This window comes from Gilliamella sp. B2824 (genome assembly GCF_026536245.1).
Lineage (GTDB): Bacteria > Pseudomonadota > Gammaproteobacteria > Enterobacterales > Orbaceae > Gilliamella.
The window spans coordinates 1-57,671 of record NZ_JAFNON010000006.1; the positions used below are offsets into that span (position 1 = coordinate 1).

General features: G+C 35.3%; 51 protein-coding genes, 1 tRNA gene and 2 pseudogenes (1 of these 54 running past the window's edge). 28 read left to right on the forward strand and 26 right to left on the reverse strand.

Annotated elements, in window-relative coordinates:
* Positions 1-355 precede the first annotated feature (355 nt).
* From purT to tsaE, 10 genes and pseudogenes are all read right to left on the reverse strand, one after another.
* Complete coding sequence (purT, locus tag J3U56_RS06830; protein WP_267333974.1) at positions 356-1,537, reverse strand: formate-dependent phosphoribosylglycinamide formyltransferase; 1,182 nt, start codon at positions 1,535-1,537, stop codon at positions 356-358.
* Between the two features lie 84 nt (positions 1,538-1,621).
* The gene (locus tag J3U56_RS06835; RefSeq protein ID WP_267333975.1) at positions 1,622-2,920 is read right to left on the reverse strand and encodes an adenylosuccinate synthase; all 1,299 of its coding nucleotides are present in this window, start codon (positions 2,918-2,920) and stop codon (positions 1,622-1,624) included.
* A gap of 18 nt (positions 2,921-2,938) precedes the next feature.
* Positions 2,939-3,901 carry a protease modulator HflC gene (hflC, locus tag J3U56_RS06840; protein WP_065799341.1) on the reverse strand — a complete coding sequence of 321 codons (963 nt, stop codon included), beginning with the start codon at positions 3,899-3,901 and terminating at the stop codon, positions 2,939-2,941.
* A gap of 14 nt (positions 3,902-3,915) precedes the next feature.
* Positions 3,916-5,130: an FtsH protease activity modulator HflK gene (hflK, locus tag J3U56_RS06845; protein ID WP_267348570.1), complete on the reverse strand. Its 1,215-nt coding sequence runs from the start codon at positions 5,128-5,130 to the stop codon at positions 3,916-3,918.
* Between the two features lie 23 nt (positions 5,131-5,153).
* Entirely contained in the window at positions 5,154-6,449 is a 1,296-nt protein-coding gene (hflX, locus tag J3U56_RS06850) for a ribosome rescue GTPase HflX (protein WP_267333978.1), read from the reverse strand.
* Between the two features lie 21 nt (positions 6,450-6,470).
* Positions 6,471-6,716: an RNA chaperone Hfq gene (gene hfq, locus J3U56_RS06855; RefSeq protein WP_065633726.1), complete on the reverse strand. Its 246-nt coding sequence runs from the start codon at positions 6,714-6,716 to the stop codon at positions 6,471-6,473.
* A gap of 302 nt (positions 6,717-7,018) precedes the next feature.
* The gene (gene miaA / locus J3U56_RS06860; protein ID WP_267333979.1) at positions 7,019-7,930 is read right to left on the reverse strand and encodes a tRNA (adenosine(37)-N6)-dimethylallyltransferase MiaA; all 912 of its coding nucleotides are present in this window, start codon (positions 7,928-7,930) and stop codon (positions 7,019-7,021) included.
* A 2-nt stretch (positions 7,931-7,932) separates the two neighbouring features.
* Entirely contained in the window at positions 7,933-9,768 is a 1,836-nt protein-coding gene (gene mutL, locus J3U56_RS06865) for a DNA mismatch repair endonuclease MutL (protein ID WP_267367167.1), read from the reverse strand.
* A 20-nt stretch (positions 9,769-9,788) separates the two neighbouring features.
* Positions 9,789-10,493: pseudogene (locus tag J3U56_RS06870) on the reverse strand (N-acetylmuramoyl-L-alanine amidase); the annotation flags it as partial.
* Between the two features lie 60 nt (positions 10,494-10,553).
* Entirely contained in the window at positions 10,554-11,027 is a 474-nt protein-coding gene (gene tsaE, locus J3U56_RS06875) for a tRNA (adenosine(37)-N6)-threonylcarbamoyltransferase complex ATPase subunit type 1 TsaE (RefSeq protein ID WP_267367169.1), read from the reverse strand.
* Positions 11,028-11,157: 130 nt separating this feature from the next.
* Here tsaE and tusB point away from each other — a divergent pair, with 130 nt between their 5' ends.
* From tusB to J3U56_RS06890, 3 genes are all read left to right on the forward strand, one after another.
* The gene (gene tusB, locus J3U56_RS06880; RefSeq protein WP_267333983.1) at positions 11,158-11,439 is read left to right on the forward strand and encodes a sulfurtransferase complex subunit TusB; all 282 of its coding nucleotides are present in this window, start codon (positions 11,158-11,160) and stop codon (positions 11,437-11,439) included.
* Positions 11,440-11,570: 131 nt separating this feature from the next.
* Positions 11,571-12,134: a Sua5/YciO/YrdC/YwlC family protein gene (locus tag J3U56_RS06885; RefSeq protein WP_267367171.1), complete on the forward strand. Its 564-nt coding sequence runs from the start codon at positions 11,571-11,573 to the stop codon at positions 12,132-12,134.
* A 4-nt stretch (positions 12,135-12,138) separates the two neighbouring features.
* Entirely contained in the window at positions 12,139-13,245 is a 1,107-nt protein-coding gene (locus J3U56_RS06890) for an anhydro-N-acetylmuramic acid kinase (protein WP_267344507.1), read from the forward strand.
* 5 nt (positions 13,246-13,250) lie between these two features.
* Here the strand turns inward: J3U56_RS06890 and J3U56_RS12175 are convergent.
* From J3U56_RS12175 to hda, 3 genes and pseudogenes are all read right to left on the reverse strand, one after another.
* Positions 13,251-13,451, reverse strand: a pseudogene (locus J3U56_RS12175) (hypothetical protein); the annotation flags it as partial.
* Positions 13,452-13,847: 396 nt separating this feature from the next.
* Positions 13,848-14,627: a Cof-type HAD-IIB family hydrolase gene (locus tag J3U56_RS06895; RefSeq protein WP_267333986.1), complete on the reverse strand. Its 780-nt coding sequence runs from the start codon at positions 14,625-14,627 to the stop codon at positions 13,848-13,850.
* A 1-nt stretch (position 14,628) separates the two neighbouring features.
* The gene (gene hda / locus J3U56_RS06900) at positions 14,629-15,312 is read right to left on the reverse strand and encodes a DnaA inactivator Hda (protein WP_065633735.1); all 684 of its coding nucleotides are present in this window, start codon (positions 15,310-15,312) and stop codon (positions 14,629-14,631) included.
* 576 nt (positions 15,313-15,888) lie between these two features.
* On the opposite strand from hda, the gene mnmG reads away from it, so the two are divergent.
* Entirely contained in the window at positions 15,889-17,781 is a 1,893-nt protein-coding gene (gene mnmG, locus J3U56_RS06905; RefSeq protein ID WP_267333987.1) for a tRNA uridine-5-carboxymethylaminomethyl(34) synthesis enzyme MnmG, read from the forward strand.
* Complete coding sequence (gene rsmG, locus J3U56_RS06910; protein ID WP_267333988.1) at positions 17,759-18,358, forward strand: 16S rRNA (guanine(527)-N(7))-methyltransferase RsmG; 600 nt, start codon at positions 17,759-17,761, stop codon at positions 18,356-18,358. Before mnmG ends, rsmG begins: the two co-directional genes overlap by 23 nt.
* A 21-nt stretch (positions 18,359-18,379) precedes the next feature.
* On the opposite strand, the gene J3U56_RS06915 is transcribed toward rsmG, so the two are convergent.
* A complete protein-coding gene (locus J3U56_RS06915) occupies positions 18,380-19,615 on the reverse strand; it encodes an N-acetylmuramoyl-L-alanine amidase (protein WP_323849460.1) in 1,236 nt (411 codons plus the stop codon).
* Positions 19,616-20,239: 624 nt separating this feature from the next.
* On the opposite strand from J3U56_RS06915, the gene miaB reads away from it, so the two are divergent.
* The 12 genes from miaB to ispC all read left to right on the forward strand — a co-directional run bounded on the left by miaB (position 20,240) and on the right by ispC (position 34,516).
* Entirely contained in the window at positions 20,240-21,667 is a 1,428-nt protein-coding gene (gene miaB, locus J3U56_RS06920; protein ID WP_267333990.1) for a tRNA (N6-isopentenyl adenosine(37)-C2)-methylthiotransferase MiaB, read from the forward strand.
* 119 nt (positions 21,668-21,786) lie between these two features.
* Positions 21,787-22,809, forward strand: coding sequence for a PhoH family protein (locus tag J3U56_RS06925; protein WP_267333991.1), 1,023 nt, complete (start codon positions 21,787-21,789; stop codon positions 22,807-22,809).
* 87 nt (positions 22,810-22,896) lie between these two features.
* Positions 22,897-24,765, forward strand: coding sequence for a penicillin-binding protein 2 (gene mrdA, locus J3U56_RS06930; RefSeq protein WP_267333992.1), 1,869 nt, complete (start codon positions 22,897-22,899; stop codon positions 24,763-24,765).
* Positions 24,766-24,767: 2 nt separating this feature from the next.
* On the forward strand, positions 24,768-25,874 hold the full coding sequence (gene mrdB / locus J3U56_RS06935) for a peptidoglycan glycosyltransferase MrdB (RefSeq protein ID WP_267333993.1): 1,107 nt from the start codon (positions 24,768-24,770) through the stop codon (positions 25,872-25,874).
* Between the two features lie 14 nt (positions 25,875-25,888).
* Positions 25,889-27,070 (forward strand): serine hydrolase, encoded by a 1,182-nt coding sequence (locus J3U56_RS06940; RefSeq protein ID WP_065633743.1) that lies wholly within the window; start codon positions 25,889-25,891, stop codon positions 27,068-27,070.
* 1,058 nt (positions 27,071-28,128) lie between these two features.
* Positions 28,129-28,866 (forward strand): 30S ribosomal protein S2, encoded by a 738-nt coding sequence (gene rpsB / locus J3U56_RS06945; protein ID WP_065633745.1) that lies wholly within the window; start codon positions 28,129-28,131, stop codon positions 28,864-28,866.
* An 85-nt stretch (positions 28,867-28,951) separates the two neighbouring features.
* On the forward strand, positions 28,952-29,812 hold the full coding sequence (gene tsf, locus J3U56_RS06950; protein WP_065633746.1) for a translation elongation factor Ts: 861 nt from the start codon (positions 28,952-28,954) through the stop codon (positions 29,810-29,812).
* 119 nt (positions 29,813-29,931) lie between these two features.
* Positions 29,932-30,666, forward strand: coding sequence for a UMP kinase (gene pyrH / locus J3U56_RS06955; RefSeq protein WP_267367173.1), 735 nt, complete (start codon positions 29,932-29,934; stop codon positions 30,664-30,666).
* 29 nt (positions 30,667-30,695) lie between these two features.
* A complete protein-coding gene (frr, locus tag J3U56_RS06960; RefSeq protein WP_323849501.1) occupies positions 30,696-31,253 on the forward strand; it encodes a ribosome recycling factor in 558 nt (185 codons plus the stop codon).
* A 599-nt stretch (positions 31,254-31,852) separates the two neighbouring features.
* Positions 31,853-32,518, forward strand: coding sequence for a deoxyribose-phosphate aldolase (gene deoC, locus J3U56_RS06965; RefSeq protein ID WP_267333994.1), 666 nt, complete (start codon positions 31,853-31,855; stop codon positions 32,516-32,518).
* 55 nt (positions 32,519-32,573) lie between these two features.
* Complete coding sequence (deoR, locus tag J3U56_RS06970; protein WP_267333995.1) at positions 32,574-33,335, forward strand: DNA-binding transcriptional repressor DeoR; 762 nt, start codon at positions 32,574-32,576, stop codon at positions 33,333-33,335.
* A gap of 2 nt (positions 33,336-33,337) precedes the next feature.
* A complete protein-coding gene (ispC, locus tag J3U56_RS06975) occupies positions 33,338-34,516 on the forward strand; it encodes a 1-deoxy-D-xylulose-5-phosphate reductoisomerase (protein WP_267367175.1) in 1,179 nt (392 codons plus the stop codon).
* Between the two features lie 8 nt (positions 34,517-34,524).
* Here ispC and J3U56_RS06980 read toward each other — a convergent pair whose 3' ends face one another.
* Both J3U56_RS06980 and J3U56_RS06985 read right to left on the reverse strand, forming a co-directional pair.
* Complete coding sequence (locus J3U56_RS06980; RefSeq protein ID WP_267367176.1) at positions 34,525-35,079, reverse strand: sugar O-acetyltransferase; 555 nt, start codon at positions 35,077-35,079, stop codon at positions 34,525-34,527.
* Between the two features lie 4 nt (positions 35,080-35,083).
* The gene (locus tag J3U56_RS06985) at positions 35,084-36,043 is read right to left on the reverse strand and encodes an aminoimidazole riboside kinase (RefSeq protein WP_267348584.1); all 960 of its coding nucleotides are present in this window, start codon (positions 36,041-36,043) and stop codon (positions 35,084-35,086) included.
* Between the two features lie 308 nt (positions 36,044-36,351).
* Between J3U56_RS06985 and J3U56_RS06990 the strand changes: the two genes are divergently transcribed.
* Positions 36,352-37,821, forward strand: a complete 1,470-nt coding sequence (locus J3U56_RS06990; RefSeq protein WP_267348585.1) for a glycoside hydrolase family 32 protein — start codon at positions 36,352-36,354, stop codon at positions 37,819-37,821.
* 47 nt (positions 37,822-37,868) lie between these two features.
* Here J3U56_RS06990 and J3U56_RS06995 read toward each other — a convergent pair whose 3' ends face one another.
* A complete protein-coding gene (locus tag J3U56_RS06995) occupies positions 37,869-38,873 on the reverse strand; it encodes a LacI family DNA-binding transcriptional regulator (protein WP_267367178.1) in 1,005 nt (334 codons plus the stop codon).
* A 199-nt stretch (positions 38,874-39,072) separates the two neighbouring features.
* Here J3U56_RS06995 and J3U56_RS07000 point away from each other — a divergent pair, with 199 nt between their 5' ends.
* Positions 39,073-40,314: an oligosaccharide MFS transporter gene (locus J3U56_RS07000; RefSeq protein WP_267334000.1), complete on the forward strand. Its 1,242-nt coding sequence runs from the start codon at positions 39,073-39,075 to the stop codon at positions 40,312-40,314.
* Between the two features lie 176 nt (positions 40,315-40,490).
* A complete protein-coding gene (gene cysE / locus J3U56_RS07005) occupies positions 40,491-41,252 on the forward strand; it encodes a serine O-acetyltransferase (protein WP_065633811.1) in 762 nt (253 codons plus the stop codon).
* A gap of 53 nt (positions 41,253-41,305) precedes the next feature.
* On the opposite strand, the gene J3U56_RS07010 is transcribed toward cysE, so the two are convergent.
* The 6 genes from J3U56_RS07010 to J3U56_RS07035 all read right to left on the reverse strand — a co-directional run bounded on the left by J3U56_RS07010 (position 41,306) and on the right by J3U56_RS07035 (position 47,787).
* Complete coding sequence (locus J3U56_RS07010) at positions 41,306-42,142, reverse strand: mechanosensitive ion channel domain-containing protein (protein ID WP_267348591.1); 837 nt, start codon at positions 42,140-42,142, stop codon at positions 41,306-41,308.
* A gap of 60 nt (positions 42,143-42,202) precedes the next feature.
* Positions 42,203-42,796, reverse strand: a complete 594-nt coding sequence (gene slmA / locus J3U56_RS07015; RefSeq protein ID WP_065633757.1) for a nucleoid occlusion factor SlmA — start codon at positions 42,794-42,796, stop codon at positions 42,203-42,205.
* On the reverse strand, positions 42,793-43,251 hold the full coding sequence (gene dut, locus J3U56_RS07020; protein WP_065633758.1) for a dUTP diphosphatase: 459 nt from the start codon (positions 43,249-43,251) through the stop codon (positions 42,793-42,795). The genes slmA and dut overlap by 4 nt, the downstream gene beginning before the upstream one ends.
* Positions 43,235-44,458, reverse strand: a complete 1,224-nt coding sequence (coaBC, locus tag J3U56_RS07025) for a bifunctional phosphopantothenoylcysteine decarboxylase/phosphopantothenate--cysteine ligase CoaBC (RefSeq protein ID WP_267334002.1) — start codon at positions 44,456-44,458, stop codon at positions 43,235-43,237. The genes dut and coaBC overlap by 17 nt, the downstream gene beginning before the upstream one ends.
* 52 nt (positions 44,459-44,510) lie before the next feature.
* The gene (recN, locus tag J3U56_RS07030; RefSeq protein WP_267334003.1) at positions 44,511-46,172 is read right to left on the reverse strand and encodes a DNA repair protein RecN; all 1,662 of its coding nucleotides are present in this window, start codon (positions 46,170-46,172) and stop codon (positions 44,511-44,513) included.
* A gap of 262 nt (positions 46,173-46,434) precedes the next feature.
* Positions 46,435-47,787: an Nramp family divalent metal transporter gene (locus J3U56_RS07035; RefSeq protein WP_267334004.1), complete on the reverse strand. Its 1,353-nt coding sequence runs from the start codon at positions 47,785-47,787 to the stop codon at positions 46,435-46,437.
* A gap of 407 nt (positions 47,788-48,194) precedes the next feature.
* On the opposite strand from J3U56_RS07035, the gene J3U56_RS07040 reads away from it, so the two are divergent.
* The 3 genes from J3U56_RS07040 (at position 48,195) to metF (ending at position 52,194) form a co-directional block, all read left to right on the forward strand.
* Positions 48,195-48,746 (forward strand): YagU family protein, encoded by a 552-nt coding sequence (locus J3U56_RS07040; protein ID WP_267344490.1) that lies wholly within the window; start codon positions 48,195-48,197, stop codon positions 48,744-48,746.
* 188 nt (positions 48,747-48,934) lie between these two features.
* Positions 48,935-51,208, forward strand: a complete 2,274-nt coding sequence (gene metE / locus J3U56_RS07045) for a 5-methyltetrahydropteroyltriglutamate--homocysteine S-methyltransferase (protein WP_267367179.1) — start codon at positions 48,935-48,937, stop codon at positions 51,206-51,208.
* A 110-nt stretch (positions 51,209-51,318) separates the two neighbouring features.
* Positions 51,319-52,194, forward strand: coding sequence for a methylenetetrahydrofolate reductase [NAD(P)H] (gene metF / locus J3U56_RS07050; RefSeq protein WP_065633764.1), 876 nt, complete (start codon positions 51,319-51,321; stop codon positions 52,192-52,194).
* A 23-nt stretch (positions 52,195-52,217) separates the two neighbouring features.
* Here the strand turns inward: metF and J3U56_RS07055 are convergent.
* Both J3U56_RS07055 and J3U56_RS07060 read right to left on the reverse strand, forming a co-directional pair.
* A tRNA-Met gene (locus J3U56_RS07055) sits at positions 52,218-52,294 on the reverse strand.
* Between the two features lie 175 nt (positions 52,295-52,469).
* Positions 52,470-53,048, reverse strand: a complete 579-nt coding sequence (locus tag J3U56_RS07060) for an AAA family ATPase (protein WP_267367181.1) — start codon at positions 53,046-53,048, stop codon at positions 52,470-52,472.
* A gap of 183 nt (positions 53,049-53,231) precedes the next feature.
* Between J3U56_RS07060 and J3U56_RS07065 the strand changes: the two genes are divergently transcribed.
* The 5 genes from J3U56_RS07065 to J3U56_RS07085 all read left to right on the forward strand — a co-directional run bounded on the left by J3U56_RS07065 (position 53,232) and on the right by J3U56_RS07085 (position 57,226).
* Complete coding sequence (locus J3U56_RS07065; protein WP_267344488.1) at positions 53,232-54,038, forward strand: IclR family transcriptional regulator; 807 nt, start codon at positions 53,232-53,234, stop codon at positions 54,036-54,038.
* Between the two features lie 22 nt (positions 54,039-54,060).
* Positions 54,061-54,711, forward strand: coding sequence for a bifunctional 4-hydroxy-2-oxoglutarate aldolase/2-dehydro-3-deoxy-phosphogluconate aldolase (gene eda / locus J3U56_RS07070; RefSeq protein WP_267344486.1), 651 nt, complete (start codon positions 54,061-54,063; stop codon positions 54,709-54,711).
* 73 nt (positions 54,712-54,784) lie between these two features.
* Positions 54,785-56,044 (forward strand): MFS transporter, encoded by a 1,260-nt coding sequence (locus J3U56_RS07075; RefSeq protein ID WP_267344485.1) that lies wholly within the window; start codon positions 54,785-54,787, stop codon positions 56,042-56,044.
* Positions 56,045-56,183: 139 nt separating this feature from the next.
* Positions 56,184-56,603: a GFA family protein gene (locus tag J3U56_RS07080; protein ID WP_267367182.1), complete on the forward strand. Its 420-nt coding sequence runs from the start codon at positions 56,184-56,186 to the stop codon at positions 56,601-56,603.
* Positions 56,604-56,728: 125 nt separating this feature from the next.
* The gene (locus J3U56_RS07085) at positions 56,729-57,226 is read left to right on the forward strand and encodes an NADAR family protein (protein WP_267334008.1); all 498 of its coding nucleotides are present in this window, start codon (positions 56,729-56,731) and stop codon (positions 57,224-57,226) included.
* Between the two features lie 43 nt (positions 57,227-57,269).
* Here the strand turns inward: J3U56_RS07085 and J3U56_RS07090 are convergent, their stop codons facing one another.
* A protein-coding gene (locus J3U56_RS07090; protein ID WP_267367183.1) for a fumarylacetoacetate hydrolase family protein crosses the window boundary here: on the reverse strand, positions 57,270-57,671 show its end. Its footprint extends 444 nt past the window's final position; only the last 402 of its 846 coding nucleotides appear in the window; the start codon falls outside the window, past its right edge; it ends in the stop codon at positions 57,270-57,272.

The following is a 57,671-nucleotide window of genomic DNA, read 5'->3' on the forward strand; positions in this document are numbered from 1 at the left end:
GTTAAGCCTGCCGCCAGCGTTCAATCTGAGCCATGATCAAACTCTTCAATTTAAAGTTTGATGCTCAATAACTGTCTCTGACATAATTCAAATGAATCTTCAGTGTCACTTATCAAGACTTAATTTTTTCAGTCCGTAGACTTTTAATTTTTCGTCTCGCAAGTGCCCACACAGATTGTCTGTTTCTTCTTTTTAAAGAGCTGACAGCGTTAAACTTAACTAAACATTTTGTTGTTTCAGTTTGCTGTCTCAAGGGTTGCGTATGTTACTCACTTCATTTGCCTACGTCAACCCCCAATTTTATAAATTTCAAATTTTTCTTATCGAGTGATTGCTTTTTAAGCTAAACGTAACTTTATAAGCTTATCGTGATTTGTTTTACTGCATTCTTCGCTTTACTAATCGCTTCCTCAACCGTTAGTGCTCTAGCAAGCGCAACACCCATTCTGCGCGTTGCTTTTACTTCTGGCTTACCGAATAAACGTAAATCTGTTTGTGGCTGACTTAATGCTTTATCTAAATTAGCAAAGGTAACTTGTTTAGAATCTCCTTCTACTAATAAAACAGCAGATGCACTCGGGCCATATTGTTCAATAACAGGAATAGGTAAACCAAGTATTGCTCGAGCATGCAGCGCAAATTCAGAAAGATTTTGTGATATTAACGTCACCATACCGGTATCATGTGGACGTGGTGAAACTTCACTAAACCAAACCTGATCACCTTTAATAAATAATTCGACACCAAATAAACCGCGTCCGCCTAATGCATCAGTTACTTTAGTTGCAATTTCCTTTGCTAACTTTAGTGCATTATCAGACATCGCTTGAGGTTGCCAAGATTCTCGATAATCACCTTTTTCTTGTCGATGACCAATTGGTTGACAAAATGAAACACCATGGATATGTCGAACAGTTAATAAAGTAATTTCATAATCAAAATCCACCAAACCTTCGATAATAACCTTACCCCCACCAGCTCGCCCGCCTGCTTGTGCATATGTCCATGCTAATTCAATGTCCTGATGATTACGTATCAGTGATTGTCCTTTTCCTGAAGAACTCATAACGGGTTTAACAAAACAAGGAAAACCTATCTCTTCAACCGCTTTTTTAAATTCATGTTCATTTATAGCAAATCGGTAAGGTGAAGTTGGTAGTTTTAGCTCTTCAGCGGCTAGCCGACGAATACCTTCTCGATTCATCGTTAGTTGTGTTGCTTTTGCTGTAGGAATAACTGTAAAGCCTTGCTGCTCTAATTCGACTAAAGTGTCAGTTGCAATTGCTTCTATTTCTGGAACGATATAATCAGGTTTTTCAGCTTCGATAACTTTTCTTAAAGCTTGGCCATCTAACATATTGATTACATGATAACGATGTGCAACTTGCATTGCTGGTGCATTAGCGTAGCGATCAACAGCAATAACTTCACAACCAAACCGTTGTAGCTCTATCACGACTTCTTTCGCTAATTCACCTGCACCACAAAGCATAACTTTAGTTGAAGTGGGTGATAACGGCGTTCCAATTGTAGCCATAATGTCCTCATACTCAGTTAACTATTTTTAATATTAATATCCTAAAAATAAAAAATCGGGAACAATATCCCGATTTTCTAATTATTATGCTTGATAAGGATCACGTAGAATCATGGTTTCACTACGATCTGGACCTGTTGAAATAATATCAATTGGGGTTTCAGTTAACTCTTCTATCCGTTTAATATAATTTTTTGCTGCTTGTGGTAACGCATCATAACTTTTAATACCAAACGTTGATTCGCTCCATCCTGGCATAGACTCATATACAGGTTTGACTAAACTCCAATCTTCAGCAGCAGCCGGTGCATTGTTAATCACATCACCATTAGGTAATTGATAACCAACACAGATTTTAACTTCTTTAAGGCCGTCTAACACATCAAGTTTAGTTAAACAAAAACCAGAAACTGAATTTAGTTGTACGGCTTTACGAACAGCAACCGCATCTAGCCATCCAGTACGACGACGGCGACCCGTTGTTGCACCAAATTCATTACCTTGTTTGCAAAGATATTCACCCACATCATCAAAGAGTTCTGTTGGAAATGGTCCTGCACCGACACGAGTAGAGTAAGCCTTAACAATACCTAGCACATAGCCAACATAACGTGGACCAAAACCTGATCCTGTCGCTACACCGCCAGCAGTAGTATTTGAAGAGGTAACAAAAGGATAAGTACCATGATCAATATCAAGTAATGTACCTTGTGCACCTTCAAACATGATTCTTTCGCCTTTCTTCCGAGCGTCTTCTAATAGCGTCGGAATATCTGCAATCATAGCCACTAAAATATCTGCAATCGCTAATGTGTCATCAAGGACTTTTTGATAATCAACCGCTTGAGCTTTGTAGTAATTGACTAATTGGAAGTTATGATATTCCATTACTTCTTTTAGTTTTTCAGCAAAAGCTTGGCGATCACGTAAATCACCAACTCGAAGTCCACGACGAGCGACTTTATCTTCATATGCAGGGCCAATACCTCGACCTGTGGTGCCTATCGCTTTACTACCACGTGCTTTTTCACGGGCTTGGTCTAATGCAATATGGTAAGGTAGAATTAAAGGGCAAGATTCAGATATCAGTAATCTGTCTTTAACCGGAATACCTTTATCTTCTAACGCTTTCATCTCTTTCATTAGCGCATCAGGGCAAAGTACTACACCATTCGCAATGATACTTATAACATCATGACGAAGAATACCTGATGGGATAAGATGTAATACTGTTTTTTCGCCATTGATCACTAACGTATGGCCAGCATTATGCCCACCTTGATAACGAACAACATATTTTGCTTTTTCTGTGAGTAAATCAACAACTTTACCTTTGCCTTCATCACCCCATTGCGTACCTAGCACAACAACATTATTACTCATAGACTATTACTCATTCTGTTATTTATTCGATTTTAGTTTCATGTATTGGAAAAATTCACTATCTGGGCTAATAACCATAACGTCATTACCAATAAAACTTTGTTCATAAGCTTTTAAACTTCGAATGAAGCTAAAAAATTCCATATCTTTACCAAAGGCATCAGCATAAAGTTTAGCTGCATTAGCATCACCTTCACCACGAATAATTCGTGATTGTCGTTCAGCTTCAGATAATATTTTTGTTGCCTCAAGTGTCGCTGCCGCTCTTGTTTCTTCCGCTTTTCTTACACCTTCAAAACGTTTATCGCGGGCAATGACTTCTCGTTCTGCTCGCATTCTGGCATAGATAGAACCTGAAACTTCAGCAGGGAAATTAATCTGTTTAATACGTACATCAACGACTTCAACACCAAAAGCGCGTAGACTCGTTTTACTACTTTCGGGATCTTTTTCTGTATCTGCAACTAGTTTGTCTATTGGTGCATTATCAACAGAATCTTGATGTGTACCATTTAAAGCATCTTTTACTCGAATCATTAAAGAATTACGCGATTTAGTATCCGCATTCGAGTCATTAATAATGTCCTTATTACTCAGTTTACCAATTTCCGCTCTTAAACGACCATTTAGACGAGCAAGTAGTAAATCTTCAACATTATTGCCACCGGCAACTGTTTCATAATAGCGATTGAAGTCAACAATTTTCCATTGAACAAAATAGTCAACTATCAACTCTTTCTTTTGAACATTGAAAAAACGTTGTTCTTTACTGTTATTAGAACTATTGGTGGTTTGTATTTTAGCATCAATAACTTTAACACTATCAATACCTGGAATTTTAAAATGTAAACCAGGTTGAGATAATCCAATTATTTTATTAAATCTTAAAACAACACCACGGGTGCCTTCCTCAATAACATAAACACTTGAAAAAAACACACCGATTAAAATCAAAACTATAGGAATCAATAATTTACGCATATTCATTTTTCTCCTTATCGTCCCATAGTCCGCGTCGTATTGCTGGTAGAACTATTATTACGGGTTGTAGCACCATTTTGTGACTCTTTAGTTGGTTGAGGTGCACTTTTTATCGCATCAGAAGAGCTTGGCATATTAAAATTGTAATCACTGTTTTGATTTGGCAACGTAGTTGGTGTAGCCATTTTTTCGCTGTTATTTTTTAATAACTGCTCCAACGGTAACACCATTAAATTACCACTTTTATCATTCACAACAACTTTATTAGTTTTACTTAATATTTTTTCCATTGTTTCAATATATAAACGCTCTTTAGTGATTTGAGGGGCAGCCTTATATTGAGGTAATATTTTTTCAAAACGTGCAACATCACCAGCCGCTTCAAGTTCTACACGAACTTTATACGCATCAGCATCAGCTAAAATTCTTGCAGATTTACCTTCTGCTTGTTGCACTAACTGAACTTTATCTGCTTCAGCTTGTTTAATTTCACGTTCGCTATCACCTTGAGCACGAATAGCATCATCGTAAGCATCTTGCACTTCATCTGGTGGTCGAGCAACTTGGAAGTTCAAATCAACAATGTTAATCCCCATATCGTAATGCGTAATTACATTAACTAATTCATCTTTAGTACTGCTTTCAAGCGCAGCTCGTCCATCGGAAATAATCGCATCGATATTAGAACTTCCAACCGCTGTTCTTAAAGCACTATCAGCAGCTTGACGAAGACTATCCTCAACATTGGTTACATTAAATAAATATTTTAATGGATTGCTGATACGATACTGAACATTCATTTCAACAAAAACTAAATTTTCACCTGTTGTAACAATGAACCCTTGCACATTAAAATTTCGTGTTCCTTGGGTATCAACGACATAAACTTTGTCAATTAAGGTAGGTTTCCAATTCAAACCTGGTTGAATAATTTCTGGTTGAACCTGTCCAAAACGGGTAATCACACCTCGTTGACTTTGGTTGATAGTATAAAAACCACTTATTCCCCAAATCAGAATAAGCACAACAATGACTGCAATAACAATTTTTGAGCTATTCATCGATAATTTAATTTTTGATGAACCCCCATTATTATTGCTTGAATTACCTTTTTTTAATAGGTCTTTAATTTTATCTAAAAAACCACCGGATGAATTAGAAGGTTTTTTATTATTATTTCCCCATGGATCGTTATCTTGTCCGTTATTTCCGGGCTGATTCCACGCCATATTTTATATGCTCCATTTAACAATTAGTTGTTATTTTGCGTATTAATTAAGTATAACAGATCTGGCTCTTGTTTACAGAGGCGATTCCATTCAATTGACGGCATTCTCACATCAAGTTGAAAGCTACCATCTTCATTTATAATTTCATGTTCTACTGCATTTAGCTGATAAAAACGGCTTCTTAGCCTGACTAAATGAACAGGTAAGCTTAATTGACAAATTTGGATCTGTCTAGCAAGTCTTTCTTTTAATGCAGTAAATAGTAGATCTAATCCTAAACCATTTTGAGCAGAAATCCAAACACGAATAGGCATACCATTTTCGTCACGATCAATACAAGGCTGTTTACCTTCCATTAAATCTATTTTATTCATTACCATCAATGTTGGAATATCGTGGGCATCTATTTCTAATAGAACCTCTTCTACAGCATGTATATTATCTAATAGGTTTGGATCGGATGCATCAATCACATGTAATAAAAGTGCGGCCTCTTGGGTTTCGAGTAATGTTGCTTTAAAAGCAGCAATAAGGTCATGAGGTAAATGACGAATAAATCCGACTGTATCGGCTAATACGACTTCGCCAACATCTTCAACATTAATGCGTCTTAAAGTCGGATCAAGCGTTGCAAACAATTGATCGGCAGCATAAACATCGGCATGCGTTAATGAATTAAATAGTGTTGATTTACCAGCATTAGTATAACCAACCAACGAGACAGTAGGTAGATCGGCTTTATTTCTTGATTGTCGATTTTGATTGCGCTGTTTTTCAACTTTAGCAAGCCTAGATAATATCAATTGAATACGATGACGAATTAAACGTCTATCGGTTTCTAACTGAGTTTCGCCCGGCCCTCTTAAACCAATTCCACCTTTTTGTCGTTCTAAGTGTGTCCAGCCTCGAACTAAACGCGTTGATAAATACTGCAACTGCGCTAATTCTACTTGTAACTTACCTTCATGAGTTCTAGCACGTTGTGCAAAAATATCTAAAATAAGCCCAGTTCGATCAACGACACGGCATTCACATAATTTTTCTAGGTTTCGTTCTTGGGTAGGAGTTAAGGTGTGATTAACTAAGATAACTGATGCGTCAAGCGCTTTAACTTTTTCGGCAATTTCAAGGGCTTTCCCTTCACCAATAAAATATTTAGCTTGTGGTGCTTTTCTTGAGGTTGTCACAATATCGAGAATCTCAATTTGAGCAGAAGAAACAAGTACTTCAAACTCTTTTAGATCCTCGATATCGCTTTCTTGAGGGAAGAATACATGGACTAATAAGGCAGATTCCCCGCCTTTATATCGCTCAAACAATCAGATTCTCCACTGAATTAATCAGCTTTCGCTTTCCTCTTCAGGTTGAGTCACCAATCCAGAGATAGATCTTGATGGTACAACTGTTGAGATGGCATGTTTATATACCATTTGGCTTACAGTATTTTTTAATAAAATAACAAACTGATCAAATGACTCAATTTGCCCTTGTAATTTAATACCGTTAACTAAATAAATGGATACAGGAATATGCTCGCGACGAAGCAAATTTAAATAAGGATCTTGTAATGACTGCCCTTTTGACATGAGTTTATCCTTTAAGATGAAAATAATAATATGAAGATAATATAATCGTACTTTTTAAAAATATTTAATTTAACTAAAACATAAAGTACTTATGTCTATTTACCAAAATAACATAAAAAACTCAGCTCTTGAACTGGTCAACAATAATTTATGCACAAATAACTAAAATTTTAATAAATTTACACTAATCAAACAAAAAAAAATACTAAAATATTATGTTAACCTAAAACTTTTTTACATTTTGTAAAAAACAATTTCGAGGTAAAAAGTAAAGTAATAAAAAGTAAAAAATATTTTCAAACCTAAAAAAGCTGATCGAAAACCTTATCCATATTATCAGGATTTAACCATGTAACAGGTTGTTTCCAACCACGTAGCCAAGTAATTTGCCTTTTTGCTAATTGACGTGTTGCACAAATACCTTTAAACACCATTTCATCATAACTACTTTGACCCTCTAAATACTCCCACATTTGCCGATAGCCAACACAACGCATCGAAGGTAAATTTAAATGCAAGTCAGGTCGTAATTTTAGCGCTTTCACTTCATTTTCAAATCCTTGATCGAGCATCTGTAAAAAACGTTGTTCAATACGCTGATGTAACTGCGCGCGATCTGAAGGCATAATGGCAAACTGCATCACATCGTAAGGTAATGCTTCACCACTTTCTTGGGTAAGTTCGGTTAAACTCTTACCCGAAATTAAATAAACTTCTAAAGCACGATTAAGACGCTGTGGATCGTTTGGATGAATTCTTTGAGCAGAAACAGGATCAACTTTTTTTAATTCTTCATGAATCACTTGCCAACCAAATTTATTGGCCTTTTCTTCTATTTGTTGCCGAATTTCACTGTTAGCTACAGGTAAAGGTGATAACCCTTCAAGCAACGCTTTAAAGTACAACATTGTTCCACCAACTAACAATGGAATTCGCCCTTTTTTTAGCGTTTTTTCAATTTCAATTAGAGCATCATGCCTAAAATTGGCGGCAGAGTAACTTTCTGCTGGATCACATATATCAATTAATTTATGTGGGTAGTTTAACTGCTCTTGTTTCGTTGGTTTGGCCGTACCAATATCCATATCGCGATAAATCAGCGCTGAATCGACACTTATAATATCAATTGGATAACGTTCATAAAGGGCCATTGCAAATGCGGTTTTACCTGAAGCCGTTGGCCCCATTAATGAAATAACTTTTGCTTTATTCATAGTTACATGGATTTTATAAAAGATTGAAGATCAATAGGATGTAAAAATGTTTCTAGTTGCAATAAATTGCTATCAATTTGCTCTAGCTGTGCAAGTAATTGGATCACTTTGGTCACACTCCAACTTACTGCTTGAGTATTATCACATTGACTCGCTAGCCAATCTGCAATTTTGGTCGGATCTAATGCATCTTCCTTTGACGATGAAATCAATGCCAATAAAGCAGGTAATATTTGCTGCCAATTCATCGTTCTAAGCATTTTAGGTACGCTTTGTAAATGTAGTTTTGCTTTGTCGATATAAAAATCAAACCCTAAAAAATTAAGTTGAGGTTGATAATTGGTTAATGCTTGTTGTTCTTTATGATTGATTAAAATGGTCAATGGAATCAATAATTTTTCAGAATCTTGAGATAATAATTTAATTGCCGAAAATTTTTGTTGAGCAACAGGCAATTTCATCAACATAAATTTTTGCTGATTATCTTCAAACTTTTCAAGCAATGCTATATCTGGTTGAATAACCGTTAACACGCGACCAAATTGTACTAATGATGAACTATCAAGCTGCTGTTGTAAGGAGTGTAAAGATGTACTTCGCTGTGGAAACAACGCATCAATCACCGCTTTTTGCCCCTCAGTCATTTGATCTTCTTGGTAAGATAATCTTGCTGGCTCCGGTTTAGTTTCACCCGATTTAGAAACATCAACAAGCTGACCATATAGTGTATTTTCTCTAGCAAAATTACCCGATTTTTTTGTTGGTTGACTGTTAGCTTGATAATTTTTAGGTTGAACCAATTGATTAAAAATATTCCCCCCCGCAGCTTGGCGATTAGGGGTAATGACTGGCGCTTGAGTCGTAATAGACAAATGGGATTCCAATGCCATCATAATAGCTTGATAAACAAAATCATGAACTAAACGTGCTTCATGAAAACGAACTTCATGTTTAGCAGGATGTACATTAACATCAACCTGTTTTGGATCAAGTTGTAAAAAGACAACATAACTTTGCTGCTCATGAGTTTGACTAATATAAGCCTGACGCAAAGCATGATTAAGTAATTTATCTTTAATAACACGACCATTAACATAAAAATATTGCAGATCACTAACATCGTTACTAGCGACCCATCCTTGAATAAGTAAATCATCATGCTGCCAATCGAGTTTAACTGCTTTTTGCATAAACTCTCGACCACAAACTAATTCGACCCTTTTTTCAAGCGAGGATGATCGGTATTGTTTAACCAGTTTACCATTATGTTGCAAATTAAAAGAGACATCAGGACGCGCTAAAGCAATTCTACGAACAAACTCTTCAATATGCATAAATTCGGTTTTATCGGTTTTCAAAAAACGACGACGCGCGGGTGTATTATAAAATAAATCCAAGACTTCAACCGTTGATCCTACGGGATGAGCCGCAGGTTTAATAACCGGTTTCATATCGCGACCTTCAGCATAGACTTGCCAAGCTTCGGATTGCTGGGCGGTGCGGGAAGTTAACGTCAATCGTGATACTGAACTGATACTCGCCAGCGCCTCACCACGAAATCCAAGGCTAATAATTGAATCTAAATCATCTAGCGTACTAATTTTACTGGTGGCATGACGGGCTAAAGCTAATGCTAATTCCTCTTTAGCAATACCAAAACCATTATCACGAACACGGATTAACTTACAACCACCTTGTTCGAGATCAATATCAATTTGCGTACTACCTGCATCAAGACTATTTTCGACTAATTCTTTAATAACAGATGCCGGCCTTTCTACCACCTCACCAGCGGCAATTTGATTGGCCAATTGTGGTGATAGAATATGTATTGCCATTAGTGCCGTTCTCCAAATTTAGGATTTTGTTTTACATAGTTTTTTATACCCTGATAAATTGCTCTTGCAATCTTATCTTGGTGAGTATTACTAGCAAGTAAACTTTCCTCTGTTTCATTAGATATAAAGCCAACCTCAACCAAAATAGAAGGAATATCCGGAGACCGTAATACACCTAAACTAGCATGTTCAGGTTTACGTTTATGCAGTTTGATTGATCCACTCATCTCTTTAATAACTTGTGTTGCTAATTCATATCCTACACGCTGAGAATAGGAAAATTGTAGATCTAATACCGCCTGGCTTAAATGACGATTATGGTCATCACTAAGCGCATCACCAGCTCCGCCTAATAGCTGAGACTGTTTTTCATCTTGTTCTAGCCAACGCCCCAGTTCAGTATCCGCACGTTTAGTTGACAATACCCAAACGGATGCGCCAGAAGCACTTCGATTTGGCGCTGCATCAGCATGAATTGACACAAGTAAATTAGCTTTGTTTTTACGCGCGATATCTGAACGCTGCGATACCGAAATAAAATTATCACTACTGCGTGTTAAAACCCCTTTAAAATTAGGATCATTATTTAATAAATTGGTAAGCTTTTTAGCAATAGAAAAAGTCACTGTTTTTTCATAAAGATTATGTTTACCTATTGCACCAGAATCTTTACCGCCATGCCCAGCATCAACAGCTATAATCACTTTAGCGGCATTAGCTGAGCTACAAAGTAGCAAAAGCATAAAAAAAGCCATTAATTTTTTCATCAGTATTTTCGCTAATTGTTAATGTAATAAATTAATAATTGACTGACCTGTTTTGGTATTTGCTTGTAAACAAACACTGCGTTCAAGCGCTAAATAAGACAAATGGATTTCAATATCGGCAATGGGTAATATGCCTTGTGCTTGCTTTGGCCACTCAATTAAACAAATTGATCGAGAAGAAAAATATTCGCGTATGCCCATAAACTCTAATTCTTCAGGATCAGCTAATCGATATAAATCAAAATGATAAACTGAAAAATCGTTAAAATGATAAGGTTCAACTAAAGTATAAGTAGGACTTTTAACATTACCTTTATGACCAAGTTGTTGTAAAAATCCTCGACTAAACGTTGTTTTACCCGCACCAAGATCGCCAATTAAGTAGATAACTATCGCACTATTGTGATTAGATAAATAATTTAAACATTGCTCAGCAAGCTGTTTACCCAATAAAATTGTTTCTTGCTCGTTAGCTAAAATAATCGGTTTCATAACGAATTCTTTGCTCAATAAATGATCCTTATTATATACTAATAACCATTAAAGATGTACCAAGCAAGGTTAACTTGCTTTTTTCTTAAAAATTCAAAGTAAAATAGATATTTTAGTAAAAAGTGGAAAAATGTTACATACAATTTCAACTCATCACTCAGCAAATATTGATACAACACTCATATCTACGCAAGATGCCGTACTTTTTTGGCAAAATGGCGTTATGATTGCTTGTCAAAATAATCCCTTACTGAATGATATTTTACAAAAAACCACGCATTGTTATGTACTTGACAACGATATTATTGCTCGTGGCATTAGTCAATTCATCGATGTAAGGCTTGAAATCATCACTATGCAACAAGTAGTTGAATTGACTGCTAAGTATTATCCACAAATAAATTGGGAATAATCTTTTAATATCATTAAAAGAATTCATTATTCTTAAATAACCACATATCAAAACAAAATTGGCACATTTGCAAATCTAAATCTTGCAGTTTAATATAAATTCAACTGTGTTTTAATGAATAGCTGATATTAATGACCAATTTATTAACTTTATCACAAGCAAGTGCTCGATTAAAAAAAGGGGATGTCATTGCCTATCCAACCGAAGCTGTTTTTGGATTAGGTTGTGATCCCGATTGTCAATCGGCAGTAATGACACTATTACAACTAAAGCAACGATCAATTGATAAAGGGTTGATTTTAATTGCTAGCCATTTTAAACAGCTTATCCCTTATATAGATGAAGCAGCGTTAACAATAGAGCAACAACAAAAAGCAATTGCCAGTTGGCCAGGTCCTATTACTTGGCTTATGCCCAAAAATAAAACCACGCCTTATTTTTTAACGGGGCAATATAATTCAATTGCGGTAAGAGTAACAAATCATCCCTTAGTTTGCCAACTTTGCGATCTATTTGGAAAACCATTAGTCTCAACCAGTGCCAATCGTTCTGGTCATGAACCTTGTCGAACCGTAATTGAAGTAACTAAACAATTTGGTAACACATTGCCTATTTTACAAGGTGAAACAGGGCAACGCTCACAGCCCTCTGAAATTAGAGATATCAAAACAGGACAAATTATTAGGCAAGGATAGTGTTATGCAAAATTTATATATAGGCGTAATGTCGGGAACAAGTATGGATGGAATTGATATCGCGCTAGTTGATATCAAAGCAGGAAAAGTCACATCCATTATCAGTGATTGTTATCCGATGCCAAATTCAATTAAACAACAATTACTAACACTATGCGACACAAAACAGACAACATTACAAGATTTAGGTCAGCTTGATCATCAACTTGGACTATTATTTGCTAATAGTATCAATCAATTTTTACAAAACAATCATATCAATAAAAATCAAATTAAAGCGATTGGCTGTCATGGGCAAACAATTTACCATCAACCAACAGGTAATAATCCTTTTACCATGCAAATTGGTGATGCCAATATTATTGCCGCTAAAACTGGCATTATCACCATTGCCGATTTTCGCCGTAAAGACATGGCTTATGGTGGACAAGGTGCTCCACTAGTACCTGCTTTTCATAAAGCAGTACTACAAGATCCACACATCAATCGAGTCATATTAAATATTGGCGGCATTAGTAATATTTCTGTCTTAATTCCTAATCAAACAGTCATTGGATACGACACGGGGCCGGGTAATGTGTTACTTGATGGCTGGATAAATGAAAATCTTAATCAAAGCTATGATAAAGATGCGATGTGGGCAAAAACAGGTCACATTCAACAAAACTTATTAAATAAGTTACTTGATGAAGCATATTTCAAATTACCTGCACCTAAAAGCACTGGGCGCGAATTATTTAACTTACCGTGGTTACATAAAAAACTGACAGGCATGAATTTAAAGGCACAAGATGTTCAAGCAACCTTAGTGGCATTAACTGCAGTATCTATTAAACATGAAATTGAAAAATTACCCATCAGTAACAATTTACCTTGCGAATTATTGGTATGTGGTGGTGGTGCTAAAAACCCACTGATTATGCAAAGATTATCGACATTATTACCTAACTGGGCAGTATTAACCACAAATGACAAAGGAATAAACGGTGATGATATGGAAGCAATTGCATTTGCATGGCTTGCTTATTGTCGAATCAATCATATTCCATCCAACATTCCTGAAGTGACAGGAGCAAGCCAAGCAGTATGCTTAGGCGTTTTATACCAATAAAAGAATTAATAAGATGATTTTGCCTGTTTATTATAACCAATCAACTCAGAAATTTTTGCGGCATATTGGTTAATTTTGATAATTAATTTAACCCCATCTTCAGCCGTATTACACCTAAAAATAGACGTTAATAAACTTAACGCGGCAAGAATGTTACTTAAACGATCATAAATAGATACAACAAAACACCTTAAACCAAGCTCTGACTCTTCATCATCTTTCCCATTAGGCGTTTAACCTCGTCAAGCTTAGCGAAAAAAGCATCTTTACTGATTATAGTTTTAGGTGTGTATTGGCTAAATTCAATGCTATTGACTAAATTTTTGTTACTTTAATCATTAACCAAACAAGTCATACTTTTCTTAACCCTATAGGTGAGATAGCATCATTAAGTCTCTTGTTTACTTACTGCATAAAACTAGACAAATCAATTCACACTCAAGTAATTCATAAAATCAGATAGATTAAACAAGACACAACACCAAAAATGAGAGCACGAGTAAAATAACCCGCTAGTTATGATTATAATAGCTGCTTTAGTAAAAAGATATTGATCTAAATATCATTATAGATAAATTAAATTATTTTTATTTTTAATAAAATTAAATCAAACCAAATTTCTGTAAAGCTTTAGCGATTCCATCATTATTATTATCATCAGTGATAAATTCAGCATGTGCTTTTAACCCATCAACGGCATTAGCCATGGCGATTGGATGATCAACTGTTAAGAACATCTCGAAATCATTCATTCCATCACCAAATGCATAAGTTGGTACATCGGTGAACCCTTTTCGCTGTAATAACTGAGTTATGCCATTTCCTTTAGAACCACCGTGATTAAAAACATCAACACAATAGGGGGTATTACGAATAAAGGTCAATTCAGGAAATAGATCACGATAATGTTCTTCGCCTGATTCACATAACAGCAATAACATTTGAATAGGTTGATTTAAATAGATCTGATCATCAACGGGAGGAACGGGTTGTTTTAAATAATGATAAAATACCTTAGCAGGTTGACTATCTTGCGAAACACGCATAATTTCATAATTATAAAAAGAGAGAGGTATATCCATTTGTTGTTTGGAAAATTGATAAATTCTAGCTATCACATCTTTATCAATATTATTTGTAAAGACCGTTTCACCTTGATAAAGTACCACTTGACCATTCATTCCAACAATTGAATCGATTTGTGTTTTATGCATCAAGTCAACGACTTCACAAGGCGTTCGTCCCGTCGCCAACATGGGAATAATATTATTTTGTTTAAGCTTATTTATAGCTTGATAAGAACTGGGTAAAACTTCAATTTGACTATTAAATAGTGTTCCGTCTAAATCAAAAAAAACGATAGCTTCAGGCTTTTTACTCATACTACAAATCCAAAATATATTTAATAAAAGGAATAGTTAACTTACGTTGTTGAGCAAGCGTTGCAACTTCAAACTTTTCTAATAAAGAAAACAGTGTACGCATATCACGATTAACACGTTTTAATAAAAACAATCCAACTTCGGTTGATAATTCAAAACCACTTAATTTAGCTCTTAATTGTAAAGCTTTAAGCTTATCATCATCACTCAATTCTTTTAATTGATAAACTTGTCCCCAAGATAATCGAGAAACCAAATCAGGTAAAGTAAAACAAATCTGTTTAGGCGGTGCATTAGCTGTAATTAATAACTTACTTACATTTTTCTCAGTTAAACGATTAAATAAATCGAAAATAGCCTCTTCCCAATCTCTGTGACCTGCTATAGCATCAATATCATCTAAACACACTAAATCATAATTATCCAAGCCTTGTAAAATTTCGGGAACAAGATGGTAATACTGCTTTAAAGGAATATAACTGGCTAACTTATTTTGATTTGAAGCATGCAACAAATGAGTCCGACCAGAAGCACTTGCCGACCACATATAAAAAACATTGAAACCTGGCTTATCAAATAAAGCTTGTAACGAATCGAACAATAATTGATTATCGCCCACATAAAAACTATCAAAAGTTTCACTATTAGATAAAGAAAAAGGTAAAGGTAACTGTGAAAGAGTAATAAAATAACCTCACAATAAAAATAATTTCATGATAAGTATAAATTTGCTACCACAAAAATCAATCACTTTTGTATAAAACAAATCAAGCACAATAACCATCTTACTTAATAAGTTAAATTGAGCAACACAGATCAAATAACAGTGTTTAAAACATCATCACTAATATATCAAAATTTAAGCAAACAAACTTATTTTTTGTGGATAACTTTGTGATAAATACGGCTAATAAGCTGTTATAATCGGATTAATAACCTTAAAGACAAAAACAATTGTGGATAAATACAATAGTTATAAACAAGTCTAAATCCAAAAAGATCCGATCAATTAACAGCATTAGATCACAACTAAGATCCTAAATAATAATGGCAAAACTAAGTTATCAACAGAAGTCATCTAAACTAATAACAATAAAAATAAAAAGATCAAATAAAAGATCTTATTTAATTTAAATAGCGATCAAAATAGATCATTTGACGTAATCAAAAAGATGAGTACAATTCCTAACGCTAAATAAACCCAAATCACCTGATCCAAAACGACGATCATCAGTATATAAATAAAAACAACGAGGCTTTTATGTTTTATCCAGATCTTTTTGATGTCATTATTGTTGGTGGCGGCCATGCAGGAACAGAAGCAGCAATGGCATCAGCTAGAATGGGCAGAAAAACACTACTATTAACCCATAATATCAATACATTAGGTCAAATGTCTTGTAACCCTGCAATTGGTGGTATTGGTAAAGGGCATCTAGTAAAAGAGATCGATGCAATGGGCGGACTCATGGCACACGCTATTGATCTAGCAGGGATCCAGTTTAGGATCTTAAATAGTAGTAAAGGACCTGCTGTGCGAGCTACTCGCGCTCAGGCAGATCGATCGCTTTATCGAAAAGTGATCCGAACAACACTTGAAAACCAACCTAATTTAATGCTATTTCAACAATCAGTTGAAGATGTGATCATCGAAAACGATCAGATCACAGGTGTAAAAACTCAAATGGGCGTATCTTTCAGAGCGAAAGCCGTAGTATTAACAACAGGCACCTTTTTAGATGGAAAGATCCACATAGGTTTAGACAATTACAGCGGGGGAAGAACCGGCGATCCAGCATCAATTGGTTTATCAAAATCATTGCATCAATATCCATTTAGAATGGGTCGTTTAAAAACAGGTACACCACCTCGTATTGATGCAAGAACCATCGATTTTTCAAAACTTGGAACACAATATGGCGATGATCCCGTTCCAGTATTCTCATTTTTAGGTCAGGCTAGTGAACATCCAAGGCAGATCCCATGTTATATAACAAGTACTAACGAAACCACACACGAGATCATTCGTAACAGTTTAGATCGCAGTCCTATGTACACAGGGGTTATTGAAGGTGTCGGGCCAAGATACTGCCCTTCCATTGAGGATAAGATCATGCGTTTTGCTGATCGTAATTCCCATCAGATCTATTTGGAACCAGAAGGATTAGATAGTAATGAAATCTATCCAAATGGGATCTCAACAAGTCTACCTTTTGATACCCAGCTTGCATTTGTACGTAGTATGAAAGGGCTTGAAAATGCGAATATTGTAAGACCGGGTTATGCGATCGAATATGATTATTTTGATCCAAGAGATCTTAAACCAACGTTAGAAAGTAAAGTGATCAAAGGGCTATTTTTAGCCGGTCAAATCAACGGCACAACAGGTTATGAAGAAGCCGCGGCCCAAGGAATGCTAGCTGGGTTAAATGCAGCAAGATTTGTATATGATCAAGATCAATGGTATCCAACACGTGATCAAGCTTATTTGGGCGTTTTGGTTGATGATCTTTGTACATTAGGCACAAACGAACCTTACCGCATGTTTACATCTCGTGCCGAATATCGCTTGATGTTACGTGAAGATAATGCCGATATTCGCTTAACTGAAATCGGACGTAAATTAGGGATGGTTGATGATTACCGTTGGCAAAAATTTAATGAAAAATTTGAAGCAGTGGAACAAGAAAGGGCACGTCTGCGTGATATTTGGGTTCACCCTCACATCGAAACCATTGATGAAGTAAATGCGGTCTTAAGTGCTAATTTAACCAAAGAAGCCAATGGCGAAGAGCTACTAAAACGCCCTGAAATGAATTATCAAACGTTAAAAAAACTATCACTGTTTGCGCCAGGGTTAAGCGATCCGCAAGCGGCTGAACAAGTTGAAATTCAAGTCAAGTATGATGGTTATATCAAACTACAAATTGAAGAAATAGAGCGTCAAAAACGTAATGAACAAACATTGATTCCTGCGCATATTGATTATGCAGAAATATCAGGGTTATCTAATGAAGTGGTGGCTAAATTAAAACAACATAAACCTGTTTCTATTGGGCAAGCTTCACGTATTTCGGGTATTACGCCTGCTGCTATTTCAATGTTATTGGTTTACTTAAAAAAGAAAAATTATGTTAAAAAAGAAACTCACTAATCTAATTGATCAAACCGATCTTTTGATCTCTGATCAGCAAATAGATCTGTTAATTAATTATGTTGAAATGTTACATAAGTGGAATAAAGCTTACAATTTAACTGCCGTGCGAGATCCTAACGAAATGTTAGTTAAGCATATTATGGATAGTCTTGTTGTATCGCCTTATTTAGAAGGTAAAACGTTTATTGATGTTGGAACAGGGCCAGGTTTACCTGGCATTCCATTAGCAATTATCAACCCTGAAAAACAATTTGATCTCGTTGACAGTTTAGGTAAACGAATTCGTTTTTTAAAACAAGTTCAATTTGAATTAAAGTTAACTAATATACATCCAGTACAAAGTCGAATTGAACAATATTGCGATAAAAAGTTTGACGGTGTGATTAGTCGTGCTTTTGCTTCCCTGCAAGATATGCTTAATTGGTGTAAACATTTACCTAATGAACATGGTGCTTTTTATGCGCTTAAAGGCAGTGAGATCGACACCATTCCGGATGGTTTTATGCTTAAACAAAATATTAAATTGACTATTCCTCAATTAGATGCGGAAAGACATTTAGTGATAATTCAATAGTGTTATATTTAATTACTACTACTAGTTTTTACGTCTTTTGACGTAATCTTTAATCCCATCTACGATCGCTTTAGATACTTGATTTTGGAACGAAGCTGTTTTTAATTTTTGTTCTTCTGTAGCATTACTAATAAAAGCAGTTTCGACTAAAACCGAAGGAATATCCGGTGCTTTTAATACAGCAAATCCCGCTTTCTCAAGTGACGGTTTATGTAATTTATTGACACTTTTCATTCGATTTAAAATTGCATTGCCGAGTAATATACCATTGCTCAGTGTGGTTTTTTGTACTAAATCCAAAATGGTATTATCTAAATATTTATCACCACTACGGCTAACGCCACCTATTTGGTCGGCTTCATTTTGTGTTTGTGCTAAATAGCTAGCTGCTGAGCTACTTGCGCCGCGTGTGGATAAGGCAAATACTGACGATCCTTTTACTGATGGGCTGGCAAAGGCATCGGCATGAATAGAAATAAAAATATCAGCGTGTAATGATCGAGCTTTGGCTACTCTTACTTTTAATGGTATAAAGACATCCTCATTACGAGTCATGTAGACTTTTATATTAGGTTCTTTTTTCAAAGAACTGTAAGCTCGACGGGCAATTTGTAATACGACATCTTTTTCTCGTGTTTTATTATTACCAATAGCACCAGGATCTTCACCTCCATGTCCAGGATCGAGAACAACAATAATAGGTGCGTTTTTGCTTTTATTGGCTGTTGTTTTGATCTGAGATTGTTTTTTATTAAGATCGCCTTTTTTATACTCTTCTAATAATGCAAGCAAAGGATCATCATCTGTTGCTGATGAAGGTTTAGATGGATAAAGATCGATGACTAAACGATGTTTAAATTCAGCTACAGGCGATAAGCTAAAGGTATTGGGTTGAATACCTTGCTTCAAATTGATCATGATTCGAACTTTTTTTGAATCAAGTTGGGCAACACTTATTGATTTGATATAGGGATCTCGAGGTAATACTTTAGATGAAATCTTTTTTAAAGTAGCATCTAAATTAATATTCTCAATATCAATGGCAAGCCTGTCTGGATTGGTCAATAAAGTGTGTTTGAATTTTAAATTTACATTCGATTCTAATGTTATTCGAGTATAGGTCGATGAAGGCCAAACTCTAACAGCTATGACCTGAGCTAAGTTTGCTGCAAAACCTACTTTTGTGACAGATAATAAACATGTCGCAATAATACCTTTAATGAGTAGGCGTTTTGTTGGACTAAATGTTTTTGACATATCTAAACACATTATTTTCTAAATAAATTGATCGTGAATAATAGCATAAAATATATTGATATTAAAAAGAATGATTCTCATCTTTAATTAGCTTTTTTATGTGATAAGTTATCAATTGATTATGTTATAGCCGCGGCCTTGATATTTTTTATTCAGGTTAGGATTATATTTAACTCAGGTTTAATCAATTTGGTTCTGTTGGTGCTGTCTGTTAAAACTTTTAAATAATGAAATTTATATTTTTGATGAAAATAGGAAGTAATCAAATTGGCGTTATCATGCATTTTTCAGTTTACCTACTTATTTTACACGACTAGAAAAATTAAAAATTACGTTATTAATAAATCAGTTATAGCAAAATTATCTTTACGATAAATTTTGACTAAACGCTAAATAGTAAATTGATTGGTAATGTTTTTAGTTAGCAAAATAGCCTATTTTTTACTGTTAAATTTTTTCTAACATATTGCTATATTCAATAAAAAAATCCAATACGTTACTTTGTTTTGTTATTTTTCATTTTTATTATAGACCCTACTATTACAAAGGATTACAATATGGCACGCTAAAATCGCGGATTTAAACCCGTTTTCATTTTAACAATTAAATATAGCTGAGTTATTGATGAGCAAAAAACTACATATCAAAACTTGGGGCTGCCAAATGAATGAATATGATTCAACTAAAATGGCAGATCTCCTTGAATCCACCCACGGTTTAACTTTAACAGAAAATGCAGAAGAAGCAGATATTTTATTACTCAATACTTGCTCTATTCGTGAAAAAGCCCAAGAAAAAGTATTCCATCAATTAGGTCGTTGGAAAAACTTAAAACAACATAATCCAAATATTATTATTGGGGTAGGTGGTTGTGTTGCTTCACAAGAAGGTGCACATATTCGTAAACGCGCACCATTTGTTGATATTATTTTCGGACCACAAACTTTCCATCGTCTGCCTGAAATGATTGAGCAAGTTCGTAGTGGTAAAGGCAATCATGTTGTTGATGTCAGCTTTCCTGAAATTGAAAAATTTGACCGTTTGCCAGAGCCGCGCAGTGAAGGGCCAACAGCTTTTGTATCGATTATGGAAGGATGTAATAAATATTGTACTTACTGTGTGGTACCTTATACTCGAGGTGAAGAAGTCAGTAGGCCATGTGATGATGTTATTTATGAAATAGCTCAACTTGCTGAACAAGGCGTTCGTGAAGTCAATTTACTCGGTCAAAATGTAAATGCTTACCGCGGTCCAACATTTGATGGTGATATCTGTTCTTTTGCTGAACTACTACGCTTAGTTGCGGCTATTGATGGTATTGATCGTATTCGTTTTACAACCAGTCATCCAATTGAATTTACTGATGATATTATCGATGTTTATCGTGATACGCCAGAATTAGTTAACTTTTTACATTTGCCGGTACAAAGTGGTTCAGATCGTGTGTTAAATCTGATGAAACGCACACATACCGCTATTGAATATAAATCAATTATTCGTAAATTACGCAAAGTTCGTCCTGACATTCAAATTAGTTCAGACTTTATTGTTGGATTCCCTGGTGAAACCCAAGAAGATTTTGAACAAACCATGAAACTCATTGCTGATGTGAATTTTGATTTAAGTTATAGCTTTGTCTATTCAGCACGACCAGGTACGCCAGCAGCCGAAATGGAAGATAACGTCACAGAAGACGAGAAAAAACAGCGTTTATATATATTGCAAGAGCGCATTAATCAACAAGCGATGCAATTTAGTCGCCGCATGTTAAATACTGTGCAACGTATTTTGGTTGAAGGACCTTCGAAGAAAAACTTAATGGAATTAACAGGACGTACTGAAAATAATCGTATTGTTAATTTTGAAGGTCTACCAGATATGATTGGAAAATTTGTTGATGTAGAAATAACTGATATTTATCCTAATTCTTTACGAGGAAGAGTGGTTCGTACTGAAGATGAAATGGATTTACGAGTCAATCAATCGCCAATGTCAGTAATTTCACGAACGCGTAAAGAAAATGATTTAGGGGTAGGTATTTATCATCCATAACTATAAGAAAATATCGTGAAGTGTTATCACTATGCTGTGCACTTTTTAATGCGTTAAAATATTAAATATTATATCAATAACGCATTGGCAGTTAATTTTAATTATTAGAGGACTTATCATTGAATATTTTGACTTGTGAAACTTTACTTGAGCCGGCTGATAATCAGCGGTTAAATAGTCTTTGTGGTCCTTATAATGACAATATAAAACAATTAGAGCGTCGATTGGGTATTGAAATTAACCATCGTGGTAATCTATTTTCAATTACCGGTGATCCTATTTGTGTTACTGCGGCCAACGATATTTTAAAAGTACTTTATAAGCAAACTAAATTAAAAAATAAAATAGTTGATATTGAACCAGAACAGATTCATTTAGCTATCAAAGAATCTGGGGCACTTGAAAAAGCAAGTGAACACTTACCTGCTTATGTTGATTATCAAGCAGGTAAGCTTGTTATGATAAAAACTAAGCGTGGTGTAATCAAACCCAGAACAGCAAATCAAGCGCAATATATTGCGCATGTGTTAGATTATGATATCTCGTTTGGTATTGGTCCGGCAGGAACAGGTAAAACCTATTTAGCGGTAGCCGCAGCGGTTGATGCTTTGGAAAAGCAACAAATTCGTCGAATTGTATTAACTCGCCCTGCGGTTGAAGCCGGTGAAAAACTGGGGTTTTTACCCGGCGATTTAAGTCAAAAAGTGGATCCTTACTTACGTCCTCTTTATGATGCTTTATTTGAAATGTTAGGTTTTGAAAAGGTTGAAAAACTCATTGAAAAAAGTGTTATTGAAGTTGCGCCTCTAGCTTATATGCGTGGACGTACTCTTAATGACGCATTTATTATTTTGGATGAAAGCCAAAATACGACTATTGAACAAATGAAAATGTTTTTAACCCGTATTGGTTTTAATTCTAAAGCAGTCATTACTGGTGATATCACGCAAATTGATTTACCTCGCCATCAAAAATCTGGATTACGTCATGCAATTGAAGTATTAAGCCAAGTTGACGAAATTAGCTTCAATTTTTTTAATAGTGAAGATGTTGTTCGTCATCCTGTGGTTGCAAGAATCGTCAATGCTTATGAAAATTGGGAAGAACAACATAAGCATCAATCTGGCGAAAGAAGTATTTAGAGGAGTCATATTATCCCTATCTCAAGTAAAAAAAAGAGAAGCAATATTCGAGATCACTCGGCAGAAACAAACCTGTTTTTGCGGCGAGTGTTATTTGCTTTTGTTATTATCTTATTATTAATATCGGTTTTACTCGGTAATTTAGCTGATTTGCAGATTTCTAATTTTAGTTATTACAGTACAAAATCGAATAATAATCGTATCGAAATTATTCCCATTCCACCTAGCCGTGGAATGATTTATGATCGCAATGGCACACCCTTAGCCATTAACAATATAACTTATCAACTCAATATTATTCCTGATAAAATCAAAAATCTTAATGAGCAATTTAATGAATTAAAAAATATTGTTAATTTGACTGACGAAGATATTGAAAATTTTCAAAAAGAACGCCGTAATTATAAAGCTCATCGACCGGTGCCACTTAAGGACAATTTAACTCAAAAGCAAATTGCGCGTTTTGTTGTTGATCAACATCGTTTCCCTTATGTTTCAATTGTGGGTATACAGCATCGCTATTATCCATTTGGCGCATCATTAACGCATATTATTGGTTATATTTCAAAAATTAATACTGCTGATAAACAACGTTTAGATGATGAAAATAAAACCAGTGATTATGTGGCAACCTTTAATATAGGTAAAATGGGTATCGAAAAATACTACGAAGATGTATTACATGGTACGCCAGGATATGAAAAAGTTGAAGTTAATAGCCGAGGGCGCATTGTTCGTCAACTTAATCAGCATCCACCACAAGCTGGTGAAGATATTTACCTGTCTATCAATCTTAAATTACAACTTTATATCGAACAGTTACTTGCTGGCCGAAAAGCAGCAGTGGTTGCTATTGATCCTAATAATGGTGAAATTTTAGCATTGGTTTCAAGTCCGAGTTACGATTCTAATCCGTTTGTTGGTGGAATATCGAATGCTAAATATAGCGAATTACTCAATGATCCTAATAAACCTCTTTATAACCGAGCATTACTTGGCTCTTATCCGCCTGCTTCAACAGTAAAACCCTATATTGCCATTGCCGCTTTAAGTGAAGGTGTTGTCACACCCAAATCGACTATTAATGATCCGGGTTGGTGGCAACTACCTGGTACCGATAGACGATATCGAGACTGGTTAAAATGGGGACATGGGCGCGTTGATGTGTTAAGAGCAATTGAAGAATCAGTTGATACCTATTTTTATCAAGTTGCTTATGATATGGGTATCGATCGTTTACATCAATGGATGACTAAATTCGGTTATGGTGAACGAACCGGTATTGATATTTCACCAAATGAAGAAAATAAAGCCGTTATGCCTAGTCGTGAATGGAAAATGCAACGTTATAAAAAAGCTTGGTTACAAGGTGACACCATTCCGGTAGGGATTGGCCAAGGTTATTGGACAGCAACACCTATACAGTTAGCTAAAGCACTTACTATTTTGATTAATAATGGTAAAACTTATACGCCACATTTTTTATTATATAAAAAGAGCGATATTTTAAATACCAATTCGAATCCACCTGCAGTTAATCAACAAAATTATATTGAAACTAATAGTTTAGTTGATGTTAATCCCAATTACTGGGCATTAGCTAAAGAAGGCATGCATCGGGTAATGTTTGGTGCACGAGGAACAGCTCGAAAAGTTTATGCTGATGCAAAATACCAAGCAGCCGGTAAATCGGGCACTGCACAAGTTTATGGTTTAAAAGAAGATGAAGTTTATAATGCCCATAAAATTCCTGAACACTTACGTGATCATGCGTTATTTGTTGCTTATGCTCCTTTTGATAAACCAACTATTGCGTTAGCCATTGTGCTTGAAAATGGTGGTGGTGGTAGTTCAAATGGCGGAGCCGTCGCGCGAAAAATATTGGATTACTATCTATTAGGCGATAATTCAACGGAATTAGATGAAACTCCATCACATGCAGGGCATGAAGATTAATTATGAATAATATTAAAAAAACTTTTTGGCAAAAAATCCATATCGATCCACTATTTTTTTTATTTATTACACTATTACTTGGCTATAGCCTTTATATTCTTTGGAGTGCTACTGGTCAAGATTTTGATATGATGCAAAAACGGGTAATTCAAATTTTACTTGGTTATGTTGTCATGATTGCAATTGCGCAATTTTCGCCTAGAACCTTTGAAAAATGGGCGCCATATTTATATTTGTTCTGTATATTGATGTTGTTATTGGTCGATATTTTTGGTTATGTAAGTAAAGGTGCGCAGCGATGGTTGGATTTAGGTATTTTACGCTTTCAACCCTCTGAAATTGCTAAGATAGCTGTCCCATTAATGGTCGCTAAATTTATTCATCGTGATGGTTGTCCACCACCATTAAAAAATACCTTTCAAACTTTAATTATTATTGCTGTTCCTGCTTTACTTGTTGCTATGCAGCCAGATTTAGGTACTGCAATTTTAATTGTTATGTCAGGTATTTTTATCATATTTTTAGCTGGCATCAATTGGCGATTTATTTTTATTGCTATTATTTTAATTGCGATATTTTTACCGATAATGTGGTTTTTTCTTATGCATGATTATCAGCGACTTCGAGTATTAATGTTATTTAATCCTGAACTCGATCCTAGTGGTGCAGGTTATCATATTATTCAATCTAAAACCGCTATCGGCTCTGGCGGGATCTGGGGTAAAGGCTGGCTTGAAGGCACGCAATCTCAGTTAGAATTTTTACCGGAAAGACATACTGACTTTATTTTTTCCGTTATTGCTGAAGAGTTTGGTTTTATCGGCACGATAATACTATTAGTGTTATTTTTATGCTTAATTATCCGTGGATTAGTTATTGCGGCGCAAGCTCAAACCACATTTGGTCGTATACTCTCAGGTGGTTTAATTTTAGTGTTTTTTGTTTATGTCTTTATTAATATTGGTATGGTTAGTGGAATCTTACCGGTAGTTGGTGTACCATTACCGCTAATAAGTTATGGTGGCTCTTCCTTAGTCGTATTAATGGCAAGTTTTGGCATTATGATGTCTATTCACACTCATCGATACATGTTATCTAAAAATATTTAACGGAATTGAATTAAATGAAAAAGAAATTTAAATTATCTTTTGCTTTGTTAGCGCTTGCAATTTGTTCTTCGGCATCAGCTGAAATGGCTTTTCCTATTCCTGCTATTCCTCAATTAGATGCTGAATCTTATATTTTAATTGATGCTAAATCTGGTGAAATTTTAGCGCAATATAATGCTGAACAACAACGCGATCCAGCAAGTTTAACGAAAATGATGACCAGCTATGTAGTTGGTCAAGCATTACAATCAGGGCGTATTAAAAATGATGATATGGTCGTTGTAAGTAAAGATGCTTGGGCAACAGGAAATCCTATTTTAAAAGGCTCATCATTGATGTTTTTAGAAGTGGGTAAAACGGTTTCGGTTTCTGATTTAAATAAAGGAATAATCATCCAATCTGGTAATGATGCCTGTATCGCAATGGCTGAACATATTGCAGGTAGCCAAGGTGCTTTTGTTAATTTAATGAATGAATATGCAAAAAAAATAGGTTTAGAGCATACGCATTTTGAAACCGTACATGGCTTAGATGCGCCTGGGCAATATACAACAGCAAAAGATATGGCATTTTTAGGAAAAGCATTAATCCATGATTTACCTTCCGAGTACGCTATTTATAAAGAAAAAGAGTTTACTTACACATTATCTAAACCACAATTAAACCGAAATGGTTTACTTTGGGATACCACTTTAAATGTTGATGGTATTAAAACTGGGCATACCAATGCTGCTGGTTATAATTTAGTTGCCTCAGCTGTTGATGGTAATACGCGTTTAATTTCTGCTGTATTAGGTGGACGCACGTTTAAAGGACGTGAAGAAGAGAGTAAAAAGTTATTAGTTTGGGGATTTCGTTTCTTCGAAACAGCTAATCCAGTCAAAGCAGGTACGCCATTAACAACAGAATCTATTTGGTATGGCGATCAAAATAAAATTCAGTTGGGTGCAATTGAAGGTGCTTATGTTACTGTGCCAAAAGGGCGTTCGGCTGATGTACAAGTACAATATATTATTGATGATTATATTTACGCACCTATTACTAAAGGGACCAGTGTAGGTAAAATGCAGTTTTTATTAGATGGCAAAATTATTAATGAACAGCCATTAGTTGCATTACAAGATGTTGAAGAAACAGGATTCTTTGGATCGGTATGGGATTGGATTTGTTTAAAATTCAATCAAATATTTAACTAAGTATTTAACTAAATTTTATTAAACCATTTAATAAGTCAAAACTTATTGAATGGTTTTTTATAACATAAAACAATTTGTCAACTTATTCACAGCACAAAGGTAACGTTCTTACAGCGCTTATTACTTTGTTAGTCACGCGACAATATTTATTCTATCTTGCTTGATTTACGAGCATTGCCTGTTTATTACTCATCCCTTTTAAAAAGATAACTGTTTGGTCTTATAAAATTATCTTTCCAACAACGTTTTGAAAAGAAGAGCGTTACGATGTCAAACGGTATAAAAATCTACCAGATGTAACGCATTAAAACTTTTAAGATCAGCAACTATTGATGTTACATCTAGCTCATCTACTATAAGCTCTCGTTTTTCTAAAGTAATTTTGGCCGGTTTAGCCTAAATATTAACTATTTTATGCGTGGCTAAAGTCGGGATAAAAGTCATTTGTTACACGTAATTTTTAATCACTAAAATCGGCAAATAACGGTAATTTATCTTTAACGCATGAGGATACAAAAGCTTTTTAATATAACTTACTCTTAGTAATATCTCTTTTAACTCGTTATAACATCTTTTTATCGGTTGATATTGTATATTCTTAATACGATTAGAATAGAAGCATAATTAAAAAGTGAATGAAGACTAACGACATAAGCTAACAAGATGACAGTAAAGCTAATTTTTAACGTGTAAACACACAGTATTAATAAAGCTAGCGTTTATATTTGTGGATTAAAAAAATACTTAGTAAGTTCACGAAATTTATTCAAATTTTTATTTTTTGAGGTTACTTTCTTTTTAATGCATAACACTATTGTTGCTATTTTTATAGAAATAACGCTAGCAAACCTTATCTAAATATGGTATAAAACGCGCGCAACTCTTCACATTCATTTTTCAAAAAATCCTTGTGAGGTAAAGCAAAAATTTTAAAATTTAATTAACGTTATAACACACACATATCATTACTCTTTGCCGGGGTGCCTTTTACTTTAAGTCATAAGGTCGGATAAAGCGGATATGTGGAGGCATAACCCCAACGTCAAAATGAGGAAATCATGACTACAGTATCAATGCGCGATATGTTACAAGCGGGTGTACATTTTGGACACCAAACTCGTTATTGGAACCCAAAAATGAAACCATTTATTTTTGGTGCTCGTAATAAAGTTCACATCATCAATCTTGAAAAAACAGTTCCTTTATTCAACGAAGCGTTAGCTGAATTAAACAAGATTGCCGCTCGTAAAGGTAAAATTTTATTTGTTGGTACAAAGCGTGCAGCTAGCGAAGCGATTAAACAAGCAGCAGAAAGCTGTGGGCAATACTACGTAAATCACCGTTGGTTAGGTGGTATGTTGACTAACTGGAAAACAGTACGTCAATCAATCAAACGTTTAAAAGATTTAGAAACACAAGCTAGTGATGGTACATTTGACAAATTAACCAAAAAAGAAGCACTAATGCGTGCTCGCGAAATGGCTAAATTAGAAAATAGCTTGGGTGGAATTAAAAATATGGGTGGCTTACCCGATGTGATTTTTGTTATTGGTGCAGACCATGAACATATCGCAATCAAAGAAGCTAACAATTTAGGTATTCCAGTCATTGCTGTTGTTGATACAAACTCAGATCCAGATGGTATTGATTATATTGTTCCAGGTAATGATGACGCAATTCGTGCTATTCAATTATATGCAAATGCGGTTGCTGATGCAGTACGTTCTGGTCGTGAACAAAACCAATCTCCAGTATCTGAAGAAAGCTTTGTTGAAGAAGCGCCAGCAGCTGAGTAATAAACTCAAATATTTTCAGGGTCGATAATCAGTATCGACCCATTCTAATGAAAATCATCACAATGGTTAAATAGAGGATTAAAAAATGGCTGAAGTTACCGCTTCTATGGTAAAAGAACTGCGTGAAAGAACAGGCGCAGGCATGATGGAATGTAAAAAAGCATTAGTTGAAGCGAATGGTGATATTGATCTTGCTATCGACAATATGCGTAAATCGGGTCAAGCAAAAGCGGCTAAAAAAGCTGGCCGTGTTGCTGCTGAAGGTGTAATTATTTCTAAAATTTCTGCTGATAAAAAATCAGGTATTATTTTAGAAATCAACTGTGAAACAGACTTTGTTGCAAAAGATGCTGGTTTTATCGCATTCAGCGAAAAAGTAGCAACAGCTGCATTAAATGATCACATTACTGATCTTGCTGCTTTACAAGCTAAATTTGAAGAAGAGCGAACAGCGTTAGTTGCTAAAATCGGTGAAAACATTGGTATTCGTCGTGTTCAAGCAATCGCTGGTGATGTGGTTGGTAGTTACCAACATGGTGCTCGTATCGGTGTTTTAGTTGCAGCTAACAGTGGCTGTGATGAAGAATTAGTTAAACATATCGCTATGCACATCGCTGCAAGTAAACCTGAATATGTTAATCCAAGTGATGTTCCGGCTGATGTGGTTGAACATGAACGCAATATTCAAATCGATATTGCAATGCAATCAGGTAAACCACGTGAAATCGCTGAAAAAATGGTTGAAGGCCGTATGCGTAAATTCACGGGTGAAGTATCGCTTACTGGTCAACCATTTGTAATGGATCCAAGTAAAACTGTAGGTGATCTACTTGCTGAGAAAAAAGCGACAGTTGCGACATTTATCCGCTTTGAAGTGGGTGAAGGTATCGAAAAAGTCGAAGTTGATTTTGCAGCCGAAGTTGCTGCGATGTCGAAACAATCTTAATTGTTTTATAAAAACCGCCGTAAAGGCGGTTTTGTTTATCTACAAAATATTTTAAAATTATTACCCGCTAGCTAACCTAGTTTGTCAGGTAATTAAATAACGAAATAGTGAGACTTCATATGGTAACCCCTTTCTATAAACGTATTCTTCTAAAACTCAGTGGTGAAGCACTACAAGGCGATGAAGGTTTTGGTATTGATCCCACCGTTCTTGACCGTATGGCACAAGAAATAAAAGAACTAATCGAAATGAATGTTCAAGTGGCTGTTGTTATTGGGGGCGGTAACCTATTTCGTGGTGCAGGTCTTGCTAAAGCAGGTATGAATCGAGTAGTTGGCGATCACATGGGGATGCTAGCAACGGTAATGAATGGTCTTGCAATGCGTGATGCTCTGCATCGAATAGAAGTTAATGCGCGTTTAATGTCTGCTATACCTTTAAATGGTGTGTGTGATGATTATCGTTGGACTGAAGCAATTAGCTTACTTCGTCATGGTAAGGTGGTTATCCTTTCAGCAGGTACAGGTAATCCGTTTTTTACAACCGATTCTGCTGCTTGTTTACGTGGTATCGAAATTGAAGCAGATGTGGTTCTAAAAGCGACTAAAGTTGATGGTGTATATTCTGCTGATCCTGTTAAAGATCCAAATGCAATGCTTTATAAAACATTAAATTATGAAAAAGTGTTAGATGATGAACTAAAAGTTATGGATCTTGCCGCATTTACATTAGCGCGTGATCACAATTTACCTATTTGTGTGTTTAATATGAATAAACCTGGTGCATTACGCCGTGTCATTTTAGGTGAACCAGAAGGAACATTAATTAATAATCAGGCAACAGTTAGCTGTTAGTCTTTGTTATTTTAAATAAGGTTTTTATTATGCTAAATGAGATTCAAAAAGAAGCGCAATCGCGCATGGAAAAAAGTATTGATGCGTTTCAAACTCATATTTCTAAAGTGAGAACAGGCCGTGCATCACCAAGCTTATTAGATGGTATTATGGTTGAATATTACGGCAGTCCAACACCACTACGTCAATTAGCGAACGTGGTTGCAGAAGATGCAAGAACCCTTGCTATTACAGTATTTGATAAATCATTAACACCAATAATTGAAAAAGCAATTTTAACTTCAGACTTAGGACTTAATCCCGCATCAGCAGGTACAGTAATTCGAGTGCCTTTGCCACCATTAACTGAAGAACGCCGTCGTGATTTAACAAAAATCGTGCGTAACGAAGCTGAACAAGGTCGCGTGTCTATTCGTAATATTCGTCGTGATGCCAATGATCAGATTAAAGCACTGTTAAAAGATAAAGAAATTTCAGAAGATGATGAACGTAAATCACAAGATTTGATTCAAAAAGCTACCGATGCGGCGATTAAAAAGTTAGATTCGGTACTCGCCGATAAAGAAAAAGAGTTAATGGAATTTTAATTTGTGAGTTTATAAGCCTAGTTATAACAACTAGGCTTTTTTTTATGTAAATAATTTGCTTCTTAAGATCGGTTTTTTCAATTAATGTTTCATAAAAATGGATAGTTACTGTTTTATTATTTTATTTGTTGGATGCAGTGATAATTCCTATTCACCGTCAGCATCGCAAAAGCAGGTTAATGATTCCAATCCACTATAGATAGTTCAGCATTATGCCTAATTAACCGTAAATTCGGAAAAAAGTTAATTTGAGTGCTAATCATGGTAAAAGTACTAATCCTAAATAGAAAAGAGTTTTAGGCATGATTTATCATTGATCTTCGATCAAATGGATGAGCGACTGTAAACACGACTGGTTGATATTGATATTACCAAGCTTAAAAACGGTTAATTATAACTGAGTTTTTATTTAGTAATTATTGGTTTAAATTGTCTATATTGTGTGATTAGTTTTGTTTCTAATTATCATAATTTAAGTATATAATGTGATGAAAATAACATTATAGGGCTATATTTGTTATTTTTATAACATTTACTAACATTTATAAATGACTAACAATATTTACTAGACATCATTAACAATAATTAAAGGAAAGCTTATGGATTATGCAAAGTATATTGATCATACTCTACTTGCAATGAATGCCACAGAAGATCAAATACGTAAACTCTGTGATGAAGCAAAGCAGTACCATTTTTATTCCGTGTGTGTGAATTCTGGTTATGTACCTTTAGCCGCTAGCTTATTAAAAGGTAGCGACGTCAAAGTTTGCTCGGTTGTTGGTTTTCCTCTTGGTGCGATGTTAACTTCTGCAAAAGCATTTGAAACTGAAATGGCGGTTAAAGCAGGTGCGCAAGAAATTGATATGGTTATCAATGTTGGTTGGCTAAAAAGCAATGATTGGGATGCCGTTAAAAAAGATATCGATGCGGTCTTTAAAGCATGTAATTCAGTGCCATTGAAAGTAATTTTAGAAACTTGTTTATTAACTAAAGATGAAATCGTAAAAGTTTGTACAATTTGCAAGGAAATTGGCGTTGCTTTTGTTAAAACTTCTACAGGATTTAGTACATCAGGCGCAACGGCTGAAGATGTCAAATTGATGCGAGACACCGTTGGTGATAAAATGGGTGTTAAAGCATCAGGTGGTATTCGCGATCGGCAAACTGCTGAGAAAATGGTTCAAGCTGGTGCTACACGGTTAGGCGCTAGTGCAGGCATTGCAATTGTTTCAGGCAATTCTACCTCATCAAGCAACTATTAATTGATCCTTTCATAAGCTACTGCAAAGTAGCTTATTGCTATTTAATGGAATGGCAATGGAAACACAACCTCAAAAAAGAGTTAACGCACTTATTGAGTACCTAAAATCGACCGATAAAATTCATTTAAAAGAAGCGGCTCAAATGTTAGCTGTATCTGAAATGACGATTCGGCGTGATATTAACAATCAACCTTCACCTTTAACGGTATTAGGCGGTTATATTGTTAATCAGTCCCAAAATCAAATTACCCAATACTTTGTTAGCGATCAGCAAGATAAACAGGTAGAAGAAAAACGTTACATAGGTAAGCTTGTTAGTCAACTAGTTAACGAAAACGATACTCTTTTTTTTGATTGTGGTACTACCATCCCCTTTATTATCGATGCAATTCATGAGGATATATCCTTCACTGCAATTTGTTATTCGCTTAATGCCTTTTTAGCGTTACAACATAAACCGAAATGCAAAATTATTTTATGCGGTGGGCATTATCAGCTTAACAATGCCATCTTTACCAGTATTAGTCCACATAATCAATTAGATTTTATATGCCCTAATAAAGCTTTTATTTCGGCTGCAGGTATAGATCTTATACAAGGTGTTACTTGTTATGATTTTGATGAACTGAGTATGAAGCATCAAGCCTTAAATAAGTCTTGTCAGAATATTTTAATTGCTGATCATACCAAGTTTAATCAGGTTAAGCCGGCTTTTATTGCTGAACTTAATCAGTTCTATCAAGTGATTACGGATAAAGCGCCAAGCGCTCAGTACCTTACTTTTTTTAACGATAATAATATCGGTTTAATTTATTGATGATGAAAAATATTACAATTTTAGGTTCAACAGGATCAATTGGCTGTAGTACGTTGGCCGTTATTCGGCAAAATTGGTCACAATTTAAAGCTTATGCCTTAGTCGGCGGTAAAAATGTCAGCAAAATGACCGAACAGTGCCAAGAATTTAAACCTAAATACGTGGCTATGGCTGATGAGCAAGCTGCCATAGCGCTTAAGGCTAATTTGCTAAATCTGAATTTAGATATTGAGGTATCGAGTGGTGAACAAGCTATCTGTGACTTAGCTCAATTACCGGAAGTCGATTACGTTATGGCGGCTATTGTCGGCGCGGCTGGATTAAAACCGACCCTTGCTGCTATTAAAAAAGGTAAGCGTATATTACTGGCAAATAAAGAGTCATTAGTGACTTGTGGTCATTTATTTATGCAGGCGGTGAAGCAATATGGCGCACAGTTACTACCGGTCGATAGTGAGCATAATGCTATTTTTCAAAGTTTACCCTGTGCCGTTCAAGAACAATTAGGCTTTGCTCATTTAGCCGATTATGGCATAACTAAAATAGTACTAACCGGCTCGGGTGGTCCATTTCGAGATTTACCTTTAAACTCGCTCATTTCAGTTACACCCGAGCAGGCGGTTGCGCATCCTAATTGGTCAATGGGAAAAAAGATTTCAGTTGATTCAGCAACGATGATGAATAAAGGCTTAGAGTATATTGAAGCCAGATGGCTATTTAATGCCAGTTTCGATGAAATGGAAATTATTATTCATCCTCAATCGATTATTCACTCTATGGTACGTTACCAAGATGGTAGTGTCATCGCTGAACTAGGTGTACCGGATATGTGTACACCTATTGCCTATGCTATGTCATATCCACAGCGTATTTTGTCAACTGTACCACCCTTAGATTTTACAAAAGTTTCGGCATTGACGTTTACTGCCCCCGATTTTAATCGCTATCCTTGCCTAAAATTGGCGATAGATGCTTTTAATCAAGGGCAAGCGGCAACGACGGCTTTAAATGCCGCCAATGAAATCGCTGTCGAGGCTTTTTTACAACGCAAAATCGGTTTTATGGATATTGCAAATCAAGTTGCGGCAGCCTTAGATAAACTCAATTTACCCGAACCCAAGACTATCGAGGATGTGTTAGTAATTGATAAGTGGGCTCGACAACAGTGTAGTAAGCTATAACTTAAGTGTTATAGCTGTGTTTTATAGACGCGGCAAGGTGTGCCCATCGCAATGACATTACTTGGTATATCACGATCAACTATGCTACCAGCTGCAATAACGGTGTTATCGCCAATGGTCACATTAGGTAATACAATCACATTGCCGCCGATCCAAACGTTATTGCCGATTGTAATTGGTTTTGCAAATTCAAGTCCGCTATTGCGAATTTGACTATCTAATGGGTGTCCTGAGGTATAAAATCCACAATTGGGTGCAACCAGTACATTATCGCCAAAAGTAATTTTAGCCGCATCTAACATAATGCAATTGAAATTAGCAAAAAAATTTTCGCCAATTTCAATATTGTAGCCATAATCACATTGAAAACCAGGCATGATCGTAAACTGTTGCCCAGTTTTGCCTAATAGGATTTGGAATAACTGTTGTCGTTGCTGTTTGACCAATGGCGATAATTGGTTTATTTGAAAACAAAGATCTTGCGCATAAAGCCTTTCGTTAGCCAGTAAATCGATCTCTGGGTTATAGAGCAAACCTGCTAGCATTTTCTCTTTTTCGCTCATGTTGCTACGCCATTTGTTTTGCTGTTAATGCAGGGTTATCACTAATAAATGATTGTAAAAAAGCGCTATCAGGAAGTGCAGTTAACGCCCCTTTTTGAGTTGTCGCTAACGCGCCGCAAGCACTGGCAATAGTCATCATGCTTTCTAACATAAGTTTATCGTCTGGCATACCGGACGTTGCAATACTACTTAATAATCCTGCAACAAAAGCATCGCCGGCACCGGTTGTATCAATGCTGTTAACATGATAGGAATCGAACGAAAATGTTTTACCATGCCATAAAACTACACTGCCATCTTTACCTTTTGTAACTAATTTGAGTGTTGCATCATAATGTTGTTGTAACTTATTTAAAGCGGCACTCCAATCGTTAGATTCGGTTAGCCAAAATAGCTCTTCATCAGAAAGTTTTAGTATGTCGGCATCATGACAAAATTGTGTAATAATTGTGCGCATTTCGTTTTTATTGTGCCACATTTGTTCGCGTAAATTGACATCAAAGCTGATTAAACCCTTTTTACCATTCAACCTTTCAATCGCTGTTTTTAATGTTTGACGGCAAGTCTGCCCAACTAAAGCTAGCGAGCAAAAATGCAAAATATCTTGGTTAAAATCAGGAATCGCCTGCTGAGATAGAAACTGATCGGCAGACGGCGACACTAAAAAAGTAAAACTCCTTTCGCCATTATTACCCAGATCAACCACCACCGTACTGGTTCTATGATTATCATCTTTTTCTAAACTTTGGCAATCAACGTGGTATTGATTAAATGTTTTTTCCATAAAGTGACCAAAAGGATCATTACCAACACGACCTATAAATGCGGAAGGAAGTCCCAATTTCGCTACACCAATAGCGACATTTGCAGGTGCTCCTCCTGCACAGGCTTTGTAATTCATATCACCAAATGGTAAAAGATCGATAACAGCATCGCCAAGCGACCAGACTTTAGTTTTATTCATTTTGTTACTCAATTTAAAGTTAATAGGTTTAAGTGTTGTGACTTTATGGCTGGTTTATTTAAACAGTTAAGTCAGCTTAAACGAAGTTTTATAATTAGTCATTAACAATAGACTAAAGCATTTACAAAAAAATTCATTGTTAACGTTAAAAATGTGTGATTATTATCACATATTTTGCCTGTTAATTGATCAAAAGTTAACGTTAACAATTAAGTTAGGGTAATATAGCTTGATAAGAAAGGTGGCTATATTAAAGTCATCATATTGATGAAAATTATATTTAATGCGGAATGTATAAAGGGGAGTTTATGTCTATTGCAATCGATCAAGCAAATCAAGCTGTTAAACAGTTAGAAAAGGTAATGAATAAACAGTACTATCCACGTTTTCATCTGGCACCACAGTCTGGATGGATGAACGATCCTAATGGTCTTATCTATTTTAAAGGGCAGTACCATGCTTTTTATCAGCATCATCCTTTTGATGAAAACTGGGGACCGATGCATTGGGGGCATGTGGTGAGTGATGATTTAGTCACATGGAAAAGATTACCTATTGCGCTAGCACCGGGTGATGCGTTTGACAAAAGCGGTTGTTTTTCTGGATCGGCAATAGATAAAAATGGTGAGCTTTGTTTAGTTTATACCGGTCATATTTGGTTACAAGGTCAAGGGAATGATGAACATATTTGTCAAACTCAATGCCTTGCTACAAGTAAAGATGGTATTCATTTTGAAAAACATGGCACTATTTTAACCCCAGAAGATGGCATTATGCATTTTCGTGATCCCAAAGTTTGGCAACAAGCAGGTCAATGGTGGATGGTGGTTGGGCAAAGGGATAACAATGATGTTGGACAAATATTATTGTATCGCTCTCACGATTTTAAAAAGTGGCAATTTGATCACGTGGTGGTTAGTCATATCGATCCTAATGTCTATATGCTTGAATGCCCTGATTTTTTCCCGCTTGGTGATAAATGGATCTTGATGTTTTCACCGCAAGGTATGAAAGCAAAAGGTTATCAATACCGTAACCGATTCCAATCAGGCTATATTGTCGGTGATTGGCAACCTGGGAAAACGTTTTCGATAGTTAAACCATTTCAAGAAATGGATTTTGGTCATGATTTTTATGCACCACAATCGTTTGTTGCAAAAGATGGTCGGCGCATTATTTTTGCTTGGATGGATATGTGGGAATCAATGATGCCAAGTAAACAAGATAAATGGATGGGCGCCTTTACGCTTCCGCGCGAATTAGTTTTAGATCGCAATAATAATGTCCGTAACCGTCCAATTAAAGAGCTTGAAGCATTACGAGAAAAGCCTAAAAACCTGAGTGAAATAACACTCAATAATGAATTGAAAAATACCGATATTGAATCAATTAGTTGCGAGATTAATGTCGATATTGATTTAACCCAAAGTAATGCTGAACGTTTCGGTTTACAGCTAGCGGCAACGCCAGATGGTAAGCAAGCCACACTATTGTATGTGGATCTGCAATCGAATCGTATTGTACTTGATCGTAGTCTTTCAGGATTAGCATTAAAGGGATATCGCAGTGTTCGGTTACCTAAAACTAAAAAGTTAAATTTGCATATTTATGTTGATGCTTCATCTGTTGAGGTTTTTGTTAATGGTGATTTATATAGTCTATCGAGTCGTATTTATCCAAAATTACCGGCTAAACGAATCGTTAACTTATTTGCTGAAAATGGCCAAGCAAAAATTATAAAATTAGATAGTTGGCAGTTAAAATCAATTTATGAATAATTGCTAATCATCCCACTACTTTAGTGTAGTGGGATAACAGTTTTTGTTTATAATGAATCTCGTTGCAAAAATAGCGCAGGTACATAGGTTACGTTTTTGTTAGTTTGGTTGTTTATGATGTGTAATGCGGCTTGTTCGCCTATCTGATAATGAGGTAATTGTACGGTGGTTAGCGGTGGATAAAAAAGTTCCCCTGTGCCGACCATATTATCATAACCTACAACTGCGATATCTGTTGGAATATGAAAACCTTGACTTAACAAAAATTGATAAGCAACAAAAGCAATACGATCATTGCCACAAATTAACACATCAAAGTCTGGTTTTTTGTTACAGTGCTGTTTTAATATATCAACTGTCATCATATATTCTTGGGTAAGGTTATTTTCTACCGTTGTGGTGTGGTAACTGATAATGTCATTTAAATTACGACCTGCGTCTAACCATGCTTGCTCGGCACCTTTACGGCGAGTTTTACCAGCTAAGCTGGTATTTGACAAATAAATACATAATGGTTTTTTATAGCCTTTTTTAATCACTTGTTGCATGGCGTAGTATTGACCTGTGTAATCATCCGGAATATAACACGCTAGATCTTCACTATCACAGATGCAATTGGCTAATACCACGTTTTTCCCGAGTAACTTTGTCGGAAGTTCAATTTTTCTTAGTCCCATAGTGGTATAAATAATGCCATTAGGTCGATAAGATAGCAGAGTATTAATGGCATGATTAGCTTGTTTATCATCAAATAGATTAACAATAAAAGTATTCCAACCGTGTTGTTGTGCTGTTTTTTCGATCGCTTGTAATAATTCTACAGAAAAAGGGGTCATTGCTGTTTCTAATGCTAAAACACCTATTGCACGAGGGCCAGAGTTATCGCCACGAATTTTACGTGCTGACAAGTCCGGCACATAGTCAAGTTGCTCAATTGCTTTTTGAACCCGATTATAAGTCTGTTTATTTAATTTTTCAGGATTATTAATTGCGCGTGATACCGTCATCAACGAAACCGACGCCAACTTTGCAACATCCTTAAGTGAAGCCATAATTAAATCCTTTTGTTTAGCATTAAAAAAATCTTTTTCTAATAATTATTTCAAATGATGATACCACAAATAAAAATGATAAAAAGTGTGAGGGAGTTATCATTTATGATAACCGGTTGTATCTATTTTCTGTCAATTGTGACAATAATGTTAACATTAACATGTTAACGTTAAACTTCACAATATAAGAGTAATAAATATGAATATAATAGCAAATAGAAATTATTGGTTTTCATCTGGTTATCTTATTACCTTTTATGCAGCTTGGTCTCTTTGGTGGTCTTTTTATGCAATATGGTTAAAAAGTAAAATTGGCTTATCGGGTGAGCAACTTGGAACGGTTTATGCAGCAAACTCGGCTGCTGCCATGTTTTTTATGATATTTTACGGCATCATTCAAGATAAATTACAAATCGGCAAAGCTGTTATTACCTTTCAAAGTATCGTGATGATATTAATTGGTCCGTTTTTAATTTATGTTTATGAGCCGTTATTAAAAAGTGATTTTATTATCGGAGTCTGTATTGGTGCACCAGTGTTGAGTGCCGGATTTATTTCTGGATGTGCTTTAATTGATTCGTTTATTGAGCGCATTAGCCGCTTATTTGGTTTTGAGTTTGGTCCAGCTCGCTTTTGGGGATCGTTTGGTTATGCTGCCGCGACGTTTGTTGCTGGCATTTTATTTGGTATCGATCCTCATATTAATTTTTGGATGGCATCTGCTGTTGCTGTTATCTTTTTTATTATTAATTTGACCTTTACGCCAAAACGTTATCCAGTGGATGCAAACAAGGATAGGGTTATTGAAAAAACCTCAACCATTCCAACATTAAGTGAAATTTTCTCATTATTTGGTATGAAAAAATTTTGGCTATTTGTATTTTTTATTATTGGGACAAATAGTTTTTATACCATTTATGATCAACAACTGTTTCCAAATTTTTACACAAGTTTTTTTGAAAAAAATGAAGATGGTTACCGCGTTTACGGTTATTTGAACTCTTTTCAAGTTTTTTTAGAGGCGGCCTGTATGATCTTAGCACCCTATTTTATTAATAAAGTGGGTGCTAAAAAGTCACTATTAATTGCTGCACTCGTGATGATTTGCCGAATTGCTTTATCTGCATCACTACATAATGTTTATCTGATTTCATTAATAAAATTATTTCATGCCATTGAAACGCCGCTGTTTATTTTGGCGGTATTTAAATATGTTGTAGCTAATTTTGATGCTAGATTATCATCAACCCTCTATTTAGTTGGCTTTAATATTTCATCTAATATTGGTGTGATTGCACTGTCATGGGTGGTGGGTAAATTATTTGATAATACTGGCTATTCAACAACGTTTTATGTGCTTGCTAGTATTGTGCTATTTATTTTAATTGTTGCTATATTTACCTTAACCAATGATCGAAAAAATAGACTTCAATCACAATAGTTATTGTTATCCACTTTATAAAATGGAAACGGAAGTTTCCATTTTGCTATTTAGTTTATGATCAATAAATACAAAGCTTGCTTCTATGATGAGTTTGCGAAACAATAGATAATCACTATGATTAATGTCTATAGGTTGTTGTTGTGAATATTACCAAAACAGTAGTTACGCCTGATATGCTATGGCAAACAATCAGGCAAGAAGCATCAAAATTAGTAGAAAGTGAACCAATGCTAGCCAGTTATTTCCATGCCACTTTGCTTAATCACGAAAATTTAGGTAATGCATTAAGCTATATTTTAGCCAATAAACTTGCTACCCAAGTCATGCCAGCAATTGAAATTCGTGAAATTGCACGGCAGGCTTATAAGGCTGATCCGCATCTTATTCAATCCGCTATTACTGATATTATTGCGGTTTATGTGCGTGATCCCGCCACTAATTATTATTCAACTCCTTTACTTTATTATAAAGGCTTTTTATCGTTGCAAGCTTATCGTATTGGACATTGGCTTTGGCAACAAAATCGTCAATCACTCGCCACATTTTTACAAAGTCAGATTGCTATTGTGTTTGGCGTTGATATTCATCCTGCTGCAAAAATTGGCTGTGGTGTGATGTTCGATCATGCGACAGGTATTGTCATTGGTGAAACTGTCGTCATAGACAATGATGTATCGATTTTACAATCGGTAACACTGGGTGGTACAGGTAAAGAGAATGGGGATCGTCATCCAAAAATTCGAGAAGGCGTCATGATTGGTGCTCATTCAACGATTTTAGGTAATATCGAAATTGGTAAAGGGGCAAAAATTGGTGCCGGTTCAGTCGTATTAGAGCCAGTGCCAGCCCATACAACTGTTGCTGGAGTACCAGCAAAAGTGGTCGGCTGCCCTGATTGTGATAAACCAGCTTTGAATATGGATCAAGAAATTTGATTGCGTGAAAAGATTTCCGTCGACAATAGTCGACGGTAGGTCAAAACCAAAATTTAGTGGTTAGAATTAACATTCACATCCATAGTTGGATATGGAATATTAATACCATTTTCAGTTAGTAGATTTTTAATATTTTCCAGTAATTCTGCTTTCACTGACGGGTAATTTTCGTTTGATGTCCAAACCAAAACATTAAAGTTCATTGATGATGCATCTAACAGATCTAAACGAATAATTGATTCTTTATTTGTCAAAATATTGTTGGTTTGGTTTACTGCTTGTCTTAGCACTTGGTAAACATTTTGAATATTTGAATCATAACCCACATTAATAACCAAATCTAAACGTCTTTCTGGTAAACGGGTAAAGTTGATTATATTGGCACTAACTACCTGACTATTAGGAATAACAACAAGTTCGTTAGTTGGTGTAACAATCGTTGTTGAAAAAATCTGTATAGAGTCAATGACGCCTCTTTGACTGTTGATAACAACGGTTTCACCCACTTTAAACGGACGAAATATTATTAATATGACGCCAGCGGCAAAGTTAGACAGTGAACCTTGCAGTGCCAAACCAACAGCTAAACCTGCAGCACCGATAACTGCGACAATTGAGGCTGTTTGTACGCCTAACTGTCCTAAAACTGCAACCAGTGTCACGACCATAACGGCATAATAAGATAATGCGCTGACAAATTTCACCACTGTTGGATCAACATGGCGGCTGCTTAAAATGCGTTTTAATTGACGACTGATAAACTTAGAAATTGCTCGACCAATTATAAAAATAATAATGGCAAAACAAAAATGCGCTATATAGCTAAGCACAATGCCATCATATTTATCAATAAATGCGGTAGTTTGAGTTAAAATATTTTCAAAATTCATCACATAATCCTATTTGAGAGCGATAAAAAGTTAGTTTAAAAAGTCATACATACATAGCATTTAAACTAACTGTTTTGCTAGTAACGCCCAACGTGTATCAAAATTGGTGGTAGGAAGATATTTAAAGCCTGAACGAGAATAACGTGACATCATCCCTTCACAAAATGCTAATAATTGACTAGATAAAATACGTTCATCAGTAGTAAATGCAACCCCTTCGCGAATTTTTCGTTCTCGCAAAACTTGTTTTATTTGAGTTTCTATTCGTTCAAATAATTGACTGATTCGCTCTTGTAATTGTTCTTGTTCAAACATTAACGCATGCCCAGTCATAATCCTAGTTAATCCAGGGTTTTTTTCTGAAAAACCTAATATCAGCGCTAAAATAAGCTGTAAGCGGGTGAATGTTTTAGGCTCATCTTGCATAATGGTATTGATGCGTGAAAGTAATATATCTTCAATATAAACAATCAAGCTTTCAAACATTTTGGTTTTGCTTGGAAAATGTCGGTAAAGTGCTGCTTCTGAAACACCGACAGTGGCGGCTAATTTCGCCGTGGTAATGCGTTGCGTCCCTTCATTGGACTCAAGCATAGTTGCCAATGCTTGCAAGATGTCTTCTTTACGATTCTTATTTTTGCTGGTCACAATCATTTTTTACCCGAATGCCCAAATCCACCTTCCCCTCGTGCTGAGAGTGTAAATTCATCAACAATATTAAATTCGGCTTGTACCACAGGTACGATAATCAATTGTGCAATTCGATCACCGGCTTCAATTATAAAAGGGGTTTGGCTGCGGTTCCATACCGGAACAAAAAGCTGTCCTTGATAATCAGAATCAATTAAACCGACTAAATTACCGAGTACAATCCCATTTTTAGATCCTAAACCTGAACGAGGTAAGACCAATGCCGCTAGATTTGGATCGGCAATATGCATGGATAAACCGGTAGGCGTTAAGATGGTTTCACCCGGTTTAATTTCGGTTGTTTTATCAAACATGGCTCGTAAATCAATACCAGCTGATCCTTCAGTTGCATAAGTGGGGAGTGGAAACTCATTACCTAAACGTTTATCTAATATTTTAATATCAATTTTTCTTTTCATTATCACTCGCTTTGTATCGTGTTATCACAGCTTCAAGTAATTGTTTTGCTAATTGTTGTTTACTACTTAATGGTAACCTTTGTTCGCCATTTTGCCAATAAAGGGTTAATGCATTTTGATCGGAATTAAAACCAATTTTTTTATCTGAAACATCATTAGCACAGATTAAATCTAAATTTTTGGTGATTAATTTTTTTAAGGCATATTTTTCAACATTATTGGTTTCTGCGGCAAAACCAACAACAAAAGGCCTTGAATTTTTTAATGCGGCAACACTCGCAACAATATCTGGATTTTTGGCTAATTTAATCACAAGTTCATTATCGTCCGTTTTTTTTATTTTTTGAGTGGCAATTGTTGCCGCACGAAAATCGGCAACTGCTGCACAAGCAATAAAAATAGACGATTTTTGCGCTGCAGTTAATGCTTGATTATACATTTCATTTGCACTTTTAACATCGATTCGTGTGACATGCTTTGGCGTATCTAAATTAACTGGGCCGCTAATAAGTGTAACATTTGCGCCCATTTCTGCCGCAGCTTTAGCAATAGCAAAGCCCATTTTTCCTGAACTGTAGTTACTGATATAACGGACAGGATCGATTTCTTCAACCGTTGGCCCAGCAGTAATAGTAATTGATATCCCATCTAATAATGATGAGTGGGTAAAATAGCTATTGAGATTTTCGACAATCACGTGTGGTTCAAGCATTCGACCTGGACCGATATCACCACAAGCTTGGAACCCTTCATCAGGACCAAGAATTAAGGTGTTTCTATCATTCAATACCGATAAATTATGCTGTGTGGCTATAGCTTTATACATTTGTTGGTTCATAGCTGGTGCTATAGCAATTTGAGCCGGCGTGGCTAAACACACTGTTGATAATAAATCATCAGCAATGCCATTGGCGATTTTGGCAATAATATTGGCTGTTGCCGGTGCAATTAATACAATATCTGCCCATTTTGCCAGTTCGATATGGCTCATTGAAAGCTCAGCCGACGGGTCAAATAGATCGCTGGAAACAGGATTAGCACTCACAGCTTGTAGTGTCATTGGTGTGACAAAATGACTTGCTGATTCAGTAAGAATGACTCGAACTTCAGCTCCCGCTTTTTTTAAATGGCGAACAAGATCAGGGCATTTATAAGCTGCAATACCGCCTGTAATCCCTAATAAAATATGTTTACCAGATAGATTCATGCTCAAGCTTTCCCCATAATTCAGTCTAAATCGCTATATTACCACAATTCAGTTAGATAATAAGTAACTCTTTCGCATTGGCTAACGTTGCATCAGTGATTTTATCACCGCCTAATAATCGAGCGAGTTCATTTACACGGCCATTATTATCTAATTTTTGCATGTCGGTTGAAGTCTGTTTTCCCTTTGTTTGCTTAGTAACAAAATAGTGTTGATTAGCCTGTCCGGCGACTTGTGGTAAATGTGTAACAGTTATCACTTGTGTTGACTCGCCAAGTTGCCTTAATAATTGACCCACTTTAGCCGCAGTCGGTCCACTAATCCCAACGTCAATTTCATCAAATATTAGCGCAGGTGTTTCCATTTTTTGTGCAGTTAAAACCTGAATAGCAAGTGCGATACGTGATAACTCCCCGCCTGATGCTACTTTAGCTAAAGGTTGTGCTTGTTGCCCTGCATTTGTCGTCACTAAAAAAGTGACTAAGTCCGCACCATCTTCAGTTAAACGATTTTCGTCATAAGCAATTTCAATGCTTAATTGTCCATTTGGCATAGATAACTCATGCATCAATGCTGTTACTTTTTTAGCTAGGGTTTTACTTACAGTTAATCGTTTTTGATGTAACTTTTCTGCAAGTTCAATGGCGATTTGATGATACTTTTTAATATCCGCTTTTAGTTGTTCACTTTGTTCATCTTGTTGGTTAATTTGTTTGAATTCGGCCAATAACTGTTGGTGTAATTCTGGTAGTGCTTCAGGCGCCACATGATGTTTGCGAGCCAACGCTATTTGTTTTGATAGGCGTTGTTCGAGTTGCATAACCCGAGCTGGATCAAGATCTAGATTTTCACTGTAATGACGCAGTTCATAGCTTGCTTCTTTAATCTGAATGGAAGCCTCTTCTAACATGGTATAAATATTATTTAGCGTCGGATCGAGTTCAGTTAACTGCTGAACGCTATTTTTGACACTACTGAGTAGATTGCTCACATTGTAATCATCGGCTTCGTCTAATAGCATAACTGATTGTTGACTTAGATTTATCAGTTGCTCGCTATTAGATAATCGTTTGTATTCTTCGTCTATTTGTTGGTATTCACCTTCAATTGGCGAAAACTCATTTAACTCTTTAAGTTGATATTGTAACAGTTGCATATGAGCATCACGTTCTTGCCGTGATGTTTCATATTGTTGATAAGCTTGTCGAGCGACTTTCCATTGTTTGTGAGCTTGTTGCATTTGTGCAAGTAATATTGGCTCGTTCATATAATGATTTAATAGAAGCTGTTGATAGTCACTACGTAGCAAACGTTGATGTTCATGCTGTCCATGAATTTGAATTAACATTTGCCCTAAATCTTTTAATTGTGAAATAGGAACAGTTCGTCCGTTTATAAATGCTTTAGAACGGCCATCTTGGTTAATTACTCTTCGTAATATACATTCATTACCTTCATCAAGTTGATTTTCAGTAAGCCAATTAAAGGCGGCTGGTGTATCATCAAGTACAAAACAAGCAGAAATATCAACACGTTCTGCACCATAGCGAATAGATGAAGCATCAGAACGATTACCTAAACACAACCCTAAAGCATCAATAGCAATAGATTTACCGGCACCTGTTTCACCCGTTATTGCTGTCATACCTAAGGTAAAGTCGACCAGTAGCTGATCAACAATAGCAAAATTATTAATAGTTAATTGCGTTATCATAATAATGAATACATAAGACTAGTTATAATGTAGGCAGTATAACAGTAAAAACACTGTAAATAAATACAGTTTTTTGGTGAAATAAAGACGTGTAATTAATTCGTTAAACAATAATGTGTGCTAAGCTTTATTTTAATTGCTTTTGGGCTGTTTATGTTATTAATAATGCAATTTGGTAAAAAGTAAATGATTATTAATTAGTGGGATAAAATAGATAAAAAGCCATGAATAGTTGTCTATTTATGGCTTTAAAGTGATCTATTTAAAATAGTGAACTCATAACTTCATAAATTAACTGTAGGTTGAGTAGAACCAGTGCAATAGCTGCTAACCATCCTAATATGATAGTTAATTTGCAATTAACAAATTCGCCCATGATTTTTTTGTTGGAAGTGACTAACAATAAAGGAACCATTGATATCGGTAAGGCGATACTGAGAAATACTTGAGTATAGATTAATAAATTTTCAACAATGCTCTCTTTTTCACCCCATATATAGATGCATAAAATAACAGGGGCGACCGCTAAACCTCGGCTTATCATTCTACGAGCCCAAAGAGGAATAGATAGATTAATAAAACCCTCCATTACTATTTGTCCGGTAAGTGTGCCTGTTATTGTGGCGTTTTGACCTGATGCAAGTAAAGCAACAGCAAATAATGTTGCCATTATTGAACTGGCGACAGGTCCAACCATTTGCGGATTTTTTAAAGCGTCATAAAGCTGAGTAAAGCGACCAAGATTGTCAGGATCATTACCATAAAAAAGCGAAGCGCCAAGAATTAATAACAGACAATTGATAATAAATGAAAAAGATAATTGTATGTTAGAGTCAATAGTTGCATATTTGATAGCATTTTTTAGGCTAGATGTTTTTGTTCTATTATATTTTCGGGTTTGGACAATAGATGAATGTAGATATAAATTATGTGGCATGACCGTTGCGCCAACAATACCTAGTGCAATTACTAATGCTGAGTCATGGCCTTTAATGGATTGAGTAAAAATATCTATTTTAGGAATAAACCCATTAATTATGTCACTAAATTGAGGCGAGGCCCGTAAAACTTCGTAAGAAAAAATAATAAATATAGTGGCAATTAAGCAAAATACGATAGCTTCTATTTTTCTAAATCCAAACCGTATTAATATTAATAAAATGACAACATCGAAGACTGTTAATAACACACCGATCAATAGCGGGATATCAAATAAAAGGTTTAATGCGACAGCGCTACCAATCACTTCTGCTATTTCTGTAGCGATAATCGCCAATTCAGTTGATATCCATAAACAAAAAGAAAATTTTTTGCCTACCATCGATTTTGTTGCTTGAGCAAGATCCATACCAGTGACTATGCCTATTTTGACGCACATCGCTTGCAAAAGCATAGCAATTAAACTCGATATTAATATAACTGACAGTAACAGATAACTATAAAGAGCGCCTCCTTGTATAGAGGTGATCCAGTTACCCGGATCCATATAACCGACAGCAACTAATGCGCCGGGTCCTGAAAAAGCCCAGAGTTTTCGAAAAAAACCAGACTGAGGATCCGGAATTTGGACTGTATTATTGATTTCTTCAAGGCTTATTGTCGACGTTTTTAACATAACTAAGATCTCTACAGTAAAGTGTATGTTTTTATTATATTGATAATGATAATCATTATCAAATAAAAATAACCTTTCATTCCATTAAGCCAGTTACCTATAGTATATAAATACTCGATTTAGCTCACAATGCATATTTTTATATTCGAATAATTTTTATTAATAACTAATATAATCCCTTTAATATATTTTTTAAATGCTTATCACTCTTATTGTAAGATTGATTTATATTTTATTAATTATCAAATAGTTGCATTAAATTTTAGTGGGTTAATTTTATGCAGATTTATAAGATTTCTCTCTTTTGTTGAAGAATGTTTGCCAACTAACTAAATTTTATTTTTTCGTGGATTAATGTGTAATATAATTTAAAAACATATTAACAATAATATTAGGAATTAATCTAAATGTTTGGAAATAAAACAAATCGGCAAATTATTATTTGGACCACACTTATTGGTGGGTTTATTAGTGCATTAGTAAAATGGGGCTCTGAAGTCAATATGCCGCCTCGCGTTCCTGGCGAAATTTCACCACCAGCAGCACATATTGATGCATGGCTTGGCTGGCTAGGTATTAACTCTCACTCTCTCGATTATGTCTATCAAACTGCAATAGTATCTGGAGCGGTGACACTTTATCATTGGTTATTTAGTTTTGCGTTTGCCTTTGTGTATGTTTTTATCGCTTATTTTTGGAATAATATTCGTTTATGGTATGGTGCGTTTTACGGCATTATTATTACCGTTGCCATGCATGGATTTTTAATTCCATTACTCGGTTTTCGTCATCCTGCTTATGATCCAGAAGGAACGGTGGGTTGGTTATGGAATTTAAATGGTTATGAACTTTGGAGTGAAATTTTAGGTCACATCTATTGGGGCGTATCAATTGAAATTTGTATGATTGCCGTACTTGCTCATTTTTCAAGACCAATTCGTGGTGAATGGCGTAAGTAATTAGATAAATTAATTAAAAACCAATCCCGCTATTGTGCTAAATAGCGGGATTTTTTTTGCTAAAATTAAATTTGTTATAGTTAAAAACTATATTAACCAATAAAAAAGTAGAATTATTCAATAACAATTTTTTTTGTTATCTTTTTAACCACTAAAGAAATGTGATTAAGATGAAAAGGAAACAAAAAATGAATACTGCTGTTATTGGTTATCCTCGTGTTGGTAAACTTCGTGAACTTAAGTTTGCAACTGAAGCTTATTTTAAAGGTAATAAAACCCAAGCTGAATTATTAAACGAAGCAAAAGCGCTTCGTGCAGAGCACTTAAAACAACAACGTGCACAAAACATTGCTTATATCTCATCTAATGACTTTTCATTTTATGATGCGGTTTTAGATACCGCTTGTTTACTTAATGTGATTCCAAAACGTTATCAAGATTTAGGTTTGCCTGAGCTTGATCGCTATTTTGCGATGGCGCGTGGCTATCAAGGTGACAAAGGCGATGTGCGAGCTTTAGCAATGAAAAAATGGTTCAATACCAATTATCATTATTTAGTGCCTGAAATTGAAGATTCAGTGCAAATTAAATTAGCTGGCAACAAACCATTTGATGAGTATCAAGAAGCAAAAGCGCTCGGTATTCAAACTAAACCCGTTTTAGTTGGTCCATTAACCTTTTTTAAATTGGCCCAATATTTAGGTAATAAAAAAATCACTGACTTTAAAGCTGATATTATTAAAGCTTATCAAGATATTATTCAAAAATTTACGGCATTAGGTGCAGAGTGGATTCAAATTGATGAGCCAATTTTAGTCACTGATCTTAATCACGATGATATCGCTTTATTTACCGAGCTTTATCAAGCAATCTTATCTGTCAAAGGTGCGACTAAAGTGGTTCTACAAACCTATTTTGGTGATGTACGTGATTGTTATAAAGAGTTAGTTGCTCTGCCGTTCGATGGTATTGGTCTTGATTTTGTTGAAGGAAAACAATCACTAGCATTACTTGAAGCTAATGGTTTTCCAGCGAATAAAGTGTTATTTGCAGGTGTTGTTAATGGTAAAAACATCTGGAAAAATAATTATCAAAAAACGTTAGCTTTACTTGGTAAGATTAAACAAAAAGCGGCTAACATCGTTATTAATACTTCATGCTCATTATTACATGTACCTTATACGTTGCAGAATGAAACCAAACTAACCATTCAACAACGTGCTTACTTTGCTTTTGCTCAAGAAAAACTACAAGAACTTGCAGAGTTAGGTCAATTATTTAAAGAAGCTAATCCTGAAAATAGTGCAGCTTATAAAGCAAATCAAACATTATTTACCCGTGAACGTGAAGGGGCAAATCATTCTGTACGTGAAAAAGTGGCTGCGTTAAAAGCGTCTGATTTTACCCGTTTACCGGAATTTTCAGTACGTGAGGCAGCACAAAAGAAAGCCTTTAATTTACCACTATTGCCAACTACGACTATTGGTTCTTTCCCACAAACACCCGATGTGCGCGTAAATCGTGCAAAATTCAAAAAAGGTGAAATTTGTTTGAATGAATATACTGAGTTTAATAAGCAAAAAATTGCAGAATGTATCAAGCTTCAAGAAAAAATTGGTATTGATGTATTAGTTCACGGTGAATTTGAACGTAATGATATGGTGGAGTATTTTGGTGAAAGCTTAAATGGCTTTGTCTTTACCGAAAAAGCATGGGTTCAATCTTATGGTACTCGTTGTGTTAAGCCACCAATTGTTTGGGGTGATATTTCACGTTCTAAACCGATTACGGTTGAATATTCAAAATATGCGCAAAGTCTTACTGATAAACCTGTTAAAGGTATGTTGACAGGACCTGTGACAATTCTTAACTGGTCATTCCCACGTGAAGATATTTCACAAAAAGAATCAGTATTCCAAATTGCGTTAGCCATAGGTGATGAAGTATTAGATCTTGAAGCTGCTGGTATTAAAATCATTCAAATTGATGAGGCCGCACTTAAAGAAAAATTACCATTACGTAAAGCGGATTGGAACAGTGAATACCTTGATTGGGCAATTCCATCATTTAGATTAGTACACAGCAAAGTGCAAGCCGATACACAAATTCATACCCATATGTGTTATAGCGAATTTGCAGATATTATTAAAGATATTGATGCAATGGATGCCGATGTGATTTCGTTTGAAGCTTCACGCTCAAATCTACAATTGATTGATGTACTTAAAGCTAATAACTTTAAAACAGAAGTTGGGCCGGGTGTCTATGATATCCATTCACCACGTGTTCCGCCTGTTGCTGAAATTAAAACAACCATTGAAAAATTACTTGCAAAAATTGACAAGCAAAAACTTTGGATCAATCCAGATTGTGGCTTAAAAACTCGAGGTGAAAAAGAAGTGGTTGAAAGCTTAGAGCATTTAGTTCAAGCAACCTTAGAAGTTCGAAAAACACTTAATTAATACTCTGTTTGCCAAGTAAGGTCTCTTGGTTATACCTCAGATTCCGCCACCTTTTTTGGTGGCGGAAATGTCAGTAAGGACAATCGTTGTCACACGAATGGATGAAACAGATGAAAACAAATTTACTTTTTAATAAAAAAACGGTGTTCTCTTTTGAAGTTTTTCCACCCAAAAAAACATCGCCATTAGAGACTATCTATAGCACATTACGTGAACTTGGCTATTTTAAGCCTGATTTTATCAGTGTTACTTATGGAGCAGGCGGCAGTTTAAATGGTCAAACCACCATTGATATTGCACATTCAGTTAAACACACTTATGGTATTGAGAGTGTTGCCCATTTACCGGGTATTAATTTTGATAAAGCTGAGATGAGTAAAATTTTACATGAGCTAAAATGTGCAGGTATTGATAATGTTTTAGCGTTGCGTGGTGATATTAGCCCGAATGTACAACCCAAAAATGATTTTCGTTTTGCCAGCGAATTAGTATCGTTCATTAAAGAAAATGGGGATTTTAATATTATTGGCGCATGCTATCCAGAGGGACATCTTGAAGCTGCTACCCTTAAACAAGATCTGATTCATTTAAAAGAGAAGGTGAATGCAGGTACCGATCAGTTAATCTCACAGCTCTTTTTTGATAATGACTATTTCTATGCGTTTTTAGATAAAGCGCGTGATATGGGGATTAACGTACCGATTGAAGCAGGCATTATGCCGGTAACGAACAAAAATCAAATTGAACGTATGGTTTCAATGTGTGGTGTGAATCTACCGAAGAAGTTTAAACAGATGATGGAGAAATATGAACATCATCCTGATGCATTCCGTGATGCTGGTATTGCTTATGCTATCGATCAGATTGTGGATTTAGTTTCACAAAATGTTGATGGTATTCATTTATATACTATGAACAATAGTTATATCGCTAGAAGAATCAGTGAAGCGGTATCAACGTTATTAGCAGTGCCAAAATCGGCTTAGAAAAGATAGATTAGACAGAAAATTGGTTGCGGGGGCTGGATTTGAACCAACGACCTTCGGGTTATGAGCCCGACGAGCTACCAAGCTGCTCCACCCCGCGTCAAAGAGGTCGCTATATTATAGTATTAAAATAATAAAGCAATACCTTTTTGGCACAACTGCCCCATTTTTGAACATATTATCTATAAATAGACACTTTTTTTACTAAAACGAATAGGTTTCTTTAAACTTTTTTACAAAATGAATACTTTTTAAATTAAAAGACTAAGTCAGTTTTATTCAAAATTTTTTAAAAGAGTAAATTCGGGTATTTGTGTTGCACTATTATCAAACCTTATATAGGTAACGTTTTGCCATAAACATTTTTTTTGATTTATACCTTCAATAAATTGGTCCCAGTTATCTAACTTCCATATATCGCGAGGATTATTACGATCTAAAATTCGTTGTTTTAATATTTCAGCTGGTACAAAAACTTCTAACACATAAGTATCAACATTAGAAAAATTAAACTGTTGTATTATTTTACTAATGTAATCTTTATCTGAAAAATAACTTAAAAAAGGTGCATCAAGTATCACTGAATTATTTAGTTTTAAATTCTCACTGGCAATATCCAACAGCGTTTTGTATTCAATATCCATCACTTGCTTTTTATAATATTCACATTCATCTCTTGCGGTTGGTTGATACCCCCGAGATATTAACAGTTCTCCGGTAAATCGATTAGCAATAATATCTTTATCTAAATAACAGTAATGCAGTTTTGTTGCTAAAAACTTACCGACAGTTGATTTTCCTGCTCCAGCTGAACCAATTAAGAAGATGGCTTTAGGGTTAGATTTTTTGTTCATATTTTATTTCCTTTTCGTATCTGCGAAACATCGTTCATAAGTGCGAACCATTATTGTGAACTAACTAATAAATTGAATAATATAAGATAAAATGGAAATGCAATAATAATATGACATGCTATAGTTAATACAGAATTAAAGTTTAATTATTTAACTTACTTCACAGTTCACATTTGCGAAATTATGAAACGACAAGATATACCATTAAAACTAAATAAATCGGCTGCTCGAACCATCGATTTACTTTTATTATTTGTCAGTAGTGAGAAATTTTTAACGCTGAATAATATTTGCGAAATGATGCAATTGCCTAAAAGTAGTGCTTTTGAATTAGTACAAACGCTAGTTTATAAAGGCATTATTGAGATAAAAGATGTAAAGCAAAAAACGTATGGATTAAGTTTATTGGCGTTTGAAATTGGTAGCTCTGTGATTATCAATATGGGTATAGCTGATGCTGCAAGACCATTTATACAAGAACTTAATCGCCAGACAGGTAGCACGGTATTTCTTGGTGTTCAAGATAAAGGTAAAATTGTCTATATTGATAAGGCTGAAAATCATTCAACAATTAAGCCAACAGCAAGACTAGGCTCTCGACGTAATTTACATACTACAGGTTTGGGAAAAGCACTGTTAAATGCTTTTTCGGATCAAAAAATTATTGAGATTTTAGGACCAGAGCCTTACCCAAGTAAAACACCATTATCACATACCAACCAACAAGAGGTGTTGCATGACGCATATAAAACCCGAGAGCGAGGATATGCAATTGATGACAGGGAAGATAACTTAGAAATGTATTGTATAAGCTCTGCTATTTATAATTATGAAAATCAACCAGTGGCTTCATTTAGTGTAGCGAGTTTGTATAGCGGTATGACGAAAGATAAAGAGCAAATGATTGCTAAGTTGGTGAAAGAAACTGCAGTACAAATTTCAAGAAAATTAGGATTTACTGGAAATAAATTATATCAAGTAAATGGTTAACCAAGATTATTGGAGATAATAAATGTATCGTAAATTAGACAATCTTAATAAAATTGTAGATTCTGGCATAGTCTTAATTGTCAGATTAGCAACGGAAAGTGAATCAATTAAAGTTGCTGAAGCGGCCATTGAAGGTGGTATTAACGTTATTGAAATTCCAATGGCTGTTCCTAATGCATTACAAGTAGTTAAATATTTGTCGGATAAATATAGAAATAAAGGAATTTTAGTTGGTACAGGAACTGTATTAGATGGTGAAACTGCCAGAGCTGCAATTTTAGCTGGTGCTGAATTACTGGTCAGTCCCAATTTGAATCCTGAGATGATTAAAGTGGCTAATCGTTATCAAGTTGTCACAATGAGTGGTGCTTATACCCCTACGGAAATCCAAAATACCTTAGAAGCAGGTGCCGATATAGTCAAGTTATTCCCTGCCGAGTTTGTTAATCCTAGTTATGTAAAATCAGTATTGGCACCGCTATCGCATGCACCAATATCACCAACGGGAGGTGTTACCCCAGAAAATGTTCATGAATGGTTTTCTGCTGGTGCAGTATGTGTTGGTGTTGCAAGTTATATTACAAAAGCGGCGGCACAAGATAATGACTATAGCAAAGTAACTAAAGCTGCTCAAAACTTTATTGCGGCAGTAAATAACGCCAAGAATAAATAATACCGATATTTGTTAAGTAAAGGCATATTTTTATATGTCTGTGGGATCGTTTTGTCTAAAAAAAGGTGCAGATATGACAATACAACAAACAACAAAACCAAAATTAAGATGGGGATTCATTATTTTACTTGTAATTGGGGCTATCGTTAATTATTTAGATAGATCGAATTTAAGTATTGCCAACACAACCATAGCACAAGAGTTTGGTTTGTCTCAAACTCAGATGGGTTTTCTATTATCAGCATTCCTTTGGCCTTATGCTATAGCCAATTTACCTGCAGGATGGTTAGTTGATAAATTTGGCCCTAAAAAAATGTTTGCTTGGGCGTCTGGTTTATGGTCTATCGTAACTATTATTTGTGGTTTTCTCAATAGCTATTCTATGTTTTATGCAATGCGAGTGGTATTAGGTGTGGTTGAATCGCCATTTTTTACCTCGGGATTGAAAACAACACAAACATGGTTTTCAAAAGAGGAGCGAGGGGTACCGGTTTCTATTATTAATACTGGTTCGCAAATAGCGAATGCGATAGCTCCGCCCTTATTAACCATTTTAATGTTAACTATGAGTTGGCGTGGTATGTTTGTCATTATTGGCGTATTCGGTTTACTGGTTATGCTAGTTTGGTTAAAAATTTATCGTAATCCAACACCGCAAGAAATGAGCATTATTAAAGGTGAAAATAATCCAGAACAGCCTGAAACTAAACAAGTTCAATCGTCTTGGGGGGATTTGTTAAAACAAAAAATGACTTGGTTTATGATTCTGGGTAATTTTGGCATCATGTTTACCATTTGGGTTTACTTAACTTGGTTACCGAGCTATTTAGAAAAAGAACAAGGTTTTACTATAAAACAAATGGGATGGATCGCTTCAATTCCGTTTTTCTGTGGCATTATTGGTGTTTTATTGGGGGGGATCATTTCTGATTATGCTATTCGACATGGCTTTAAACCAATTAATGCTAGAAAAATTCCTATTGTTGGTGGAGCGATCATTGCTGCAGCTTCTGTTGCTCCTATTGCTTTTATTGATAATACCACATTAAGTATTATCTTATTATCAGTAGGTTATTTTGCTTCTCAATTACCTTCTGGTGTTATTTGGACATTAGCTGCTGACGTTGCTCCTAGTCATCAAGTTGGCTCTCTTGGCGCAATTCAAAATTTTGGTGGCTTTTTAGGTGCGGCAATGGCACCCATTGTAACGGGTATTATTCTCGATATTACAGGTAGTTTTGGCTATGTATTTATCTTAGGGGCATGCTTACTTATTTTAGGTGCTATTTCTTATGGTATCTTTTTAAGAAAACCGATCACTAAGCAGGATTAGGTTTTATTATTAAAACTATATGCCCATTGTTTAATGAGCTCAACGATGTTCGTTGGGCTCTTGCTTGTTATATCGACAAAACTTTACTATATTAACCTAAATTTTAAACATTTTTAGCCATTTAAAATAAGGAATATTTATGTCTAATCAATATCATGGATCATGTTTATGTGGAAAGGTTAAATTAACGGTACCTTTTAAAAATACCCAATTTAGTGCTTGTCATTGTCATACTTGCCTTAAATGGGGGGCGGGGCCATTTATGACATTAATGTATGATGGGCAATTTGTGGTTGAAGGGCAAGAAAACATTAGTGTTTATAATTCATCTCAATGGGCAGAAAGAGCATTTTGTCAAGTATGTGGTACTCACCTTTATTATCATATGAAAGATACACAACACTATTATCTTGCGACGTGGATTTTTGAAGATATTAACGATCTACAATTTACTACTGAAGTATTTATTGACAAAAAACCAACTTGTTATGCGTTTGCTAATCCTACCCATAAATTGACAGAGGCTGATATCTTAGCCATGGCTGCGGCTAATAAATAGTACAAAAAGTTAATTGTTAACGTAATTATCGATCATCAATAATTAGCCAATAAAACGCATTATTATGGTGTGGTTTTATTGGTTAATTTGACGATAAACTTATTTTTAAAAAGTGATGTTAATACATGAAACCAGTAGGAAAAAAGAAAATGATTTTCTTTTTTAGCCCAGATCATTACTTGTCACAATGGTATCCTTGTCGTTTTGTTATTGATGATATTGAGTTTACCAGTACCGAACAATGGATGATGTATGCCAAGGCAATGTTATTTCAAGATTTGGATTGTGCTAATGCTATTTTAGCGACGTCTTCTGCCAAAATGCAGAAAAATTTGGGTAAAAAGGTAACTAATTTTGATGATAATATTTGGAATATTCATAAAAAAGAGATAGTTTTTAAAGGGAATTTAGCTAAGTTTTCGCAAAATGCTGAGCTCAAAACCTATTTATTATCGACCAAAGGTAAAGTCTTAGCAGAGGCAAGTCCGTACGATAAAATTTGGGGAATAGGTTTAAGTATGGATGATGAGATGCGCTTTAATATGACTAAATGGCGAGGTCAAAACTTATTGGGTGAAGTTTTAATGCAAGTTAGGGAGGCATTAAAAACATCAAAGCTTTAATGTTTTTTATTTGGTATTAAGCTCGTTATTGCAATAAACACAATTATTCACTGACAATTAAATGCTCTTGAATACCTAATTGGGCAATGCCTAAACGAACCTTTTGTCCCGCTTTCAAAAAGATTGGTTTAGGTTTAATACCAAGACCAACGCCAGCGGGTGTACCGGTTGCGATAATATCACCCGCTTGTAAACTCATAAATTGGCTGACATAACTTATGATCTGTTTAACATTAAAAATCATATTACTGGTATGACTGTGTTGATAGCGTTTGCCATCGACTTCTAACCATAATTCAAGATTTTGTGGGTCACTAATTTCATCAGCGGTGACTAGCCAAGGGCCAATGGGACCAAAACTATCGCAACCTTTACCTTTGTCCCAAGTTCCACCACGATTTTTTTGATAATCACGTTCAGAAACATCATTCACCACGCAATAACC

Coding starts and splice junctions, on each gene's coding strand:
- J3U56_RS07085 (WP_267334008.1), top strand. CDS start 56,729: ATGAAACCAGTAGGAAAAAAGAAAATGATTTTCTTTTTTAGCCCAGAT.
- slmA (WP_065633757.1), bottom strand. CDS start 42,796: ATGATTGTGACCAGCAAAAATAAGAATCGTAAAGAAGACATCTTGCAA.
- J3U56_RS07000 (WP_267334000.1), top strand. CDS start 39,073: ATGAATATAATAGCAAATAGAAATTATTGGTTTTCATCTGGTTATCTT.
- J3U56_RS06940 (WP_065633743.1), top strand. CDS start 25,889: ATGAAAAAGAAATTTAAATTATCTTTTGCTTTGTTAGCGCTTGCAATT.
- ispC (WP_267367175.1), top strand. CDS start 33,338: ATGAAAAATATTACAATTTTAGGTTCAACAGGATCAATTGGCTGTAGT.
- hfq (WP_065633726.1), bottom strand. CDS start 6,716: ATGTCAAAAGGGCAGTCATTACAAGATCCTTATTTAAATTTGCTTCGT.
- miaA (WP_267333979.1), bottom strand. CDS start 7,930: ATGAATAAAGCAAAAGTTATTTCATTAATGGGGCCAACGGCTTCAGGT.
- J3U56_RS06995 (WP_267367178.1), bottom strand. CDS start 38,873: ATGGCTTCACTTAAGGATGTTGCAAAGTTGGCGTCGGTTTCGTTGATG.
- J3U56_RS07010 (WP_267348591.1), bottom strand. CDS start 42,142: ATGAATTTTGAAAATATTTTAACTCAAACTACCGCATTTATTGATAAA.
- tsaE (WP_267367169.1), bottom strand. CDS start 11,027: ATGAAACCGATTATTTTAGCTAACGAGCAAGAAACAATTTTATTGGGT.
- J3U56_RS06980 (WP_267367176.1), bottom strand. CDS start 35,079: ATGAGCGAAAAAGAGAAAATGCTAGCAGGTTTGCTCTATAACCCAGAG.
- metF (WP_065633764.1), top strand. CDS start 51,319: ATGAAAACAAATTTACTTTTTAATAAAAAAACGGTGTTCTCTTTTGAA.
- pyrH (WP_267367173.1), top strand. CDS start 29,932: ATGGTAACCCCTTTCTATAAACGTATTCTTCTAAAACTCAGTGGTGAA.
- rsmG (WP_267333988.1), top strand. CDS start 17,759: ATGTTAAAAAAGAAACTCACTAATCTAATTGATCAAACCGATCTTTTG.
- J3U56_RS06985 (WP_267348584.1), bottom strand. CDS start 36,043: ATGAATAAAACTAAAGTCTGGTCGCTTGGCGATGCTGTTATCGATCTT.
- coaBC (WP_267334002.1), bottom strand. CDS start 44,458: ATGAATCTATCTGGTAAACATATTTTATTAGGGATTACAGGCGGTATT.
- recN (WP_267334003.1), bottom strand. CDS start 46,172: ATGATAACGCAATTAACTATTAATAATTTTGCTATTGTTGATCAGCTA.
- deoC (WP_267333994.1), top strand. CDS start 31,853: ATGGATTATGCAAAGTATATTGATCATACTCTACTTGCAATGAATGCC.
- J3U56_RS06885 (WP_267367171.1), top strand. CDS start 11,571: ATGACCAATTTATTAACTTTATCACAAGCAAGTGCTCGATTAAAAAAA.
- J3U56_RS07080 (WP_267367182.1), top strand. CDS start 56,184: ATGTCTAATCAATATCATGGATCATGTTTATGTGGAAAGGTTAAATTA.
- hflK (WP_267348570.1), bottom strand. CDS start 5,130: ATGGCGTGGAATCAGCCCGGAAATAACGGACAAGATAACGATCCATGG.
- J3U56_RS06990 (WP_267348585.1), top strand. CDS start 36,352: ATGTCTATTGCAATCGATCAAGCAAATCAAGCTGTTAAACAGTTAGAA.
- metE (WP_267367179.1), top strand. CDS start 48,935: ATGAATACTGCTGTTATTGGTTATCCTCGTGTTGGTAAACTTCGTGAA.
- tusB (WP_267333983.1), top strand. CDS start 11,158: ATGTTACATACAATTTCAACTCATCACTCAGCAAATATTGATACAACA.
- rpsB (WP_065633745.1), top strand. CDS start 28,129: ATGACTACAGTATCAATGCGCGATATGTTACAAGCGGGTGTACATTTT.
- mutL (WP_267367167.1), bottom strand. CDS start 9,768: ATGGCAATACATATTCTATCACCACAATTGGCCAATCAAATTGCCGCT.
- J3U56_RS07060 (WP_267367181.1), bottom strand. CDS start 53,048: ATGAACAAAAAATCTAACCCTAAAGCCATCTTCTTAATTGGTTCAGCT.
- J3U56_RS07065 (WP_267344488.1), top strand. CDS start 53,232: ATGAAACGACAAGATATACCATTAAAACTAAATAAATCGGCTGCTCGA.
- mnmG (WP_267333987.1), top strand. CDS start 15,889: ATGTTTTATCCAGATCTTTTTGATGTCATTATTGTTGGTGGCGGCCAT.
- hflC (WP_065799341.1), bottom strand. CDS start 3,901: ATGCGTAAATTATTGATTCCTATAGTTTTGATTTTAATCGGTGTGTTT.
- dut (WP_065633758.1), bottom strand. CDS start 43,251: ATGAAAAGAAAAATTGATATTAAAATATTAGATAAACGTTTAGGTAAT.
- eda (WP_267344486.1), top strand. CDS start 54,061: ATGTATCGTAAATTAGACAATCTTAATAAAATTGTAGATTCTGGCATA.
- J3U56_RS07075 (WP_267344485.1), top strand. CDS start 54,785: ATGACAATACAACAAACAACAAAACCAAAATTAAGATGGGGATTCATT.
- J3U56_RS06890 (WP_267344507.1), top strand. CDS start 12,139: ATGCAAAATTTATATATAGGCGTAATGTCGGGAACAAGTATGGATGGA.
- cysE (WP_065633811.1), top strand. CDS start 40,491: ATGCTATGGCAAACAATCAGGCAAGAAGCATCAAAATTAGTAGAAAGT.
- deoR (WP_267333995.1), top strand. CDS start 32,574: ATGGAAACACAACCTCAAAAAAGAGTTAACGCACTTATTGAGTACCTA.
- J3U56_RS06895 (WP_267333986.1), bottom strand. CDS start 14,627: ATGAGTAAAAAGCCTGAAGCTATCGTTTTTTTTGATTTAGACGGAACA.
- J3U56_RS07035 (WP_267334004.1), bottom strand. CDS start 47,787: ATGTTAAAAACGTCGACAATAAGCCTTGAAGAAATCAATAATACAGTC.
- miaB (WP_267333990.1), top strand. CDS start 20,240: ATGAGCAAAAAACTACATATCAAAACTTGGGGCTGCCAAATGAATGAA.
- J3U56_RS06835 (WP_267333975.1), bottom strand. CDS start 2,920: ATGAGTAATAATGTTGTTGTGCTAGGTACGCAATGGGGTGATGAAGGC.
- J3U56_RS06915 (WP_323849460.1), bottom strand. CDS start 19,615: ATGTCAAAAACATTTAGTCCAACAAAACGCCTACTCATTAAAGGTATT.
- J3U56_RS07040 (WP_267344490.1), top strand. CDS start 48,195: ATGTTTGGAAATAAAACAAATCGGCAAATTATTATTTGGACCACACTT.
- purT (WP_267333974.1), bottom strand. CDS start 1,537: ATGGCTACAATTGGAACGCCGTTATCACCCACTTCAACTAAAGTTATG.
- mrdB (WP_267333993.1), top strand. CDS start 24,768: ATGAATAATATTAAAAAAACTTTTTGGCAAAAAATCCATATCGATCCA.
- tsf (WP_065633746.1), top strand. CDS start 28,952: ATGGCTGAAGTTACCGCTTCTATGGTAAAAGAACTGCGTGAAAGAACA.
- frr (WP_323849501.1), top strand. CDS start 30,696: ATGCTAAATGAGATTCAAAAAGAAGCGCAATCGCGCATGGAAAAAAGT.